Raw genomic sequence first — 56,809 nt, 5'->3', positions numbered from 1 at the left:
CCAAAGCCGAGATCAACGGCGAAGCACTGGTCGTTTCGGGCGTTCTGCGCCGCGTTCTGGACGGTGTTCGGGTGCTGGCCAAGGGTGAGCTGAAATCACCGGTCACGCTGAACGTCCACGGCGCATCGAAAGCGGCCATCGAGGCCGTCGAAAAGGCCGGTGGCAAGCTGGTGGTGGCGACGGCTGCGGCTGAATAAGCGATTGTGGGCGGCGCCTGCGCTGCTTACATAGTCTGAAGTTTTCCAAGTGCCGCCGACCAGAAGACGGTTCGGCGGTGCTTTCATGAAAGAGACCGGGCATATGGCATCTGCTGCAGAGCAAATGGCGGCGAACCTGAGCTGGGGCGCCTTGGGTAAGGCGACCGAGCTTCGCCAACGCATCTTCTTTACGATCGGCTTATTGATCATTTACCGGCTGGGCACATTTATTCCCGTGCCGGGAATCGATGCCGTGGCGCTGAAGCAATTCATGGATGGTGCGGCTGCGGGGTTGGGGGGCATCCTGTCGATGTTCACCGGCGGTGCCCTTGGCCGGATGGGTATTTTCGCCCTGGGGATCATGCCTTACATCTCCGCCTCGATCATCGTCCAATTGCTGACCGCGATGGTGCCAGCGCTGGAGCAGTTGAAAAAAGAAGGCGAACAGGGACGCAAGAAAATCAACCAATATACGCGCTACGCCACCGTTGCGCTGGCGTTGTTTCAGGCCTGGGGCCTGGCGGTCAGCCTTGAGGCGGGTGATCTGGCGCATGATCCGGGCATGTCCTTCAAGCTTGCCGTGGTGGTCACGCTGGTCGGCGGCACGATGTTTTTGATGTGGCTGGGCGAACAGATCACTGCCCGCGGCATCGGCAACGGCATCAGCCTGATCATCTTTGTCGGCATTGTCGCTGAGATCCCAGCGGCATTGGCGCAGTTCTTTAGCCAGGGCCGTTCGGGCGCGATCTCGACGCCGGTGGTGATCGGTGTGATCTTGATGGTCATTGCGGTGATCGGCTTTGTCGTGTTCATGGAGCGCGCGCTTCGCAAGATCCATATTCAATATCCCCGGCGGCAGGTCGGCATGAAGGTCTATGATGGCGGTTCCAGCCATCTGCCGATCAAGGTGAACCCGGCAGGCGTTATCCCCGCGATTTTCGCCAGCTCGCTTTTGCTGCTGCCCACCACGATTTCGACATTTTCTGGCGCCCAGACGGGGCCGATCATGTCGGTTATTCTGGCCTACTTTGGCCCGGGGCAACCGCTGTATCTATTGTTCTTTGTCGCGATGATCGTGTTTTTCACATATTTCTACACGGCCAACGTGTCGTTCAAATCAGATGAGGTCGCTGACAATCTGAAAAGTCAGGGTGGTTTCATTCCGGGGATCCGCCCGGGCAAGAAGACCGAGGATTATCTTGATTATGTTGTCTCTCGGGTTCTGGTGTTGGGGTCGGCCTATTTGGCGGCGGTCTGTCTGTTGCCGGAGATTCTGCGCGCTCAGCTGAGCATTCCGTTCTACTTTGGCGGGACGTCTTTGCTGATCGTGGTGTCGGTGACGATGGACACGATCAGCCAGGTTCAGTCACACCTTCTTGCGCATCAGTATGAGGGTCTGATTGAAAAGTCGCAGTTGCGGGGCAGAAAGAAGCCCGGCGCGAAGAAAGCGCCGAGCCGGCGATAGAAAAGGGCGGGCGGTCCATGATCAATATCATTCTTCTTGGGCCGCCGGGCGCGGGCAAAGGAACCCAGGCGCGCAAATTGGTGGATGATCGCGGCATGGTTCAACTGTCCACCGGCGATATGTTGCGAGAGGCGATGGCCGCCGGCACAGAAATGGGCAGGCGTGTGGCCGATGTGATGAGCCGGGGCGAGTTGGTAACCGATGAAATCGTGATTGGCCTGATCGAGGAAAAGATTACCGGCGGTCAGGGCGCGGGGTTCATCTTTGACGGTTTTCCGCGAACGTTACCGCAGGCAGATGCCTTGGGGGAATTGTTGACGCGGCGCGGTCTCCGGTTGGACGCAGTTATTGAAATGCGGGTTGATGATGCGGCATTGGTCGCGCGCATCACGGGGCGTTTTACCTGCGGTGCCTGCGGCGAAGTTTACCACGATGCGACCCATCCTACGGCGAAGCCGGGTGTGTGCGATGTCTGCGGTTCCACAGATATGAGGCGCCGCGCAGATGACAATGAAGACAGTCTCAAATTGCGGCTGATGGAGTATTACAAGAAAACCGCGCCGCTGATTGGATATTACTATGCGCGCGGTGATCTGTTCACAGTCGATGGCTTGGGGGAAATCGACGCTGTCGGGGCGGAAATAACACGGATCATTGACGCCAGATGTTGCTAATAAAGGCAGGGCGCTTGACGCGGGGGGAGAAACCTTCTAGGTCACGGCGTCTCTTATGAGAATCGTTTTGGTATTCGGGCACGCCCAACACTAAAACACGCAGTGGCCCGAAGGCGGTGCTTTCGGGCTTTCGGTTGTGAAAAAAGGTTCTGGGGTTACGGAACCGCAACAAAAAAGGAAAACACGTTTGGCACGTATTGCTGGCGTCAACATTCCGACGGGGAAACGTGTCCCCATCGCATTGACCTATATCACCGGTATCGGGAACTACGCAGCAGAGCAGATCTGCGAAGCCGTGGGGATCGATCGTACCCGTCGCGTCAACGAACTTTCGGATGCCGAAGTGCTGGCGATCCGCGAGCACATCGACGCTAACCTTACCGTGGAAGGCGATCTGCGTCGCGAAACCACGATGAACATCAAGCGCCTGATGGACCTTGGCTGCTACCGCGGCCTGCGTCATCGTCGCAACCTGCCCGTGCGTGGCCAGCGCACCCACACGAACGCTCGCACCCGCAAGGGCCCTGCGAAAGCGATCGCTGGCAAGAAGAAATAAGGGGAGGGTTCGCTAATGGCACGTGATAAAACCCGTATGAAGCGCAAAGAGCGCAAGAACATCGCCACCGGCGTTGTCCATGTGAACTCGTCCTTCAACAACACCAAGATCCTGATTTCTGACGTGCAGGGGAACGCGATTTCGTGGTCCTCCTCGGGCACGATGGGCTTCAAGGGCTCGCGTAAGTCAACGCCCTACGCGGCGCAGATGGCCGCCGAGGATGCTGCCCGCAAGGCGCAGGAACACGGCATGAAAACCGTTGATGTCGAAGTGCAGGGCCCCGGTTCGGGCCGCGAATCCGCGCTTCGGGCGTTGGCTGCTGCCGGTCTGAACGTCACCTCGATCCGTGACGTTACCCCGATGGCACATAACGGTTGCCGGCCGCCGAAACGTCGCCGGGTCTGACCATCATTATTCGGCCTAAGCCGCGCGAGATCCGCGCGGCTTAGGTCATACGCATTTACCCTCGGGTGTCCTGGACTTACGGACATGGGTCTGGGACTGGAATGGAGGCGGAACGCATGATCCACAAGAATTGGGCAGAGCTGATCAAGCCGACACAGCTTGACGTGAAGCCGGGCAACGACCCGCAGCGTCTGGCTACGGTGATCGCCGAGCCACTGGAGCGTGGCTTTGGCCTGACGCTCGGCAACGCGCTGCGTCGGGTGCTGATGTCGTCGCTGCAAGGCGCGGCCATTACCTCGGTGCAGATTGATAATGTGCTGCATGAGTTTTCCAGCGTTGCCGGTGTGCGTGAAGACGTCACCGACATCGTGTTGAACCTGAAAGGTGTGGCGCTGCGGATGGAAGTCGAAGGGCCAAAGCGCCTGTCGATTTCGGCCAAAGGCCCCGGCATCGTTACCGCTGGCGATATTTCGGAATCGAACGGCATTGACGTTTTGAACAAGGAACATGTGATCTGTCACCTCGATGATGGTGCCGATCTGTTCATGGAACTGACCGTCAACACCGGCAAAGGCTATGTCGCCGCTGACAAGAACCGCCCGGAAGATGCGCCCATCGGTCTGATTCCGATCGACGCGATCTATTCGCCGGTGAAAAAGGTCAGCTACGAAGTGCAACCGACCCGCGAAGGTCAGGTGTTGGACTATGACAAGCTGACGATGAAGGTGGAAACCGACGGTTCTCTGACCCCGGATGATGCCGTGGCTTATGCTGCGCGCATCTTGCAGGACCAACTGGGTATCTTCGTCAACTTTGACGAGCCGGAATCAGCCTCGAAGGCGGATGCGGACGACGGGTTGGAGTTCAACCCGCTGCTGTTGAAGAAGGTCGACGAGCTGGAACTTTCGGTCCGTTCGGCAAACTGTCTGAAGAACGACAACATCGTCTACATCGGGGATCTGATCCAAAAGACCGAGGCAGAGATGCTGCGCACACCGAACTTTGGCCGCAAGTCCTTGAACGAAATCAAGGAAGTGCTGTCGGGTATGGGGCTGCATCTGGGCATGGAAGTCGAGGATTGGCCGCCGGAGAATATCGAAGATCTGGCCAAGCGTTTCGAGGACCAGTTCTGATGACAGAAAAGGGGGCGCGGGTTACACGCCCCCCAAATGCCCGGTGAGCCGGGGAATTCTGGCGAAAGCCCAAGGTGAGCGACCCATGTGAGGGTTGCCGGACAAAGTAAAACGAGACGATAGGAGAATATCATGCGTCACGCCCGCGGTTACCGCCGCCTGAACCGGACCCACGAACACCGCAAGGCATTGTTTGCCAATATGTGCGGCTCGCTCATTGAACATGAGCAGATCAAGACCACGCTGCCGAAAGCCAAGGAACTGCGTCCGATCATTGAAAAGATGATCACGCTGGCCAAGCGCGGCGATCTGCATGCCCGCCGGCAGGCCGCCTCGCAGCTCAAGCAAGACCAATATGTTGCCAAGCTGTTCGAGATTCTTGGGCCGCGCTACAAGGACCGCGCGGGCGGCTATGTGCGCGTTCTGAAAGCGGGCTTCCGCTATGGCGACATGGCCCCGATGGCGATCATCGAATTTGTGGATCGCGATCCCAACGCCAAGGGTGCCGGTGACAAGGCCCGTGTTGAGGCGGAAAACGCGGACGCGTAATTCCTGCACCGTGGCCGGAACGACGAGAATCCCGCCCTCTGGCGGGATTTTTCGTTTGACGGGGCGGGCACGCGCTGCAGGCCCTGTGTGGCCCCCCGTAGGCCCTGATTCTGGGGTAAGTGGCACGCGTGTCCGCTGGCGATCCAATCGCCGCTTCTTGGAAACTCCGCGCGTCCAATAGGTGCCTCTGACCCTGATCGCCGGCCGCCACGCTGGTATATACTCCAACGAATACAGTTAGTTTTAGGTTGACGACCTTTCGGGGAACCTGTCTAAAAGGATAGGTGATCAGGAAATTTTCTTATGTTGGCCAAAAGCTCGATCGATCTTCAACTACATGAACTCGCCCGAGCAGCCCCATCCGGTTATTACATCGGAGTGCACATTCGGCTGGCGGCTCCACTGATGACGTTCATGACATATCCGCAAGCCTGGACCGATCATTATACCGAACAAGGTTTTGCGCTACGCGACCCGACGATTGCCTGGGGGTTTTCTGAGACGGGTGCGGTGCGGTGGAGCGCGATGACGATTCCTGATCCGTTCGGTATATTGGTGCAGGCCGCGAATCACGGCCTTCGTTACGGTGTTACCCTGTCATGCGGTCCGATTTCGTCGCGCACTATTGCTTCGGTCGCTCGCTCCGACCGAGAATTTTCCAGCGAGGAAATCTCAAAGGTTCTATCTATCGTGCAACAGTTGCATGAAATGACAGAGCCCCCGGAAAGCCTGACTAAAGCCCAAATTGAAGCCCTGCGGCTGATTGCAGCAGGAGATCGCCACGCGGCAGCTGCCGCCAAGCTTGGCATATCAGAAAGTGCGTTGAAGGCACGCCTCTTGGCCGCGCGTGAGCGGTTGATGGCGCGCACCATGGCCGAGGCCATTCAACGTGCCAAAGACTCCCGGCTGCTTTAACCGGCAGGTCTCCTAATACGCAGGGACACGAGTTCCTCAACCCACCTGGAGACTGCTGCCATGCAAATCACCACACTTTCGTTTGAAAACATGCACAACCACGGCGAGCTTTTCGCAAACCTGTTTCGCGCGCGAAAGGAGAGCTTTATCATTCAGAAAAAATGGAAGCTTCCTGAAGCCCTTGGCATGGAATTCGACCAGTATGACACGCCGCAAAGCCGTTGGATTGCGGTCCACGAATTTGGCGAGGTGTTGGCCGGTATCCGGCTGACGCCGACCACCGCGCAATGTGGGATCTACAGCTATATGATCCGCGATGCGCAGCGGGGGCTGCTGGATTCGATCCCTGCCGATCTGTTGGAGGCCGATGCGCCAGTTGCGGAAAGCGTGTGGGAATGTTCGCGGGTATTCGTGTCGAACAAGACACCGATGGCGAATCGCCTTCGGGTCCACGCGATGATGATCGAAGCGATGGTCAAAACCTCACGCGATCTGGGGGCCACGCAGATCCTGGCGCTGACGGCGGCCAGTTGGCCGCTCTGGACGGTGCGCTGCGGGCTGGACACCCGGGCGGTCGGGCGCAAGGTTTATATCGACGATGGGTATTACCAGTGCGTCGCCTTTGATCTTAGCGCCAAACTGCACTGATTATGCAGGGGGGGCAGTATCGCGCCACAAATTGGGCGATGCTGTCCCGGCCGCGACCGGGGCGGCTTCAGGCAAATATCAACGTGCTGATGGGTCTGTTACAACAAGTGACTGCAGACTGAAAAGCTGCCTCTGGACGTTTGCCTGATAATTCCTATATATTCACTCGACAATAGCGCGAGATGACCATGACCGCCAATACATATGCTTCCGATTTCGCTGCCCAACCCGAGGGCACCCCGCTGATCCGGCCCTCCACAACCGAACATCCACTTTATGAAGCGGTGGTGGAGGCATGTCGGAGCGTTTTTGACCCTGAAATTCCGGTCAATATCTATGATCTGGGCTTGATCTACACGATTGAAATATCGGCCGAGAATGAGATTGAGATTATCATGACCCTGACTGCGCCTGGCTGTCCTGTCGCGGGCGAAATGCCCGGCTGGGTTGCCGACGCCATAGAGCCGCTGGCAGGCGTCAAACAGGTGAACGTGCAGATGACGTTTGAGCCGCAGTGGGGCATGGACATGATGTCGGATGAGGCCCGGTTGGAATTGGGGTTCATGTGATGTTTGCTGTTCCCGGCAAATCGCCCGTTTCGCTTACGCCCCGCGCGATCGAGCAGATCATCGCCTTGATGACGCGCGAAGGTGCTGCAGGATTGCGTATCGGCGTGAAAAAGGGCGGTTGTGCGGGCATGGAATACACCATGGAAATCGCGGCCGAGGCGGCCCCCATGGACGTGGTGGTGGAAGAGGCCGGCGCGCGGGTGTTGATCGCCCCGATGGCGCAGATGTTTTTGTTTGGCACCGTGATTGATTATGAAATCGGGTTGCTGGAATCCGGCTTCAAGTTCATCAACCCCAACGTCTCAGAGGCGTGCGGTTGCGGTGAGTCGATCAAATTCAAGGATATGCCTGAATCCAATTAGGCGCCGCGCAGGTCTAACGGCAGGGGTAAGCGCCGCCATAAACGCGGGGCGCGGCTCTCAGCTTTGGGCCCACCGGGCAAATCGCATCCGATGGGCCCAAAGATACCCCTAGTTGTCCATTTTCAGCGCGTTGATGAATGCTGTCTGCGGAATCTCAACCTTGCCGAATTGACGCATCTTCTTTTTCCCGGCTTTCTGCTTTTCCAACAGCTTCTTTTTGCGTGTCGCATCGCCGCCATAGCACTTTGCGGTCACGTCCTTGCGCATTGCCGAAAGCGTTTCGCGGGCGATCACGCGGGCGCCGATAGCTGCCTGAATCGGGATTTTGAACATATGCCGGGGGATCAGCTCTTTCAGCTTTTCCACCATCGCACGGCCGCGAGCCTCGGCGCGGTCGCGGTGTACCATGGTTGACAGCGCATCGACCGGCTCGTCATTCACCAGGATCGACATTTTGACAAGATAATCCTCGCGGTATTCCGTGATCTGGTAGTCAAAAGACGCATATCCCTTGGTCACCGATTTCAGACGGTCGTAGAAATCAAAGACCACCTCGGCCAAGGGCAGGTCGTAAACCACCATTGCCCGCGATCCGGCATAAGTCAGATCCATCTGGATGCCGCGACGGTCCTGACAAAGCTTCAGCACGTCGCCAAGGTAATCGTCGGGCACCATGATCGTCGCCTTGATGCGCGGCTCTTCGATGTGGTCGACATAGGTCAGGTCGGGCATGTCGGCGGGGTTGTGCAATTCGCGGATTTCGCCATCGCGCATGTGAAGGTGGAAAACCACCGAAGGCGCGGTGGTGATCAGGTCAAGGTCATATTCGCGCTCCAGACGGTCACGGATGACCTCAAGGTGCAGCAGCCCCAAAAAGCCGCAGCGAAAGCCAAAACCAAGCGCCGCCGATGTCTCCATTTCCGATGAAAACGACGCGTCGTTCAACGTCAGCTTTTCAATAGCGTCGCGAAGTGCCTCAAAATCGTTGGCGTCCACCGGGAACAGGCCGCAGAAAACAACCGGTTGCGAAGGTTTGAACCCCGGCAGCGGCGCGGCGCAGCCCTTGCGTTCGTGGGTGATGGTATCGCCCACGCGGGTATCGCGGACCTGCTTGATCGAGGCGGTGAACACGCCGATCTCGCCGGGGCCCAGTTCGGGAATATCAACCATCTGCGGCTTTAGAACCGCCAGTTTGTCGATCCCGTACAGTGCGCCGGTCTGCATCATCTTGATCCGGTCGCCCTTGCGGACGATGCCATCCATCACGCGGACCATGACCACAACGCCAAGGTAGCTGTCATACCAGCTATCGACCAGCATCGCCTTTAGCGGCGCATCGCGGTCGCCCTTGGGGGCGGGCAGGCGGGTAACAATGGCTTCCAGCACGTCCGGAATGCCAAGGCCGGATTTGGCCGAAATCAGAACCGAGTCGGACGCGTCAATGCCGATCACATCTTCGATCTGTTCCTTTACCCGGTCCGGTTCGGCGGCGGGCAGGTCGATCTTGTTCAGCACCGGCACGATTTCGTGGCCCGCATCAATTGCCTGATAGACGTTGGCCAATGTCTGCGCCTCGACCCCCTGCGATGCATCGACCACCAAAAGCGAGCCTTCAACCGCCCGCATCGACCGCGACACCTCATAGGCAAAGTCCACATGGCCGGGCGTGTCGATCAGGTTCAGCACATAGGTCTTGCCGTCCTTTGCGGGGTATTCGATCCGCACGGTGTTGGCCTTGATGGTTATTCCGCGCTCGCGCTCGATATCCATGGAGTCCAGAAGCTGGGCCTTCATGTCACGGTCGGCCACCGTCCCGGTTGACTGAATCAACCGGTCCGCGAGGGTGGATTTTCCGTGGTCGATATGCGCCACGATCGAGAAATTGCGGATGAGATCAAGCTGGGTCATGGCGCGCATATAACCTGTCCCTGTTGGCCGGGGAAGGGGGCATGAACGGGTAAACGCAGATGCCTTGATTTGTGGTATTTCGGGTGGTTTCGGGGTGACGCCCCGATGTCCCGCCGGCGCGTTGACCTTTCGCGAATGAAGGCGCAAATATTGGCCATTCTGAATGGAGGCTGCGATGATCCTGTCGGTTCCTGAAATGTCATGTGGCCATTGCAAAGCCACGATCGAGGCGGCGCTGGCCGCTGTGGGTGCAAAGGCCGATTTCGACCTGCCTAACCACGAGGTTGAGGTTTCGGGCCTGCCCGCCGCGACTGTTTTGGCCGCGCTGAAAGGCGCAGGATACGAGGCCGAGGTGATCGGCTAGATCTGTCCTGCCCAATTCTGGGGGGTGATTGTCAGGTTGCCCCTATGGGTTGTGATGCGCGGGTTTGGTGCCGAAAAACCTATATTTCATTGAAAATTAGGGCGGGTAGGGTTAGGGTGCGCTACGAACAACAAAATGTGCGGGGCCACGGTTGCCGCACCGATGAGGGGCAAGAGCGATGAAAACTACCTTATTGGCAGCAGCGTTTCTGATGGCCGCGGCACCGATGGCCTTTGCCGGGCCGATTGATTCGGCTTGTTTATCGGGGGGCCGGTCACAGGCGAATCGCGCCTTGTGCGGCTGTATCCAGCAGGTCGCTGATCAGACGCTTAGCCAGTCCGATCAGCGCCGCGCGGCCAAATTCTTCAAGAACCCGCATCAGGCGCAAGAGGTTCGTCAATCTGGCCGGGCGTCAGATGAGGCGTTCTGGCAGCGCTACAAGAATTTTGGCGTAACCGCCGAAGCCTATTGCGCCGGCTGAGCCTGCCTGGCACCGCGAAAGACAAAGACACCCTGCGGGGTGTCTTTTGCGTTGGGTCAAGGCCCCCGCCAATGCGCAAAACGCGTCATGGCGGGGAATCGTCAGCCAGGGCGATGGCGCGCAGGCCGCGCCGTTGCGGTCAGTTCGCGGGGGCAGAGCCCTTTTCTTTCATCGGCATATTGTGCCCGTCCATCTTCGCCCCGCGCTTAAGGTCTACAGGAATGTCCAGGACCATTTCGCCCGCCTTTTCGAAGGTCAAGGTAAGGGTGACGGTATCGCCATCACTCAATTGACGATTAAGCCCCATGAACATCACATGGTCGCCACCGCGTTCCAGCGCGTGGCCGCCATGCGCCGGGATGGCAAAGCCTTCGGGCACCTCGACCATCTGCATGACGCCTGCAGCGTCAGAGATATGGGTGTGCAACTCAACTTTGACCGCGACATCTGAGGTGGCCCTGATCAGGCGGTCATCGGCATCGCCGGTATTTTCAAACTGCATGAAGGCCGCGCCGGATTTCGACATCGGCGTGGCGACGCGGGCATAGGGATCAACCACGGTGATATCTGCGAACGCGGGCAGCGCAATAAGGGCCGCCGAGGCCGCCAGAAACGATTTGAGAAAGGTCATTTTATATCCTGTTGTCTGAGAGGTTTTTGAAACGGGCTCAGACGGACAGGGGCGGATCGCGGGCGCGTGGGCTGGGCAGGGTGCGCGAGGCGGGTGTAAAGGTTTCGGACCGGTCAAGGGATTGGGCGCGGGTATCTGGGGGGGCAGGAAGCGCGGGGGCGATACTAACCGCCGACATCAGCGCCAGAACCATATCGGGGCAGATATGGATCGGGCCGGTTGGGGCGCCGTTTTCGTCAACGAGGGCCGTGGTCAGCCCATAGCCGGTGCAGATCACGATTTCGCCGGCGACACGGGTCTGCCCCCGCGCAACAGCCATCGTCAGGCTGGTCGCGGCAAGCACCAGCGCAAACAGCAGCGCCATACCTATGCGGACGTGTTTTCGCGTCATGGCAGCAGCATAGCCAGCGTTCCAACGCTTGGAAAGGCGGCAACTTGGCAGGGGCACTGCGCGGCTATCGGGCGGCGGATGCACAGCGCCCGCAACGCCTGCTCAGCTCCAACGCAAAAACCCCGCATAAAGCGGGGCTAATGCAATTCTGAGCGCGATCAATCAGGCTGCGGCAACAGCCTTGGCGATGGCTTTTTTGATCTGTTGCGCGTTCACCGACAGTTCGCTGTCATTGGCCTTGGCAAGATAGGCATCCAGCCCACCGCGGTGGTCAACCGAACGCAAACCGGCCGCCGAGATGCGCAGTTTGAACGACTGGCCCAGCACATCCGAGATCAGCGTAACGTCGTTCAGGTTCGGCAAGAAGCGGCGGCGCGACCTGTTGTTCGCGTGGCTTACTTTGTTGCCCGTCATCGGGCCTTTGCCGGTCAGTTCGCAAACGCGCGACATGGCGATCATCCTTCGTTCATCGGGCCGCTGGTGCGGCATACATAACATAGGCAGGCATCGCGGCGGCGCTGCCCGGAATTCCGTTGGGGCGGGATAAGGGCAAAGACCGGCGCCGTCAAGCGATTCATCGGTGTTTGCATTGTGCCGCGTTCATTTCATTCTCGCCCTTATATCCCCGAAGAAGGTATTTGTGCAACGCATCAAAGCCTCTGGCATGGGTATATGATCTGTCAGGTCAATTCCCGTTCAGACTGGCAAGCATTTCGGCGGCGGCCTTGGCGGGGGCGGTCTGACCCTCGGCCACGCGATCGCCAAGCATGGACATGCGGGCGCGGGTGACGGGGTCCTGGGTCAGCCGGGCCAGCAGCCCCTCGCGGACTTCGGCCTCGAACCAGTGGCGGGCCTGTTCTGCGCGACGTCTGGTGAAATGGCTGGTTTCGCGGCGCCACGCGGCAAGGTGCTGCATATCCTTCCACGCGGCCGCCAGCCCCTCATTGGCAAGCGCCGAGACGGGCACGGCCTTGGGAAAACCTGCCGGATCCTGCGGGCGTTTGCGCAAAAGCCGCAGCGCCCCGGAATAATCTGCCACGGTGCGCAGAGCGGCTGGCTTAAGGTCGCCGTCGGCCTTGTTGATCAAAATCAGATCAGCCATTTCCATGATGCCACGTTTGACGCCTTGTAGTTCATCCCCCCCCGCCGGGGCCAGCAGCAGGATGAACAGGTCCGACATTTCCGCGACGAGTGTTTCAGATTGGCCCACGCCAACTGTTTCAATCAGCACCACGTCAAAGGCCGCCGCCTCGCACAGGGCAATCGCTTCGCGGGTGCGGCGTGCGACGCCACCCAGATGCGTTTGGCTGGGCGAGGGGCGAATATAGGCCAGCGGGTCACGCGAAAGCCGCTCCATCCGGGTCTTGTCCCCCAGAATAGACCCGCCCGAGCGGACAGAACTGGGATCAACAGCCAGCACCGCCACGCGCAAACCCTGCGCCGTCAGCATCAGGCCAAAGGCTTCGATAAAGGTGGATTTGCCCACCCCCGGCGTGCCCGAAAGCCCGATTCGCAGCGCCTGCCGGCCTGCCGGGGCCAAACGTGCCAACAGTTCGGCGGCGGCAAGGCGGTGATCGGGGCGAGAGCTTTCAACCAGCGTGATGGCGCGGGCCAATGCGCGGCGGTCTTGGGCCAGGATTTGCGTGGCAAGTGTGGGCAGGTCCATGGGCGGGGCCTTTGGTGTTAATGACGGTGCCGCCAGCAAATGCGACGGGCGCACGGGTTTGTCACGGAACGTGACAGGCGCATGGGTTTCTTGCCCGCTTGCAACCGTGTATGTCCATAGCCAAGGCCCGTTTTTCCGGGTGTGTAAGTAGGAGTATCCATGTTTAGCCCCTATTTTGCTGTATCTGCGGTTGTGATGCGGCGTTTTGTCGGTGTCATCGCGGTTGCTGTGCTGCCCGTGGTGGCGATGGCCCAGCAAGTGGACAATGCCGTTTTTGATTTGACGCTGCGGGGGCTGACCGCTGGTCAGCTGCATGTGAATGGCAAGCTGGTCGGCAACGCCTATGCCGCCAAGGGGGTGCTGCAAAGCTCGGGCTTGCTTGGAATGGTGCGCAAGGTTCGCTATGACGCCAGCGTATCGGGCCGCTATGCGGGCGGGAAATACACCCCCGTCAGCTATGCCGAAAAGGCCGACACCTCAAAACGGCAGTCGGAATCCGTCATGGCCTACAGGGCAGGGGTGCCGCAGGTAACGACATATAACCCGCCGCGCGATCCGCGCCCGGGGGATGTGGACCCGGCAACGCAGGGCGGCACGATTGACCCGCTGACCGCGCTTTATGCCGTGGTGCGCGATGTTCCGGCGGCCGAGGCATGCACCCTTAAAGTGACGCTTTTCGACGGCAGGCGGCGTTCGCAAGTCGTGCTTAGCCCCGCTGAAACCGCTGGCAAGGGCGTGACTTGCGCCGGTGAATACCGCCGCCTTGCAGGATTTTCCGATAAGGAAATGGCTGAAAAAGTGCGCTTTCCGTTCCGGCTGACCTATGCCCCGGCGGGTCAGGGGATGTTGCGCGTGGTCGAAATTTCGATGGATACGCTCTATGGCAAAGGCGCGCTGAAACGGCGATAAGCGGGGGGTATGACGCCCCGCTTGCCCATTGATGACGCGCTGCCTGCGCTGATCCTTGCCCTTCGCGCCGAGGGCCGGGCGGTGCTGGTCGCACCGCCGGGTGCGGGCAAGACGACGCGTGTGCCGCTGGCCTTGTTGCCCGAGGTGACCGGCAAGATCCTGATGTTGGAGCCGCGCCGCCTTGCCGCCCGTGCCAGCGCCGAACGGATGGCCGAAACCCTGAGCGAGGGCGTGGGCGAAACCGTCGGTTACCGCGTGCGCGGCGAGGCAAAGGTATCGCGTCAGACCCGGATCGAGGTGGTCACCGAGGGTATCTTGACCCGGATGATCCAGACTGACCCCGAGCTTTCGGGCATCGGCTGCGTGATCTTTGACGAATTTCATGAACGCTCCCTTAATGCCGATCTGGGGCTGGCTTTGGTATGGGAGGCGCGCGGCGCCCTGCGCCCCGATCTATCGTTGGTGGTGATGTCGGCCACGCTTGAGGCCGCCCCGGTGGCCGCGCTTTTGGGCGACGCCCCGGTGGTGCGATCAGACGGGCGCGCCTATCCGGTCGAGACGCGCTGGCTCGCGCGGCCGCCCGCCAAAGGTCTGCGCTATGAGGCCGGCATGGCGGGGCTGGTGGCCGAAGCCGTGGCCGAGGCCGAGGGCGGCATTCTGGTGTTTTTACCCGGCGAAGGTGAAATCCGCCGGGTTGAGGGGCTGCTGAAGGGCTGCTTGCCAGAAAGCTGCGTGATCCGTCCGCTTTTTGGCGCGATGGAGTTCGGGGCGCAGCGCGCCGCAATCGGGCCGGTAGGGGCGGGGCTGCGCAAGATCGTCTTGGCCACCGCCATTGCCGAAACCAGCCTGACAATCGAAGATATCCGCGTGGTGATCGACGGGGGCCGCGCCCGGCGCGCCCGGTTTGACCCCGCAAGCGGCATGGCCCGGCTGGTCACCGAGCGCGTCAGCCGGGCCGAGGCCACGCAGCGTCGAGGCCGTGCCGGGCGCGTGGCCGAAGGCATTTGCTACCGCTACTGGACGCGCGGCGAAGAGGGCGCGATGCCCGCCTTTGCCCCGCCTGAAATTGCGGTGTCTGATCTTGCCGGGCTGGCGCTGGAACTGGCGCTATGGGGCAGCGATGGGGGCGATCTTGCGTTTCTGACCCCGCCGCCGGCGCCAGCGCTGGCCGAGGCGCGGGCATTGCTGGAAGGTTTGGGCGCGCTTTCGGGCGGGCGGATCACGCCCCATGGCCGGGCACTGGCGGCGCTGCCGCTGCATCCGCGTCTGGCGCATATGCTGGTGCTGGCGGGCCCCGAGGCCGCCACCTTGGCCGCTCTTCTGGCGGAACGCGATCCGCTAAAGGGCGCAGGCGCGGACCTTGCGTTACGCATCAGTGCCCTGCGGGATCCGAAGAAATACGAATCCGACCACCCCCACCCGGTTAACCGCGGCGTCGTTGACCGTATCCGGCAAGAGGCGCGGCGGCTGGCGCGCATGGTGTCTGGCGGCGGTGGCCACACGCTGGCCGAAATGGCGGCACTGGCTTACCCTGACCGGATCGGGCTGCGCCGCGCCCAACCTGCGGCGGGCGAGGGGGCGCGCTATGTGCTTTCGGGCGGCAAGGGCGCGATTCTGACGCCAACCGATGCGCTTGCATCGTCGCGGTTGATCGTGGCGACTGATCTGGACGGTGACGCGCGAGAGGCAAAGGTGCGCCAGGGCATCGCGCTTGGCGATGCGAGCCTGCGGCGGCTGTTTGCGGATCAGATCCGCTGGGTCGAGGTCTGCGAATGGTCGCGCCGTGACGGTCGCGTGTTGGCCCGCAAGCACGAGGTGTTTGGCGCGCTGGTGCTGGAGGACCGGATCTGGGACGCCCCCGACGACGCCGTGGCCCGTGCGGCCCTTGACGGGGTGCGGGCGATGGGCCTGCCGTGGGCGCCCGCACCCCGGCGCTACCGCGCGCGGGTTGAATTGCTGCGCCGTGAAGGGGCCGACCTACCCGATTTCACCGATGCAGGGCTGCTTGGGCGGGCGGAAATCTGGCTTTTGCCCTATCTGGGCAAACGCCGGTCCGAGGCCGATCTGCGCAGCCTTGATTTGACCGAGCCGCTAAAGGCCGCGTTGACGTGGGATCAGGCGCAACTGGTCGACCGGCTGGCCCCGTCGGCCTTTGTCACGCCCTTGGGGCGACGTGTGCCGATTGACTACGAAGGCGGGTCCCCAAGCATCGAGCTGCGCCTGCAAGAGCTGTTCGGCGTGACCGTTCACCCCACCGTGGGGCCACGGCGGCTGCCACTGCGGATCACGCTTTTGTCGCCCGGCGGCAAGCCGGTGCAGGTGACGATGGACCTGCCGGGGTTCTGGGCCAATTCCTACGCAGATGTGCGCAAGGACATGCGCGGCCGCTATCCGCGCCACCCCTGGCCCGAAGAGCCGCATCTGGCCGAACCCACGCTACGTGCCAAACCACGCGGCACCTAAGCGGCCCCACATATACCCAGCCCCGAAGAACGATTTTTTGCGCGTAAAGGTGCGGTCAATCCATTGATCAACGATCAGCAAATCCCCCATGTACAAAACTCGCTCAGGAACCGTGCGGCTGATATCGCCGCCAGATGCTTGATCCCTAACCGTTTTATCGCGTCAATATTGGCGCGGTCCGGGCACGGACATGGCCGAGGCGGGGCAAAAGGCCATCGCCCTATTGGCCATTGGGCCCGCTCAGGGGGCCACGGCGTCGGTGGCAACCGGTTGTGTCGGGGCCGGAACGCGCACAGGTGCGGGGGGCGGAGTGGTCGCGCCGCGTGCGCGACGTTTTAGCACGGGGCATTGCGTGGCGTCATTCATGATGACCTGACACCGCAGACACAACACACATTCATTCGCGTTGATACGGCCCAACGAATCGATCGCGCCGACAGTGCATTTCGTTTCGCACAACCGACATTCGCGGCCGCATTGCGGGCGGCGGTGAAGCCAATCAAATATTTTCAGTTTGGCCGGAATCGCCAGACCTGCCCCCAATGGGCAGAGATAGCGGCAATAAAACCGCTCGATAAACAGCCCTGCGGTCAAAATTACCACGACGAACAACACGAACGGCCAAGCCCGGACGAAACGCATGGAAATCGCGGTCTTGAACGGTTCCACCTCTGCCAGGATCAGGGCGTCATGCATGGAATAGAATGACAGGGCGACGATCCCCACGAACAGCGAATATTTCAGCACCCACAGCCGTTCGTGCAGCGGTTGCGGTACTGTGATTTGCCGGATGCCAAGCCGCTGTGCCACCGCGTTCAGAATCTCTTGCAGTGCGCCGAATGGGCAAAGCCAGCCGCAATAGACACCCCGCCCCCAAAACAAGAGCCCCAGCGCCACAAAAGACCATAGAAGAAATATCACCGGCTCGATCAGGAATGTCTCCCAGCGAAATCCGGTTAAAAGCGAGTGCAGGAAGGCCACCACCTGAACCACCGAAAGCTGGCCGTTCAACACCATACCCAGAACCAGGAACGTGGTGGCCAGAAAACTTAGCCGTAATGCACGCCAAAGCCGGGGGCGCCGCGTGATCGAGTCTTGGGCAAACAAAATAACCGTCAATATGATCAGCATGCCGGCGACCAGACCGGTCGCCAGCTTTTTCTTGACCCAGATTTGCCGCCACAGCGGTTCTGGTGTGTAGGGCGCCATATGAAATTCGGACGGCAGATCATAGGGCAGTGAGATGGTCATGGCCAATTCGTCGCCGGAACGGGCGACGCGGGTTGCACGCAATTCCAGCGTGAAGGGCTGGGTTGGGTCAATCGTTGGCGGCATGTCAAAAAGGCTGATCTCTCGTATTTCGGGGCTGCCGCTGATGGCAAGGCGGCGGATCAGGCGATAGCCAGCCACGCCCGGATGCCAGTCCCGATCTTGTTGTCGAATTGTCAGCCGATCAAAAATACCGGTCCTTTTCCAGTCAGTGCCGCGATGCGACTGTAGCCCTGTCGACATCACGATAAGGGCTGAATGACCCGTTGGTAAGGCAGCCAGGGTTCGGGCAAATTCTTGTGGTCCCAAAAGGTTACGCCCGATTGTGGGGCTATCGACCACACCCGCCCACAAATGCACAAAATCATCATCACCGGGTAGAACCGGTACTTTGGCCCCGGCAAGTGCGTCGGCGGCGGTCGACATTGAGACGCGCGTTCCGACGACAGCCCCCATTGCAAGCAGCGCGTCCCAATCGGCTGGCTCATAATTGATCCGGTCGACGCCACTTCCTGCAACGATGCCACGCGCGACCGCCAAGGCCCGCGCGCTGCGCAAGATACCATCGCGAATCACGCCGGTTGAAACGGTCGCCCTGCTGATCACATCTGGCAGCGCACCGCCCTCGGACCCCGGCGTTGTGTCTGTCAGATCATAGCCGGTGTACCCGTCGACATACTGTGTGATGGCGGTTTCGGAAATGCCCAGCGTTAGAATCGGTTCATCGTGGCGCATCAACTGAACGCCGGTGATCCGACCCTCGGGCGACATCGCCAGCAAAACGTCAAGTGGTCGGCCTGAATAGCCAACCGAACCCGCAATTTCCCAGGTCGACCCCAGATAACCAAGAAGATTCGGCCCTTCAAACACGCTCCAGCCCGGCACACTGCTGTCATCGCGTATGACGTGCACCGGTCCGTCGATTTGCAACAACTGCGCCGCCATTTCGGGCGTAGGGGAAAGCGGCTCAGGGGCGAATTGCGAAATCCCGTTATTTGCCAGCGCCGGAAGGGCAGACAGAAAGCACAGCAGAATGAGGCAGAAGAGACGATTGATCATGGTACCGATGTGTTGGAGTGGATTACGTTCCAGATTGCGCGTTTTCGCACAATAATTCTTAGCATATATCAAGTGTATGTGCGACATAATGCCCATTATCTTTGATATTCCTCAAAACACAGGTAGAGTTGTCTCGATGCATGCGACAATCTTTCACCCTATCGCTTAACATAAATCAAGACAGCGTCGCAGATTTGAACCGATGTTGCCGATTGTATTTGATGCCAAGGAGCACCCAATGACAGACCGAGTTACCCAGGCCAGAACATTTCTGAAGGGCAGCGCTGCGCTGGCCATCGGGCTTTTGGCGGCACCGCTTTATGCGCAAGAAAAACCCGCTGACCACGGCGACACACCGGCGGCCGCCTATCAGCCCTCGATGACGACATTGGGGGAACTCCAAGTAGAAATCCCGGGTCGTCGGGCCGACGATCCGATCATGAGCGCCGAAGAGTTCCAGCAGGCGACAAAGATTTATTTTGAGCGCTGCGCTGGTTGCCACGGCGTTCTTCGCAAGGGTGCCACCGGTAAACCGCTGACCCCCGATATCACCCGCGAATTGGGCTATGATCACCTGCACAGCTTTATTACCTATGGGTCGCCCGCCGGGATGCCGAACTGGGGTACCTCTGGCGATCTGACCGAAGAGCAGGTCGACATGATGGCGCGGTACGTTTTGCTTGACCCGCCCACCCCGCCGGAATTCGGGATGCCCGAGATGCTGGCGACCTGGAAAGTGATGGTCGCGCCCGAAGATCGCCCGACCGAGAAAATGAACGATATCGAGATTGATAACCTGATGTCAGTCACGTTGCGTGACTCGGGTGAAATCGCGCTGATCGACGGCGACACCCACGAGATCTTGCAGATCATCAAGACCGGTTACGCAGTGCACATCAGCCGGATTTCGGCCTCGGGGCGTTATCTGTTCGTGATTGGCCGTGACGCCAAGGTGGTGATGATCGACCTGTGGATGGAAACCCCGACCCCGGTGGCCGAGATCAAGATGGGTACCGAAGCCCGCTCGATCGAAACATCGAAGTTTGAAGGGTATGAAGACAAATATGCCATCGCCGGGGCCTACTGGCCGCCGCAGTTCGTGATCATGGACGGCGCCACACTGGAGCCGCTGAAGATCGTTTCGACGCGTGGCAACCTTTATGATGAGCAGGTCTACCACCCAGAGCCGCGTGTGGCTTCGATTCTCGGGTCGCACTTCAAGCCGGAATTCATCGTCAACGTGAAGGAAACCGGCAAGATCCTGATGGTCGATTATACCGACCTGGTAAACCTTAAAACCACTGAGATTGCAGCTGAACGGTTCTTGCATGACGGTGGTCTGGACAGCACGCATCGCTACTTCATGGTTGCCGCCAACGCCCGCAACAAGATCGCGGTGGTCGATACCAAGGAAGGCAAGCTGACGGCGCTTGTCGATACGGAAGGTCAGACCCCACACCCGGGCCGTGGCGCGAACTTTACCCATCCGGACTACGGCCCGGTCTGGGCAACCTCGCACTTGGGTGATGAAACGGTCGCGATGATCGGTACTGATCCTGAAGGGCACCCTGATCAGGCATGGAAACTGGTCCAAAGCTTTGATGCGCTGGGCGGCGGGTCGCTGTTCATCAAGACCCATCCGAACTCGAACCACCTCTATGTTGATGCGACGCTGAACCCCGAATCTGACGTCTCATCCTCGGTTGCGGTGTTTACAATCAGCGACATGAAGGCAGGCGAAGCGCCTGAATACGTCACGCTGCCGATCGTTGAATGGGCCGGTATCGCTGATGGTCAACCGCGTGTGGTTCAGCCTGAATTCAACAAACAGGGTGATGAGGTCTGGTTCTCGGTATGGAATGCCAAGGACAAGGAAAGCGCGATTGTCGTGGTTGATGACAAGACGCTTGAACTTAAGCATGTGATCAAAGACCCGCGTCTGATCACGCCCACTGGCAAGTTCAACGTGTTCAACACCGGTAAAGACGTCTACTAAAATCGGTGCCCGCGCAGGTGCATTCTGCGGTATCTGCGCGGCCCAACAAAGCGGTGAGGCAAGGGTAATCTTGCCTCACTTGCGCGTTTATACGGCCTTGTTGGGATAAAGTGCGATTGGTGATTTTCTGCCTTCGTCCGTCCCTGATGGCCCCATGCCATTTTCTGCATGACCCGAGCTTCGTTTGGCAACATCTGCTGATGCCAAACGATGCGGGCAGTCCGCGGCACGCCCAAATACGCACCGCGTGACCCACGCAAAACCCTGATAGTGCGCAGGCTGGCCCCCATTAGACGATACGCACTGCGCCCTTGGCGGCGCTTGACGTTAGTGCGGCATAGGCCTTTAGCGCAGTGCTGACACGGCGTTTACGCGGCGCCTTGGGTTGCCAGCCCGCCGCCTCTTGCGCCTGGCGGCGCGCTTGCAGGATCGCGTCGTCCACCGCCAGTTGGATCTTTCGGTTCGGGATATCGATCTCGATGATGTCGCCCTGTTCGACCAACCCGATCATGCCGCCTTCGGCCGCTTCGGGGGAAACGTGGCCGATCGACAGGCCCGATGACCCGCCCGAAAACCGCCCGTCAGTGACCAGTGCGCAGACCGTCCCCAACCCCTTCGATTTGAGGTAGCTGGTCGGGTACAGCATTTCCTGCATGCCCGGTCCGCCGCGCGGCCCTTCGTAGCGGATCAAGACCACCTCGCCGGGTTTCACCTTGCCGGTCAGAATGCCCGAAACAGCGTCATCCTGGCTTTCGAAAATATGTGCGGGCCCGGTGAACGCGAGGATCGAGTCATCAACCCCGGCCGTCTTCACGATGCAGCCCTCTTCTGCGAGGTTGCCGTAAAGCACCGCCAGCCCGCCATCTTGTGAAAACGCGTGTTCGGCGCTGTGCACAACGCCGTGGACACGGTCGGTATCAAGACTGTCATACCGCCGATCTTGCGAAAACGCCTCTTGCGTCGGAACGCCGCCTGGGGCTGCGCGGTAAAACTCATGCACAGCGGCCGAGGTGCTGCGCACCACGTCCCAGCGGTCCAGCGCGTCCTTCATCGTCGGCGCGTGGATCATGCTGACTGATGTATCCAGCAACCCCGCCCGGTCCAGTTCGCCCAAAATCGCCATGATACCCCCAGCGCGGTGCACGTCTTCCATATGCACGTTGTCCTTGGCCGGGGCCACCTTGCACAGTACCGGCACCTGCCGCGACAAGCGGTCGATATCGGCCATCGTGAAATCGACCCCGCCTTCATGCGCGGCCGCCAACAGGTGCAAAACAGTATTGGTCGACCCGCCCATGGAAATGTCGAGCCGCATCGCATTTTCAAACGCGCTGAGGGTGACGATGTTGCGCGGCAATACGCGGGTATCGTTGCCCTCATAATAACGCTTTGCCAGATCGACGATCAGATGCCCGGCCTCCACAAACAGGCGTTTGCGGTCAGCATGGGTGGCCAGCATCGACCCGTTGCCGGGTAGCGACAGGCCCAAGGCTTCGGTCAGGCAGTTCATCGAATTGGCGGTAAACATGCCCGAACATGACCCGCAGGTGGGGCAGGCTGACTGTTCAATCGCCGCCACGTCACTATCGCTCATGCTGTCATCGGCGGCGGCGACCATTGCATCGACCAGATCCAGCGCCTTCACGCTGCCATCCTCAAGCACGACCTTGCCGGCCTCCATCGGGCCGCCGGACACGAACACCACCGGAATGTTCAGCCGCAGGGCCGCCATCAGCATGCCGGGGGTGATCTTGTCACAGTTGGAAATGCACACCATCGCATCAGCGCAATGGGCATTGACCATGTATTCAACGGAATCTGCGATGATCTCACGCGAGGGCAGGGAATAAAGCATCCCGTCATGGCCCATGGCAATGCCGTCATCCACCGCGATGGTGTTGAATTCCTTGGCAACACCGCCAGCTGCCTCGACCTCACGCGCGACCAGTTGGCCCAGATCCTTAAGATGAACATGGCCCGGCACGAACTGGGTGAACGAATTGACAATGGCGATGATCGGCTTACCGAAATCGTCGTCTTTCATTCCCGTGGCACGCCACAGACCGCGTGCGCCGGCCATGTTACGTCCGTGGGTTGATGTTCTGGAGCGGTAATGAGGCATGATGAGTTCCTTTTTACGGTTCAGGAACAATACTCGGCGCCCAAAGGCAAGCCCAAGCTCCTTTCGTCACCACGCTAATCGCGTAATCTTGTTTCTTTTATCGCTATCTAAACCATCTCACCCGCCCCCAAGCGCGCCGGTCCTACCCGGTGACACATCCACCATGTTAGGATGCCCGCCATGAATCAGGGGTAAAACCTCGGCTATGGCACCTTAAAACGCCATCGTCGCCGCTACAGCACGGCCCCAACGCCCGTATTTTGCCGCGCGGGTCTGCGCATCCATTGCGGGCGTAAATCGTCGTTCCAGTGCCCAGCCTTGGGCAAAACGCGCGGCGCTTGGGTAAACCCCTACATACATGCCCGCCAGCCACGCAGCCCCAAGCGCAGTTGTCTCGGTAATCTGTGGCCGGTCGACCGGTGCGCCGATGATGTCGGCTAAAAACTGCATCGTCCAATCTGACGCAGCCATGCCGCCATCCACCCGCAACACGCCTTCGGTCGCCTCCGGCCAATCCGCGCGCATCGCCTCCAACAGATCGCGCGTTTGAAAGCCGACGCTTTCCAGCGCTGCCCGTGCTATCTCGGCCGGGCCGGAATTGCGGGTCAACCCGAACACCGCACCACGGCAATCGGGCTGCCACCACGGTGCCCCCAAACCGGTGAACGCCGGAACCACCACAACATCCTGTGCCGGGTCAGCGGTTTTCGCCAATGACTGCGTATCGCCCGCGTTTCGAATCAACCCGAGCCCATCGCGAAGCCATTGCACCACCGCCCCCGCGATAAAGATCGACCCCTCCAGCGCATAGGTGGGCGTGCCGTCCAACTGATAGGCAATGGTCGTCAGCAGCCTGTTTTGGCTTTGAACCCTTTGACCCCCGGTGTTCAGCAACGCAAAACACCCCGTCCCATAGGTCGATTTCATCATCCCGGGTTGAAAACACGCCTGCCCCAGGGTGGCGGCCTGCTGATCCCCCGCCACCCCGGCAATAGGTATCTCCCCGCCAAACACGTCTTTCTGTGTCACTCCGAAATCGGCGGCACAGTCGCGGACCTCGGGCAGCATCGCCATCGGAATGTTCAGCAGCTTGCAGATTGCCTCATCCCACTGCCCTTCGCCAATATTATAAAGCATGGTCCGGGCCGCGTTTGTGGCATCGGTGGCATGAACCCGCCCGCCCGTCAGCCGCCAGATCAAAAAGCAATCCACCGTGCCAAAGGCCAATTCGCCCGCTTCGGCCCGCGTCTGCGCACCTTCCACATTATCCAGAATCCACCGCAGTTTGGTGGCAGAAAAATAAGGGTCCAGCAACAGCCCGGTCTTCGCGCTGATCTCAGGCCCATGACCGGCCGCCTCAAGCGCCTCGCACATGGCGGCGGTGCGGCGGTCCTGCCACACAATCGCCCAGTGCAACGGCTCTCCGGTTGCCCGGTCCCACACAATGGTCGTCTCCCGCTGGTTGGTAATCCCGATAGCGGCAATGTCGCCCGCTGCCAGCCCGGCCTTTGCAATTGCGGCGCGGCCGGTTGCAACCACCGTGCGCCATAGCTCTGCGGGATCATGTTCAACCCACCCCGAGGCCGGAAAATGCTGCTCAAACTCCTCTTGCGCCACCGCCGTGACCCGCATCGCCCCATCAAACACGATCGCCCGTGATGATGTTGTTCCCTGATCAATCGCCAGAATATGGGGCATTGTCGGATCCTTTTTGATGTACAGGCTTTTTTTTGGCAAAAATACTCAAACTACGTTGCCAGCATAAACCCGCATCGGCAACAAGGCGCGGAAAGACCGGCTACGCCTAAGCCCATGGCCGGCACTCGATGGCGCTCATTTGCCTCGGGACGCTTCCTCGGCCATAAAGGCGGCTAGCGCCGAGATCTGATCCTCGCTCAGCCGCAACCCCAGTTTTGAGCGCCGCCAAACCACGTCCTCAGCCGTGCAGGCGTATTCGCGCGTCATCAGCCAGCGTAGTTCTGCCTGGGTCAGGGTGGCCCCGAAATTTCGCCCCAGATCGGCGGCGGTGCGGGCCTCTCCCAAAACCTCGCGCGCCTCAGTGCCATAGGCGCGGATCAGCCGTCCGGCCCAATAGTCGGTCAGAAACGGATAATCCGCCTTCAGCGCGGCCGTCAGCGCCGCCACCCCATCATACGGAAAATCCCCCCCCGGCAGCGGCACCCGGGCCGTCCATTTATTGCCAAGCGCAGGGAAAGTCGGCGCAAGCTTGACCAAGGCTGCTTCGGCCAGCCGTCGATAGGTCGTGATCTTGCCACCAAACACGTTCAACAGCGGTGCGCCATCGCTATCAAGGCTAAGCACATAGTCGCGGGTGGCAGCCGTGGCCGAGGTCGCCCCGTCATTGTATAGCGGGCGCACGCCGGAATAGGTCCAGACGATATCATCCCGGGTCACTGGCCGTGTCAGATATTCCGACACGAAGGCGCAAAGGTAATCCTGCTCCGCCTCGGTGCAGCGGGCGTCGCCGGGGGGGCCATGGTGGTCTTGATCCGTGGTGCCAATCAGGGTAAAATCCTGCTCATAGGGGATCGCAAAACAGATCCGTCCATCGTGACCCTGAAAGAAATAGCAACGGTCGTGGTCAAACAGACGTCGGGTGACGATATGGCTGCCGCGCACCAAACGCACCCCCTCGGTTGATTTGATGTGGATGCGGTTTCGGATCACTTCTTCCGCCCAGGGACCGGCCGCATTGACCAGCGTGCGGGCAAGGTGTTGGCGGGTGCCCGCGGGGCTTTCGGTGGTGATGTGCCACAAGGCCCCGTCGCGGTGGGCCGAAACAACTTTGGTGCGAACCAGAATCTCAGCCCCGTGCGCCTCGGCGTCGCGGGCATTCAGTACAACCAGGCGGCTGTCTTCGACCCAGCAGTCTGAATATTCGTAGGCGTGCGTGAATTTCGGGTTCAGCGGTTTGCCTGCCGCATCCTGGGTCAGATCCAAGGTGCGGGTGCCCGGCAGAATTTTCCGCCCCCCCATATTGTCGTATAAAAACAACCCTAATCGGATCAGCCATGCCGGGCGTTGGCCCCGCAGCCACGGCATGAACAGGCGCAGCAGCTTTGAGGTGGGGGTGTCGCCTTCAAACCTCATGTCGCGGTGGTAAGGCAGGACAAACCGCATCGGCCAGCTGATATGGGGCATTGCCACCAGCAATGTTTCGCGTTCGGTCAATGCCTCGTGAACAAGGCGAAATTCAAAATACTCCAGATAGCGCAAGCCGCCGTGAAACAGTTTTGTCGATGCGCTGGAGGTGGCCTGCGCCAGATCGCCCATCTCGGCCAGCCGCACCGAAAGCCCGCGCCCCGCCGCATCGCGCGCAATACCACAGCCGTTTATGCCGCCGCCGATGATGAACAGATCGACCGGCGAATCACAAGGTTGCGTCACAGCCACGATGCTCTCTTTCCTTCAGCTTTTCGGATAGAGGGCGCTAAATAGCGCTGTTTGTCAAAGGATTCTTTCGCTATTATGCGAATAAGGAAAAAACGAAACCAATTCGCGCATTGTATCGGGCCAAATGTGCCGAATGGAAAAAGTCACCGGAGGGGGTGGGTGTATGGCGTTGAATTTGCGGCAAACCGAAATTTTGAACATTGCCCGGGTCGAAGGCCGGGTTGTGGTCGAAGCCCTTGCCGACCGGTTCAATGTCACGCTGCAAACGATCCGGCGTGACCTGACCGAGATGGCCGAAGCGGGCGTGCTTGACCGTGTGCATGGGGGCGCCGTCATGCGAAAAGGTGTCTCGAACATCGGGTATGCGGCGCGCCGCCGGATGCATGAGGCGGCAAAAACGGCCATCGGCCGCGCCTGTGCGGCGGCCATTCCCAACAACGCGTCGATGATCCTGAACCTTGGCACCACGACCGAAGCTGTTGCGCGTGAATTATTGCATCATAGCAATATTACTGTGGTGACGAACAATATCAACGTGGCAAATATTCTCGTTGCGAATGAAAGCTGCGAAATCATGGTCGCGGGGGGGGCGTTGCGCCGGTCAGATGGTGGGCTTGTGGGCGATCTGACGACAGAGTTCATCAAGCAGTTCAAGGTGGATTTTGCTGTTATCGGCACCTCGGCACTGGATTGCGACGGCGATCTTTTGGATTTTGATCTGCCCGAGGTAAGGGTGTCGCGCGCGATCATTCAACAATCCCGACAGACGTTTTTGGTGGCGGATAGTTCAAAACTGGGGCGCTCGGCACCCGTTCGGTTGGCGTCGCTCTCAGAGATTGACGCGATATTCATTGATGAACCGCTGCCAGATGCTTTGGCGCAGCGGTGCATTGCCTGGGAAACAGCCGTGCATCTTGCCTGCGTCGCGCCATCGCGAAAATGAATGGAAATGCAGATCTACGGGCGCCGCGTTTGGGTCAATCTGCCGTTGCCGTGGCGGATGAACTGCTGCCTGCGGCCGCCGCCGTAACGGCCGCGCCTGCCAGAACGGCGGGCAGCAGGAACGGCACAAAGTTGGTTGCTTCGGCAATAGGCGGGATATTCAACGTCTCGCTGGCGGTGGTGTCTTGCGCCTGGGCTGTGCCTGCGACTATCGCCATAAAGATGGTTAGGATTGCTGGCATGCGCATGATCCGTGTTCCTTTCAAAGTTTCCTCCTTGGTTGCTAAGCCATAATCCCCAAGAAAATGATAACACTGGCCGACGTCTTGCACCGCCTCGCAGGGGTCACAGGTGATGTAGACCGGCAGTTTCGGGGGTTAGGCTTATCCGCGAAATCAGGGGTTGGCCGCGGCGTTTGGCAAACGCAAGACCGGTGGCATATGTCATCATGAAGACGACGCCGAACAGCACAAACGCCGCGCACGCCTCTGCCGGACGATCCCAAAGCACAATCCCGCATAGCACGGGGGCGGCAATGAATGGTGTCAGGATCAAGGTTGTCAGCGGGTTGCTGATGGCACGTTGTTGGCGCCCCATAATCACCAGTTCCAGCGCCCGCATGATCAGTTGATGAAAATGCAGACGGTCGGGTTGATGCGTGGGGCGCCCGGCATGCTTGCGGCGGTAAATTGCCAATGCAGTGTCAGCCACGGGCCAAAAGAACACCAAAAGCACGGCCCAAGGGGTCACTTCTGTGGATGCCTGAATAACCAAAATAGCAAACCAGCCAAGCACATGACCCAAGGTATAGGCCCCGCCATCGCCCAGAAAGATTTTTCCCGCCGGAAAGTTGAAAATGAAAAAACCCAACACAGCCGGCACGATCAGCAGCACCATGAAAGCCAGGTTATCAAGCCCGGCCTGAAGACAGATTGCGCCCAGCCCCATTGCGATCAGCATGGCTGTCACTGCGGCTAACCCATTTACACCGTCAATCAGGTTGACAGCATGGCAGATGCCGGTGACTGCAAAAACCGTGAACAAGATTGCCATCGGCGCGAGATGCAAAAGCAAATCAAGGCCGGGCATGTGGCTTTTGGTCAGCCAGATCTGCAACAGTCCTATCACCACCAGGCTAGAGGCGGCCGCCGCAACAAGCCTGCCGCGCGGGCTGATGCGAACCCCCAGATCCTCGGCCAGCCCTGCTGCGGCAACCGGAATGACCGAAAGCATGAATATCGCAAATAGCCGCTCCAGGCCCGATGGCGCGAACAAAAGTACCCCAGCGATCAATGCGGTGACGACTGCAACCCCCCCGATGCGTGGTGTGGCAACCAGATGAGCGGCCTGAATCGCCTTGTCATCGCTGATGCGCGTGGTTCGATGCAAATGCCTTGATTTTGTGGCGATCAAGAGTGCGGAAATCAGGAAAGACACCGCAAAAGTGGCCAGATGGCCAAATGGAATGACTGACGCCAAGGACATATGTCTTTACTCCAAAACCGCAAAAAGGCGGGTGCTGTTGGTCGTGCCGCAGAACTGCCCACCCAACAACCACATCAATCGGGGCCGTTAAGAGGGCTGCCGCAACGGCAACCTTCGTTGTGAACATCGACCAGAAAGCGTGACCCTGCGCGTTGAATTCATAATTATCAAAATACAACCTTAAGTATAATCAATTTACAATAGACAACTTTTAATAGATTGATAAATATTCACAGCGTGCCCGATGGTGCGCGTGCTGATCATGCTGCCCTGTAGCCCAACAAGAGGTATAGATGACCGGTAAGAAGCCTGGTTCACGCCATGGTAGGTCCCTGATTCCGCTTTGGCGCCAGTTTGGCCGCCACACACATGCGTGTGTTCTGGCGGCTGCGCTGGCAACCTGCGTGACGGCCGCCAACGCAGAGGAAAACCCCAGCCGTTCGCTGATGGGAACACCGGGTTACACGGACATGCCCTCGGCGTTCATGCCGCCGCGTGACACGTTGGGTCTGAACCTCAGCACTCGTGGCGGTAGCCGTCAGGCCAGCCTTGATTTTCAGATCACCGACCGGCTGGGTGGGACATTTCGCTATGGCTATCTTGAGGGGCAAAGCACCGGGCTGGCCGCGAACTACGACCGCAGTTTCGATCTACGCTATCAACTTTTGCGAGAGGGGCGGCGGTTGCCGGCCGTGACCGTGGGAATGACCGATTTTCTGGGCACCGGGATACTCTCGTCAGAGTATCTGGTGGCCAGCAAACACCTGGGCGAGCGTTTCACCGTAACGGGCGGTATCGGCTGGGGACGATTGGGGACGCATCACGGTTTCAAGAATCCGTTGTCATTTCTGGGGTCCGCTTTGGAAACCCGCAAGCCAACCGCCGACAGTTCCGCAGGTGCCGGGGCGACCGGCGGGCAGGTTGAGCTTGGCCGGCTGTTTTCGGGCGATGCTGCGCTGTTTGCGGGTATCGACTGGCGCGCGACAGATCGGCTGACGCTGTCGGCCGAATATTCATCGGACGCCTATGATCTGGAACGCGACCGCACCGGCTACCAGCAAAAGACGCCCTTCAATTTCAGCGCAAAATACGCATTGCGCAATGGCGATCAGATTGGCTTGCACAGCTTTTACGGCACGCAGTTTGCGCTAAGCTACAGCCACGCGCTGGCACCGGGGCGGCCCCGGCTGCCGTCCGGGCTTGATACCGCCCCACCGCCGATCCAGCCACGCCCGGTGGTGGATATGGCGGCATGGCAGGGGGCGGTTTTTGCCTCTGCGGGCCGGGCAGTACCCGTGGATCTGGTCGCGGCGCTGCGCGGGCAGGGTCTTTTGGTGCAGGGGGTCGCGGTAGAGGGCCGGGCCGCCACGGTGACGGTTGAAAACGCCGCTTGGGGTGCCTCGGCGCAGGCGGTCGGGCGGGCGGCGCGGGTTATGGCCAACCATCTGCCGTCGCAGGTTGAGACGCTGCATATCCGGCTGGCCAGATCCGGGATGGAGATTTCTGAGGTCACGCTTCAACGCGCTGATCTGGAGCGCTATGAAAATATGCCGGGCGGCGCGCAGGCAATGGCCGCGCGCAGTATCATCCAGCAACCGGGGCGGGCATTGGCACCTATGCCGGGGGTGTTTCCGAACACGCGCTTTGGCCTTTCCCCCTATCTCGCGCCGTCGTATTTCGACCCCGATAAACCGGTTCGGCTAGACCTTGGGTTTCAGGCGAGGCTGGATTATCAGTTGGCCCCCGGTATCACGCTGTCGACCCAGCTTCGCAAACGCGTGGTCGGGAACCGTGGCCCCACCCGGTTTGCGGCCAATTCCGCGCTGCCGCATGTAAGAACGGACTCGGGGCTTTTTGATCAGAACGCGGACCCGGAAATCAGCCACCTGACCGCTGAATACCTGTTCCGACCGGGGGCGGATCTGTTTGGCCGGATTACCGCCGGCCATCTTGAAAGAATGTATGGCGGACTATCCGCCGAGCTTTTGTGGCAGCCCACCGATAGCCGTTTGGCGCTGGGGGCAGAGCTGAACTATGCCCGCAAGCGCGACTACAACAGTATTCTGGGTTTTGATGATTACGACGTCATCACGGGCCATGCCTCGGTTTACTATGACATTGGAAACGGTTTCGTCAGCCGCGTTGATGCCGGGCGCTACCTTGCGGGCGACTGGGGTGGCACCTTTACGCTAGAGCGCCGGTTCAACAACGGCTTTCGGATTGGCGCTTTTGTGACGCTGACCGATGTCAGCGCCGCCGATTTTGGCGAAGGGTCGTTCGATAAGGGCATCACCTTGCGGATACCGCTGGATTGGGTCAGCGGCAAACCATCCCGCGTTGCGGGCAATATCATCCTGCGCCCCGTGCAGCGTGATGGCGGTGCCCGGTTGGATGTTCAGGGCCGGCTTTACGACCGGATCGCTGATGACCAGGCCCTGACCCTCAACAACCGCTGGGGGAGGTTCTGGCGATGAAAAATGTAACCCTTTGGGCCTTGTGCCTATTGCTTGCCGCATGTGGGCTAGGGGAAACGGGCGCGGCACAGCTGGTGGCGCGCGGGTTCCCCGCAGCAACCGGGGACGCAGCGGATGAATACGCAGTGCTGCGCCACCAAGGGCGCGCGACCATGATTTTCGCTAACGAGGCGGCCGGAACATCAGCCGAGTTTGTCGAGGTCGCATCGCGTGGCGGCACCCATAGCTGGCGCAACGCTGCCAACATAGGGCTGGTCACGCGCGACGGTTTTTTGCTGGCAACCCGGGGGCTGGGCCATGACGCGATGGCGATTGACCCCGGTGCTGCCGTGGTGCTGGTGCTGACGGGACAGAACGGCAACAGCCAGCGTTTGCATGAAGAGCTGAACGGAGATGACCGGGTGCGTCGCCACGCCTTCACTTGTGAGATCCGAACCCAGGGCAATCGAGATATCGAGATTGGCGGTAAAAGTGTTTCCACGCGGCTTATGGCCGAGAATTGTTTCAGTGCCACGGGGCCGTCATTTACCAATCTTTACTGGGTCCGGGCCGGGCGTGTGATGCAAGCGCGGCATTGGGTCAGCGCGGGATTTGGCACATTGGCGATGCGCGCGCCCTCAGTGCGGGGCTAGCGGATGGGTGTTGACATTGGGTCTTGTAACGATTTCGGCCCCTTGGTCCCACCGGGCAATATGGCAATGGCCGGAATGTGGCGGTTGGCGGCTGGGGCCGATGGGTGGGCGTGCCCGTCTGACATCACTCAAAATGGTGATCGGCACGCGAAAAACAATGACCAGTATCAGCGACACCGCCATGAAGATCAGCAATGCGCCAACGGCGTAAAGAAAAATACTGACCAAAATATTGCCTCCACGTTTTGGTCCGGCCACATTCGCATCAGTACTTTAAGGAGTGATGAAGTTTCTGTCGATGGCGTCACGCGCGCTTGCATATTTGGTGCGCTAAACGATTGTGCCCCCCTTCAGCGCACGAGGCGCAGATGAACACAACGCTGAATTCATCGCACCCCAACCGCCAAATTCATCGCTTTGACGCGCATGATCGTGAAATATTCAGAGGTGCCGTGGTGGCATTCGTGCTGCGTGGCATTGGGGCAGGGCTGGCGTTCGCCCTGAATATTGTCATCGCGCGGCTACTGGGGGCCGAGGGTGCAGGCCCCTATTTTATAGCACTTTCGGTGACTGTGATCGGGTCAGTTATCGTGCGGGTGGGGCTGGATAATTCGCTATTGCGCTTTGTCTCGGCCGGGGTGGCGCTGCAAGACTGGGGCCGGGTACGCAGCGTCTTCAGGCTGGCGATGGGCGTCACACTGGCCAGTTCCGGCGCCCTGGCGCTGGGTCTTATGGTATTCGCAGCGCCTCTTGCCGCGCAGGTATTTGATCGCCCGGCGCTTGTCGGGCCACTGCGTTATGCGGGGGCGGCGATTGTCAGCTTTTCGATCATGTCGTTGCTGTCAGAAGCGCTGAAGGGGTTAAAATTGATTGGCCCGTCGATGTTGGTTGCGGGCGCGCTTTACCCGTTGTTCGGGTTGGTGCTGATCTGGCCGATGGTGCATCTTCTGGGCCCCGATGGCGCCAGCGCCACTTATTTCGTGGCAACGGCGCTTGCCGCGGCGGTGGGCTGGTGGTTTTGGCGGCGCGGGTTTGTCACTCACGATACCCCAGCGGTTTTCGGCTGGGCCGAGCTTTGGGATAGCTGCCGCCCGCTTTGGTTGATGAGTGTCGTCACCCGTGCGATCCTGCCATGGGCGCCAGTGTTCTTGCTGGGCTTTTGGGGGAGCGGCGATCAGGCGGGCATTTTTGGCGCGGCAACGCGGGTGGCGCTGCTGGTTTCGTTTCTGCTTGTGTCGGTCAATACGATCCTCGCGCCAAAATTGTCTGAGCTGTTTGTGCGCGATGAGGTGGCCACTTTGCGAAGGCTGGCTAACCGGATGACACTGGGGCTGTGTATTTTGACCAGCCCGCTGTTTGCGCTTTTGATATTTCAAGGCAGCGCGGTGATGCGACTTTTCGGCCCCGAATTCGCGCAGGGGGGGGCGGTGCTGGCCATACTCGCCGTGGGGCAGGCGGTCACGGTGGCCAGTGGCGCGGCAGGTCAGATTTTGATGATGACCGGAAACGAGCGGATCATGGGCGATCTGTCGCTGGGCGCCTGTGCGGTGTTGCTGGGGTTGTCGTGGCTGCTGATCCCTGCTTACGGAATGGTGGGCGCCGCCATCGCCAATGCGGTCTGTATGGCGGTAGTCAACCTTGGCGCGCTGCTGTTTTCGGCGCGGGTATTGGCGGGGATGCATATGCCCGAGGGGGCGACGTGATGTCGTACGACCTCCAGGAAGGGTGCCATGTATTTCATTTTTGAGGCCATCCTGATAACAGGTATTGCTTTCGTTCGTTATCGCGCGGCGCTGCTGTTTTTCACCTTCCTTCTTGCTCTGTCTCCACGCTCAACGTCAATTGCGATTGGCCAATCCGGATTGGCATTTTCATTCACACGTTATGCGCTGCTGGTGATGCTGGGGTGTTTTATCGTCAAATTAATGAGGCATCCCAAGATCTGGCGCCGCGCAAAATACGCTTTGTTTCAAGAGCGATCTTCAACCATCCTCATTTTATTGGCAGGATTGAAGTTGAGTATGTCGTTTTATGCAACCGGTGTCAGTTCTCTACCTTATATCTTTGATGATGTCTCAATCACGCTGATGTGTTTCCTGATATTTTATGTATTCACCAAAACACAGTACGATTTTCGTAAGTTACTGGTCGCGATGACCCTGTCAGTGCTGCTAAGTGGCCTGCTGGGTCTGATTGAGGCTTCATTTGCAAAACCATTGGTTACGTTCCTGGCGTCCGGCGCGGTGGCGGGGTCGGACGATGTGCTGGCGGGTATCACCCGTAATTCAAGTTATCGCTTGCAGGCGCTGTTTGATAATCCGCTGCTACTGGCCGAGTTTACAGTTCTTGCGACACCTTTGATCATATACCTTTTCCATACCGCGTCAGGGTTTCTTCGCATGATCTGGGCGGGGGCGATGTTCGTTGCGGCGGCGCTTTTGGTGGGGACAGGGTCGCGTGCTGGCTTGATTCTATATGCGATCGAGATTCCTGCAATCTTCGTTTTATCGAGGCGTGGGGATTGGGGGTTTTTGCTGAAACTTGTCGCGGCGTTTGTGGTTGTCACTGTTATTGGTGTGGCCCTTTATTCCGGCTTTGACAGTTTCATGTCCCTTGCCCAAGAGGGTAAGACTGGCAATTTCTGGTTATACGACGACGAAGACCGTAGCACACTGGAACGTGCATCTCAGTATCTGATCGTCTTTGAGCAGATGAAAAATAATCCCTTTTTCGGTTTCGGTGTTCGTCAAAGTCTTCACAATGAACTGGATTTCCTCAATCGCCTTGACAGTTATTGGCTGCGATTGTTGCTGGAGGGGGGGATATTCGCGCCGCTATTGTTCATCGGGTTTGCCATCGTCGCTATTCGGCGCGTAATCGGATCGGATCTTATCGGTTTTCGCAAGCCACCGTTGTTGCGGGCCGCGCTGTTGGTTTTTATTGCCATGTTCGTGTCGCTCAAATTATTCATCTCAATCCCCAGCAATAATATCTACTTCTTCATTGTTATTGGCGCCTTCTTTGGTGTCACTCAAAAACCAAACAAGGTCTGGTCTGATGCGCATTCTGCTTGCCCATAATAATTACACCGTCCAAGGCGGCGCCGAGGTGTTTTACCACGAAGTCGCACGCGTCTTGCGTGCGCAGGGTCATGTTGTGGCGATGTTTTCGGCGGCGGAACCGGGGCTGGATGTGCCGGGTGTCGAACACTTTCCCGAGGCGGTAGATTACCGCGCAGGTGGTCTTTTGACGCGGGTGCGCCATTTGCCGGGGCTGGTTTACAACCGCAAGGCCAAGGCTGCGATGGCCCGGCTGATAGCCGAATTCCGCCCCGATGTGATTCACGCATTTGCAATTTATGTGCGTCTGACGCCTGCAATTCTTGAGGCGGCGAAAGAGGCTGGGGTGCCGGTCGTGCTGTCGTGCAACGACTACAAGCACCTCTGTCCGAACTACAAACTGTTCCACAACGGGCGCAACTGCGAAGAGTGCAAGGGCGGGCGCTTTCACCGCGCGCTGGTCAACCGCTGCTGCCATGGGTCGACCGCATTCAGTGCTGCCAGCATGATCGAGGCCTATGCCCATGATCGGCGCGATATCTGGTGCAAAAATGTGTCGTGCTTTCTGTTTGCCAGCAAATTCATGGCGCGCAAGACCGAAGAATTCTGGGGTAAGGACCGCGTCCAGATTGATTTTCTGCGCAACCCATTTGACGCGAAAAAGTATCATGTTGCGCCAAATGTCGGCCGTTACATGCTTTATTTTGGGCGATTGATTGATGAAAAGGGGGTGCAGGTGCTGCTGAAGGCGGCCGCAATGACCCCCGAGGTTCCGGTGGTGATTGTCGGTGATGGGCCGGATATGGATCAGACCATCGCCCGTGCCGCGACCTTGGATAATGTTCGCGTTGTTGGCCCGGCCTGGGGCGATGATCTGGCAGATTGGCTACGGGGCGCGCGGGCGGTCGTGGTGCCATCGCTTTGGCATGAGAACTTTCCCTATGTGATCTTGCAGGCGTTCGCTGCGGCCACGCCGGTTGTGGGCGCAAGGCGCGGCGGTATTCCGGAACTGGTCGATGCTGGCCCCCATGGCTGGACCTATGAGGCAAGCGATGCGTCCGCACTGGCCGCGTTGCTGCGTGATGTGGCCGCCGCACCCGACGATCAGATTGCCGCCATGGGTGCCGCCGCGCAGGCCTATGTCGCGGCCGAATTCACCGATGATGCGATCTACACCCGCCTGATGGCGATTTACGAAAGGGTCACGCAATGAGGGCGCTGGTTATCGGCGGTAGCGGGTTTATCGGCTCGCATCTGGTGGATGCGCTTTTGGCGGCGGGCCTGCGCGTGCGGGTTTTTGATCGCGCACCAGAGCGGTTTCGCGCGACACCTGCCGGGGTGCAGTTTATTCAGGGCGAGTTTGGCGATACCGCCGCACTGGCCGAGGCGCTGGCCGATGTCGACTGCGTCTTTCATCTGATCAGCACCACGGTTCCGGCGACCTCGAATCTTGATCCGGTGGCCGATATTCAGGGCAATCTGATCAACACGGTGCGCCTGTTGGCGTTGATGCGTGCCGCAGGGGCGCAGCGGCTGGTTTATCTGTCATCGGGCGGCACGGTTTACGGGGTGCCCAAGGCGGACCCGGTTCCCGAAAGCCACCCCCTTCAGCCGATCAGTTCCTACGGTGTGGTCAAGGTCGCGGTCGAAAACTATCTGCGGATGGAGCAGTATCTACACGGACTGCGGCCCATCGTGCTTCGCGCTTCCAACCCCTACGGGCCACGGCAGGGGCATGGCGGGGTGCAGGGCGTTATCGGCACCTATCTGCGCAAGATCAAAGAGGCGGAGCCGATCCAGCTATGGGGGGACGGCAGCGTCGTGCGCGACTTTATCCATGTGAAGGATCTGGCGGCTTTGTGTCTGCGGGCCGCGCAAAGCGATGTCACCGGCATCTATAACGCGGGCAGCGGAGAGGGGCATTCGATTGCGCAGATCATTGATCTGATCGGCGTGGTGATCGGCGCGCCTGTGGTGCCCGAACGCAAACCGGGGCGCGGGTTTGATGTGCCGCGTGTGGTGCTGGACGTATCGGCCGCGCGGCGTGATCTGGGGTGGCAGCCGCAGCGCGACTTGCGCGATGGTCTGGCGGAAACCTGGGCTTGGGTGCAGGGGCAGGGCGCATGATCTTCGTCGTGGGCAACAGCCGCAGCGGCACCACGCTGATGGGCCGGATACTGGGCGCGCATCCGCAGGTGAACACGTTTGAGGAACTGCATTTCTTTGAAAACCTGATTACCCCCGCGGCGATCCTGGCCCCGCCCACATTGGCGCCCGGGGCCGCGCGCGCCCTGGTCGTGCGGCTGCTGACCACCGCCCGGGGCAATATCTTTGCGCGGCCCGATCCGGCGGCCTTGGGCCAGGCGCCGGACCGGATACTGGCCGAGGCGGGGGCAGACCCAATATCGCTTTACCGCGCGGTGCTGCGCCATGAAACGCTGCGCGCGGGTAAGGCCATTTCCTGCGAACAGACCCCGCGCTACCTGTTCTCGATTACCGAGATACGCGCCGCCTTTCCCGAGGCGCGTTTTATCAACATGGTGCGTGACCCGCGCGATGTGATGCTGTCGCAAAAGAACAAATGGCGGACCTATTTTCACGGCTCATGGAACATGCCCCTGGCCGAGGCGGTCCGGGTCTGGGCAAATTACCATCCGGTTCTGATGGCAAAACTCTGGTCGGCCGCTGTGCGCCGGGGGGCCGCGTTTGGCCCTGCTGAGGGGGTGCTGACCGTCCGGTTTGAAGATCTTTTGGAGGCGCCGCAGCATACCGTGGCCGGTATCTGCGACTTTCTGGGAATAGCCTTCCATCCGCCGATGCTGGCGGCAGAGGACATCGGCTCATCGGCCAAGGCAGACCGGCCGGGCCAACGCGGGCTGAACCCCACGGCATCGGGCCGCTGGCGCAATGGCGGGCTAAGCGCGCGCGAACTGGCCATCTGTCACCGCCTTTGCGCGCGCGAAATGCGCGCAATGGGCTATGACGTGGCTGAACTGCGCCTGTCGGGCCTGCGCTATATGGCCGAACTGCCGCCATTGGTGGTGAAGGGCGGCTTGTCGCTGGTGCTGAACCTGCCTCGCAACCGCAATGTGCTGGGTGCAATCCGGCGCCGGTTCCTGCAATGAGAAAATGTCATCAGATTGCCATTCTGGGCACCGTTGGCGTGCCGGGCGTTTACGGCGGCTTTGAGACGCTGGCAGAAAACATTGTGCGCCAGCATCAGGGCCAGGGCCGCCCCGAGGGGCTGACGGTTTATTGCAGCGCGCGCGCCTATCCTGATCGTCCGCGCCGGTTTTTGTCAGCCGGGTTGCGCTATCTGCCTCTGTCTGCGAATGGGGTGCAAAGCATCCCCTATGATATCTGGTCCCTGTTTGATGCGGCACGGCGCGGCACTGATACGGCGCTGTTGCTGGGGGTGTCTGGGGCGCTGGCGTTGCCGCTTTTGCGGCTGTTCCCGCGTGGGCGACGGATGCGCGTGGTGACCAATATCGACGGTGTCGAATGGAAGCGCGACAAGTGGCGCGGATTGGCGCGGCTGATCTTGCGGCTTTCCGAACGCGCGGCGGTGCGCTGGTCTGATGTGGTGGTGGCTGACAATCAGGCGATTGCTGATCATGTGGCGCAGACCTATGGCGCGGGTTGCCATGTCATTGCCTACGGCGGTGATCATGCGCTGGCCACCCCGCCCGAGGCTGCGGCCGATCCGCAACTGCCCGAACGATACGCGCTGGCGCTGTGCCGGATTGAGCCGGAAAACAACGTGGCGATGATTCTGGCGGCTTTTGCGGCAATGCCGGACCAACCCCTGGTCTTTGTGGGCAACTGGTCGGCCAGCGACTATGGCCGCAGCCTGCGCGCGGCCTATGCGGGCCGGGCCAACCTGCACCTTCTGGATCCGGTCTACGAACCCGCCCGCCTGCGCGCGTTGCGTGACCGTGCATGGCTATATGTGCACGGCCATTCGGCAGGGGGCACAAACCCCTCACTGGTCGAGATGATGCATTTCGCCATTCCGGTACTGGCGCATGGCTGCGCCTTCAATCGGCATACGACCGAAGGGCTGGCGCGGTATTTCACCACATCTTCAGAGCTTTCCGAAACCCTGCCCTTGATAGACGCCCCGTCTGCCGCGATGATCGGGGCAGACATGGGCAGGATCGCCCGCGCGCGCTATACATGGGAAAAGATCGGGGGTGCCTATTTTGCCCTGATCGGACAAAGATGATTTCGGCGGCTTGTCAGGGACTTTGTTGGTTCGGGTCGGGCAAGTGCCACATAAGACGGTTGTTTGGGGTATGCGATGAAAATTCTGGTTACTGGTGGCGCGGGGTTCATCGGTTCGGCGGTGGTGCGTCAGGCGATTACGGCCGGGCATCAGGTGGTCAACCTTGATGCGCTGACCTATGCCGCCTGTCTTGAAAATGTCGCCAGCGTGGCGGATGATCCGGGTTATACGTTTGAAAAGGTCGATATTCGTGACCGTGTTGGGGTGGCGCGCGTCTTTGCCACCCGTGCGCCTGATGCGGTCATGCATCTGGCCGCGGAAAGCCATGTGGACCGTTCGATCGACGGACCGGGCGCATTCATTGACACCAACGTCACCGGCACCTTCAACCTGCTTGAGGCCGCGCGTGCCTATTGGCTTGCGCGGGGCCGCCCTGCGGGGTTTCGCTTTCACCACATCTCGACCGATGAGGTTTACGGCTCGCTTGGTGCGGCTGGAAAATTTACCGAAGACACGCCCTATGATCCGCGGTCGCCCTATTCCGCGTCAAAGGCAGCGTCGGACCATTTGGTGCGCGCTTGGGGTGAAACCTATGGCCTGCCGGTATTGGTGACGAATTGTTCCAACAATTACGGGCCGTTCCACTTTCCTGAAAAACTGATCCCCGTCGTCATATTGAAGGCACTTGCCGGGCAACCGATCCCGGTTTACGGCGACGGATCGAATGTGCGCGACTGGCTGTTTGTCGAAGATCATGCCGATGCGCTGCTGACCGTGCTGGCGCGCGGCCAGGTCGGGCGCACCTACAACATCGGCGGCGAGAATGAGGCCCGCAACATCGACCTTGTCCGTCTGATCTGCACAACACTGGACCGCCTTCACCCCCAAACCGCGCCGCATGACCGGCTGATCACCTTTGTGACGGACCGTCCCGGCCATGACCAACGCTATGCCATCGACCCCACCCGCATCCGCACGGAACTGGGCTGGCGCCCGTCGGTGACGCTGGAACAGGGAATTGCCCAAACCGTCGCGTGGTATCTGAAAAATGAGGCATGGTGGCGCCCGTTGCTGGCGCGCGATGGCGTCGGCAACCGGCTTGGCGTGGCGTCATGAGCATTCTGGTGTTTGGTCAAACCGGGCAAGTCGCACAGGAACTGCGCCGCCTTGCCCCCAATGCCCGATTTCTGGGGCGCGCCGAGGCTGATCTGACCGCCCCCGACACCTGCGCCCGCGCCGTGGCCGAAAGCGGCGCGCGTCTGATCATCAACGCCGCCGCCTACACCGCCGTAGACCGCGCCGAGGAAGACGAACCCACCGCCCATCTGGTCAACGCTGCCGCCCCCACGGCTATGGCGAAGGCCGCAGCCGCGACCGGGGCCGTATTCTTGCACATATCAACGGATTACGTCTTTGATGGCTCGGGCGCGGCGCCTTGGGCTGTCGATGCACCCACCGGGCCGTTAGGTGCCTATGGGCGCACAAAGCTTGCCGGTGAACGGGGCGTGCGGGATGCGGGCGGGCGGCACGGTATCTTGCGCACCTCATGGGTGTTTTCCGCCCATGGTGCCAATTTCGTAAAAACCATGCTGCGTCTTTCGGAAAACCGCTCGCAGCTTTCGATTGTTGCCGATCAGATCGGCGGCCCCACACCCGCCCGTGCCGTTGCCCAGAGCTTGCTGGAAATGGGCGCGGCAATGGTTGACGGGCGTGGAAAGCCGGGCATTTGGCACTATGCGGGTACCCCCGACGTATCATGGGCAGATTTCGCCCGAACTATTTTTTCCCAGGCAGGACGACAGGTTGACGTGATTGATATTCCCACCTCCGACTACCCCACACCCGCCCGCCGCCCGCTGAATTCGCGGCTTGATTGCCGCGCGCTGGATCAGGTGTTTGGCATCGCGCGCCCGGATTGGCGGCTGGGGCTGGCCGAGGTTTTGCAGGAATTGGAAGGAAACTGAGATGCAGCGCAAAGGTATCATTCTGGCGGGCGGCTCTGGGACGCGGCTTTATCCGATCACGCTGGGCATCTCAAAACAGCTTTTGCCGATCTATGACAAGCCGATGATCTACTACCCGATTTCGGTGCTGATGCTGGCCGGTATCCGCGATATTGCGATCATTACCACCCCCGACGACCAGTTGCAGTTTCAGCGCCTTCTGGGCGATGGCAGCCAATGGGGGTTGCGGTTTACCTGGATCGTGCAGGCTTCGCCCGACGGGTTGGCGCAGGCGTACCTTTTGGCCGAAGACTTTCTGGCCGGTGCACCCTCGGCCATGGTGCTGGGCGACAATATTTTCTTCGGGCAGGGCCTGTCAGATCTGCTGGCGCGTGCGGATGCCAAGGCAACAGGCGGCACGGTGTTTGGCTACCGCGTGTCTGACCCGGAACGCTATGGGGTGGTGGACTTTGATCCCAGCGGCCGCGCCCGCGCGATTGTCGAAAAGCCCCCGGTGCCGCCCTCACATTACGCCGTGACGGGCCTCTATTTTCTTGACGGCACCGCGTCCACCCGCGCGCGCCAGGTCCGCCCCTCGGCGCGCGGCGAGCTAGAGATCACGACCCTTCTGGAAATGTATCTAAACGAAGATGCCCTGTCGGTTGAACGTATGGGCCGCGGCTATGCCTGGCTGGATACCGGCACCCATGCAAGCCTTCTTGATGCCGGAAACTTCGTGCGCACCTTGGAGCAGCGCCAGGGTTTGCAGACCGGTTGCCCCGAGGAAATCGCCTTTGAACTGGGCTGGATCACCCGCGCCGAGCTGGAGGCGCAGGCTGAACGCTATAGAAAAAACGACTATGGTGCCTATCTTTTGCGCCTTTGACGCGGGGGCAACCCGATGCCTGCGTCAACGCGCCGCCGACAGTCCCTGCACCGCGTCATCGGCCATTGCATGTGGCCAATAGCCGATCTGGCGCAGGTGGATGTTGCCCGCCGCCGCCAGCAATCCGCCGGGTTGCAGCACCGAATAGCTGCCCGCAGGCGACACCCCGGTATGAGTTTGCGCTGCACTGCCGTTCAGGCTGGCCGCAATCCGACTTTGATCATAGCTGAGTGCGATACGCGCCACTGAAAATTCCGGCGCGCTGCCTAAGGCAATCTGCGCCTCGCCAACACCTTGGCACATTGAAACCGCCTCTAGCGCACCGTCGCCCGCTTGGGCGAACCGTACCCCAAGGGTATTTCCGCCCGGCAAGCCGTCATTCAGGGACCAAAGATACCGCCCAGCCGTGCCGCGTCGCAGCGTTGCTTCCAGCAACAGGGTTCCGGCGGTAGGGTTGAACCACTCGCCCAAAGCGATAGTGGCCTTGTCAGCCGCGCGCGTGGCTGTTGTTGCTGCGGTCGGGATGTAGGACGACGCCGCCCGCCCCGCCTCCAACTGCGCGCCCCAAAGATACGCCCCCGAAACACCATCGCCCGCATACATCGCCGGACCTTCAAGGACGTTGATCAAGACCTGCGCGTTGTTGCTGTTGCCAACCGTTCTTACCGACAGCCCGCAGCGAAACCACCCATCCCCGCTAGGCTCCATCTGCGCACCAATCAGCGTGCTTCCCGAGGGCGACACCGCAACCCCCGCCTCCAGGTCAAACCGACAAGCCGCGTTCCAGGCACCCGAGCCATCAAACAACGTGACATAGACATTACGCCCCGCACCTTTGGCAAAAAACGACGCCGTATAGGCATTACCCGCCTCGATCGCCAGTCCGAACTGTTTGACCCGGTGGTGGCCGAACGTGGCGGTGTCCAGAATCTTGTCTGCGCTTAGCGTGCCATCGGGTGCAACTGCGGCATTGGCCTGCACCGTCACGTTGTCCTTGGCCCATCCGGGGTTGTCGATTTCGTGCGACCACGTCAGCGTATTGCTGCGGGCATCCTCGATCAACAGCCCAAGCGAGGCCCCGCTGACCGGATGATGATCGAACCGTGGGCTATCAGGCCCAGCCCCCGTCACCTGTCCCCGGTCATCAACACACCCCCCCACCGAGGCCCGGGTAAAGCCGTGCAGCGCCGCGAAATCAGTCGCTGATTTGACCCCAAAACGCCCCTCAACATAATCCGCCAGCAAAACTGGCGAACTGCCCCCCACCCGATACCCCGCGCGCCAGGACCGACGCGGGCGCATTGCTCTGGCGCAGGCGCTGAACTGCGCCGTGACCATCATGCCAACACCATCGCATGAATCCCCGACGCCGTGGTGCCAGTCTGTTTCACTCGCGTCACCCCTACCGGCAGCAGGAAAAAGTCATCGACATTCACCACCCGTTCCTGACCGCCAACGGTAACGATCCTTAGCGCCCCGGCGGTTTCAATGAACAGCGCGATCGCCGTTGTCGCAAGGTCGGTGGCGTCATTCGGAATGACTGGCACAATATCGGTGGCAGGGCCGTTCAAGGAAGGGGCGCGGGATTTGAAAGGATTGCTCATCTGGTTTCCTCATTTTCGACATAGGGCCTACCCGGCCTGGCATAGTGGACCGGGTTGGAACTCGTCCGAGAATGTCCACCCTCAGGGTTGAAAAGTGACTAGCGTATAGATTGATGCGGTAAGCGGTTATTAATACTTTTTATTAGGGAAAAACTGGATTAACAAAACTCTACCTAAGGGAGAGTTGACTTGTCGTATCTGCGCATTTTCCCACTATGCACACCGCTACTGTTTTTATCTGCTTGCGCCGGGGGGTTCGTCTCTTTTCCTGTCGAGGAGCAGGCGCAAAAATCGCTTGCGGAAAATGTGACGATCATCCGCCTTGATGCCACCAATATCGCCAGCTTCAGCTCTCCGGCGGCGGGCCATGCCGTCAGTTCGCTTCCGGCAGGCAGGGGCTGGGATTACCGCGTTGGCACCGGTGATACGCTTAGCGTGATCGTCTTTGACCATCCCGAACTGACCCTTCCCGCCGGGGAAAAGCGCAGCGCTGCGGAAAGCGGCTTTCGCGTGCAGGCCGATGGCACGTTCTTTTATCCCTTCATCGGTCAGGTCGCCGCCCGTGGTCTTCCCCCCGAAACGATCCGCGCCGATCTGACCACCCGTCTGGCCGACTACATTCCAAACCCTCAAATCGAAGTCCGCGTGGCCGAGTTCAATTCGCAAAGCGTGGTGGTCGCGGGCGAGGTCGCAACCCCGAACCGCCAGAACCTGACCACCGTTCCCCTGACCCTGATCGAAGCGATCAACGCCGCCGGTGGCCTGCGCGAAAGCGCCGACACCCGGCGGGTAACCGTGCAGCGTGCTGGCCGCCCGCACAATGTTGACCTTGAGGGGTTTTTGGTGGGGCAGGTGCCACACAATAACCCAACCCTGCGCAACGGCGATGTCGTCAACGTCCCGCGCCGCACTGCCCAAGAGGCGTATCTGTTGGGCCAGATCGACAAGCCCGACGTGATCGACCTGTCGCTTGAACCAATTTCGCTGACTCAGGCCATCACCCGTTCCGGCGGGCTGGATGAGAAACGTGCCGATACCCGCGGCATCTTTGTGTTCCGCCTGCTTGAGGGCCGGATCACCGTGTTTCAGCTTGAAACCGGCTCTCCGACCGGGCTCTTGATCGGTACCCGCTTTGCGTTGGAGCCGCGCGACGTGGTTTATGTCGTGCGATCGCCTCTGGCCCGCTGGAATGATGTCATCAGCGGGTTGCTTCCCACCATCAACGCGTTGGTGGTCGGTGATAGCGTGAAGGATTGAGCGGGTTGAAATCATGATCGAACATGTGCTTGTCGTCTGCGTCGGAAATATCTGCCGCTCGCCCTTGGGGGAACGTCTTATTGCGGCAGCAATTCCGCAGGTGACGGTTTCGTCGGCTGGCCTGTCGGCTTTGGTTGGTCAACCTGCCGATCCGGTCAGCCTTGCCACCGCCACCCGCCACGGGGTTGATCTTGCGCATCATTCGGCGCGTCAATTCACCCCCGCGCTTGGCGCCGCGCAAGACCTGATCCTCGTGATGGAACCACGCCACAAACAAGAGATCGCCCGCCAGTCGCCGCAGCTTTCCGGCCGGGTCATGCTGTTTGACCACTGGACCGGTGCGCGCGGCATAGCCGACCCCTACCGGCGCTCGCCCCAGTTTCACGAGGCTATTTTTCAGCAGATATCTGACGCCGCCGACGCGTGGGCCATCCGATTGGGGCGTGGTGAGGTCCGCGGATGATACACCAACGCCCCCCGCAACCTGACGTGGAAGACGAAGTTGACCTTGCTCTGATGGCCGCCAATCTGTGGAAGGGTAAACACTGGATTGCCCTTTCCACCGGCCTTGCGCTGGCGGTCGGGGTGCTGGTGGCGGTGCTGGCCGCGCCCACCTACAAGGCCGACGCGCTTTTGCAACTGGAAGAGCGCAGCGGCATCCTTGCTCTGCCTACGGAAATGAGCGATCTGCTTAGCAACGATCCCCGCACCATCACGGAAATAGAGATCCTGCGCTCTCGCTTCATTCTGGGGCAGGTCATTGCCGCGGAACATCTGGATTGGGAAATCACCCCCCGAACCGCGCCGCTGATCGGGTCGGTGTTGATGCGCTTTGATCTGCCGGTGCCGCAACTGGGCCTACTGCGCCAATACGCACGGGCGGGTGAAATGGTCGGCATTGATTTTCTGCAAGTGCCCCCCGACTGGGTAGAAAAACCCATCGCCCTTGCCGTGTCTGGCCCCCAAAACGCCACCCTTCGCACGCCGGATGGGGTGACACATGACCTTCAGGTGGGGGCCATGCTGCGCCTTGAGGATCACGGCTTTGCCATTCGTATCGGGGCGATCAGCGCCCCGCCCGGCCGGGTTTATGACATCACCCAACGCGACGTGAAGCGGCTGATAAAGGAACTGCGCGACGCGCTATCCGTGTCTGAAAGGGGGCGGCAGTCGGGCATGTTGGATATTCAGTTCGCCGCGACCGACCCCGAACAGGCCCGCCGCATCCTTGCCGCCGTGACCGAGGCATACCTGCGCCAAAATATCTCTCGCTCGGCCGCCGAGGCTGAAAGCAGCCTGACCTTCATCGAAAATCAACTGGTCGAGGCCCGCGCCAGCGTCGATACCGCCGAGGCCAACCTGAACCGCTATAAACAACAGCAGATGTCCGTCGATCTCAGCTTTGAAACTGCCAGCCTCTTGGAACAGATCAGTACGCTTGAGGCCGATCTGCGCCGGTTGCAGAACGAAGAAGACAAGGTGCGCCAACTCTACACCACCAACCACCCCACCTATCAGCAACTATTGACCCAACGCGCGCGACTAGAGGCAAAACTTGCCGATTTGCGCGGCGAAGTTGCCCAGCTTCCCGCCACTCAGCGTGATATCCTGAACCTGACCCGTGATTTTGAACTGACACAGGAAATCTACACCCAGCTTTTGACCCGCGCCCAAGAGGTCCGCGTGCTAAAGGCCTCTACCATCGGCAATGTGCGGATCATCGACTTTGCCCAGACCGCCAGCCGCCCCGTCGCCCCACAAAAGGGGCTGATCATTGTGCTATCGGGTGTGTTGGGGCTGCTTGCGGGGCTGTTGTTCGTGCTGATGAACGGTTGGATGCGCAAGGGCATCCAAGGTGCCGAAGATTTGGAAAAATTGGGAATTTCCGTTTTTGCAACGCTCAACTACTCTGCCGATGGTGATTTACAAAACGCCCGTGGCGGTGACACACCCCTGATCTCGCTGACCACCCCCACCAATATTACCGTCGAGGCGCTTCGCTCGCTGCGCACAAGCCTGCATTTTGGCATGCTGGATGCTACCACCCGCTCTTTGGCGATCACCAGCACCGCGCCGGGTGCGGGAAAGTCATTCACCTGTGCCAATCTTGCGGTCGTTTCGGCGCAAGCGGGGCAAAAGGTCTGTCTGATAGATTGCGATCTGCGCCGCGGTCAACTGCGCAAGTATTTTGGCGTGCCAAAGGGCAACCCCGGCCTGTCGGAAATCCTTTCCGGCCAATGCACGCTGGATGAGGCGCTGATAGAGGGCCCGGTGCCGGGACTTTACTTTCTGCCGGCCGGACGCATTCCGCCGAACCCGTCCGAGCTGTTGATGCGCAATTCCCTGCCTGATCTGATCGCAGATCTTGACCGCGAGTTTGACCTGACCCTGCTTGATTGCCCGCCGGTTCTGGCGGTGACGGACCCGGTCATCATTTCGCGTGTAGCGGGGGCCACAATTGCAGTCATTCGCTATGACGTGACGCCCGTGGGCGAAATCACCGCGCTGATGAATACCTTCAAGGCATCGAGTGTGCGCCCGATTGGGGCTGTTCTGAACGGCTTTGACCCTAAACGTGCCAAGGCGGGCTATTCCTATAGCTACAGCTACAATACCCGCTACGATTATTCGAAAAAGTCCTGATCCGCGCAGTTTAATCCCGCTAAAGGATATAGATTTTCGGGTTTGTGCTATTGGTGTCATGCCTGCGTTTTCCTGTTATGCAGGGAAGCACCGGATATTTACCGGCGCTGGCGCGCCCTTTCGGTGCGGCACGTTTCTTGGGGTAAGCGGGCCATGCGGGTTGCCGCAATTTGATCTTTCAGGTCTGCCGCCGTTTGGCGCCAAGTTGTGTCTTCGCCCAGGCAAAACCCATCTGCACCGCCAAACCACCCGCCAACAGTAGGCTATCCTCAACAATGCTGCGCTCGGCCACCTGTTTCACCGCTTGCAACAATATTGACAGGATCGTGCCCAGTGCAAAGACCGGTAGCGCATTTTTCCCCATCAGCACCACGGGCTGCACAATCCGTGATGCTGAAATCCGCCGCACGATGGCCGGTACCGAAAGCACATAAGCCAGCGCTAGAATATGCAAAAGCCGGGGCAAACTGACAAATGTCTTGTCAAAGCCGACAATATAGAATGGAAAGCCGGCGTCGCGCAGTTGGCCCATCATGCGCCCCAGCACCTTGCCGGCAATCGGCACCCTGATCCAGACCAAAGACAGCACTAAAAACCCTGCCGTCAACGCCACCAGCCACCAGCGCACCGGTACAAACCGCTTCCCTTGCTTTGAGGCAACGCCGATCAACAAACCGATGCAAAATATTATCTGCCATGAGAATGGGTTGAAAAACCATCCGCCGGGTGTGGGAAAGTTGGGCAGGTTCACCCGGAACTGGGCGGCCCCCCACCAGATAAGCACCGAAAGGACAACCAGCGCCATCGGTCGCCACAGCGCAACCTGCAAGAACAGCGGTGTGGCCAGCAGCAGCGCCATATACATCGGCAAGATGTTCACATACCCCAACTGATGGCCCAGCGTTGTGATCCCGATCAGGAACTCCAGCGGGGTGCGGGTCAACGTCTGAAAGTTGTTCCGCGTCAGCATCGGCGCGGCATCCCACCACAGGGCCGCCGCCGCAACAATCGCGATGGCGCACATCGCCGTCATCAGATGCACCAGATAAAGCAGCCAGGCCCGGTTCCATAACCGTGACACTGTCGGCCAGCGTGGCGATTGCCGCATGCCATTGGAATAGGCCAATCCGGCCGCTGCCCCGGACATCAGCACAAAACCTTCGGCCGCATCGGTAAAACCGAAATTGCGGTTGGTGAAGTGTTCGAAAACGGTGCCCGGAACATGGTTGATAAAGATCATCACCAACGCCAGGCCGCGAAAGAAATCAAGCCTTGGGTCGCGCCCGGTAAGGGCACGGGGCGCCGTAAGCGGCAGGGGGTCAGACATTGGATACTACCGCCTCGGGGTTGGGGGTCTTGGGGCTGGCGGTGTCAGGTAATTGGGCCCAGCGTGCCAGAACCTTGTCTTGCAACACCATGACCGGGGCCGGGGTATATTCCGTCGGAACCCCCAAAAGCCGTGATTTGCTGTCTTGCGATGACCAGAAAATAATAAGCGGTGCCAGTACCATCGGAATCCCAACCGGCAGCAACCACAACAGCAGCATGGGTGCAAAGGCCCATGTGGCGGCCAGGCCGCCCAGCCCGGTTGTTACGATCCAATGGCTTGCGGCCCAGGCCTCGGTCAACCCCAACCGCCCATCGCCCCTGTTGTTGGTGGGCCAGCCGCCATCGCGGCCTATCAGCACCTGAAACACTGACCGCGTCGTAAACAGCAGCAATATCGGTGCCGTGATGGATGAAAATACCAGCTCTCCCAGCGTCGATAAAGACGCAAGCCCCGCACCGCCAAAGCCGCGCGCCCGCCCGTCCAGCGCCGCTTTCAGCGCCACCAGCAGCTTGGGCAACAGCAGCAGACCGAAAACCCCGATGGCAAGCCCGATCGCCTTTGACGCTTCGTTGCGCGGAAAAACCGGGAAGGGCCAGTAGGGTTCCGGGAAATAGTCCAGCGGTGGCGCAAACAGCGGTGCCGCGATAGAGGCCAATAAGAACCCTAGCCAAAACAGCGGCGCGATATAGGCCATGATCCCGAGGGCAAAGACAAAGCGGCTCCATCTTTTCAGGCCGGGGGCGGTGATGATCTTGCTGTGTTGCAGATTGCCCTGGCACCAACGCCGATCGCGTTTGGCGTGGTCGACGATGTTTTCGGGGCCTTCTTCATAACTGCCGCCCAGGTCGTCATCCAGCCGTACGACCCAACCACCCCGCGCCAGCAACGCGGCTTCAACATAGTCATGGCTCATGATGTGGCCACCGAAGGGCGGCTTGCCGGAAAGCTGAGGCAGGCCACAGCATTGCGCAAAGGCCGAAATACGCACCAGCGCATTGTGCCCCCAAAACGGGCCGGTTTCCCCCTGCACCATCGCCAGGCCGCGCGCAAATACCGGCGAAAAGAAACTGGCCGAAAACTGCATTGCCCGGCCAAAGCGTGACCGTGCGCGAATGATCCGGGGCAGGGTTTGCAGCAGCCCCAGCCGGGGTTCGGCCTGCATCCGGCGGACCATCTCCAGGATAGTGGTCCCTTCCATGATGCTGTCAGCATCAAGGATCAGCGCAAAATCATAGGCGGCACCGGACCGCTGAATGAAATCCTCGACGTTTCCGGCCTTTTTGCCGCTATTATTGCTGCGACGACGGTAGAAAAATCGGCCGATACCCGCGCAATCCTGCACCAGCCGCGCAAACCATTGCGCCTCGCGCTGGGCGATCATCTCATTTCGGGTGTCCGATAGCACCGCAAAGTGGAAATTTGCGCCAAAGCCGGTTGCCCTCAATGAGGCGTCCATTGCCGCAATCCGTGAAAAGGTCTCGACGGGGTCTTCGTTATAGACCGGGACAAGGATCGCGGTGCGCGTGGTGATCAGGCTGGCTTGCCGGGCGCGTGGGGGTGCTTTGGCGCGGGTGGTCAGCCCCATCAACCCGCCCACCGCCCCCCAGGCCAGCCAAAGCGTTGAAATCAGAATCAGGGCAGCGCGCACCAGATCAAGCGCATCCAGCCCGTCCGCCGCGCCGAACTGAACAAACAGAAAAAAAGCGGTCGTACCAGCCAGCAGGCTTAAGATGATCGCACTTAGCCGAAGGCGGGCCAAACGGCCGCTGCGCCCCGCCGAGGCCGTTGTCATGGATCAGTTCCCTGCACCGGGGGTTGCCGCGTCAGACCGATGTGTAGCCCCAAGACCAAACCAATAGCCCTTGGGCAATTGCAAGACTTGCCGTGGCATTGCCAGTGGCGCATCGGGCAGGGCGTAAAGATCGTCAATCAGTGTGGACCCATCGCGCGCGGCTGTGGCCGGGTTAAGGGTGTTATTATTCAGCATTGTCATGTTCATGACCTGATCCATTGATATAGCCAATTCTCCGAGAGCTTTTGCCCATAACCAGCGATATGGGCCGCAAGTTCCACGGTGTCGCCTTTTCCTTCGGCCGCCACGTCCAGCACCAAACGCCAGATACCGCCCGTAATCAAAGAAAGCGTCTGGGTGACAATGGTGCCGCCGGTGATGGATGTTATCGCCTTTATATCGGAATCGGCGGGTAGTTTCGCCATGATTCCACCCGCAAAGTCGATCACGAATTTGCGGGTTCCATCAACATTGCCTACGCCGGAAACCCCGCCTGCCCCGGCCCATGTCTCCAAAACCTCGGCGCGGGTTTGTTGCGGGTCAGAGGGCAGGTCGCCCCACTGCAGAATATATGAATACTCGCGCGACTCGCCGGCCTTTACCGCCCCTTCGGGCACCCAAAAGGCAACGATATTGTCGTTGACCTCAAGGTCGCTGGGAATTTCGACCAGCCGAACCACGCCTTTGCCCCAATCGCCTACAGGCGTTACCATTGCCGAAGGGCGGCGTTCGTAATGGGCACTTGCATCCTGGTAATGGTCAAATTCGCGGTCACGCTGCATCAGGCCAAACCCACGCGGCGATTCCTCGGTGAAATAGGAACTGGCCAGCCGTGGCGGGTTGGCCAGTGGCCGCCACAACCGGTCGCCATCGCGCCGGATGATCTGCAGGCCGTCGCTGTCGTGTACATTGGGGCGAAAATCGTCAAACTGGGCGCGGTTACGGTCTGCGAACAGGAACATCGAGGTTAGCGGTGCCACCCCCAGTTGCGCAATATCACCCCGAAAATATAGCCGCGCCGTCACGGCCATTTCAGTGTCGGCGCCCGGCGTGATGACAAAACGGTAGGCCCCGGTTACCGATGGGCTTTCCAGTGTGGCGTAAAGCGTGATCTCGCGGGCGCCGGGCGCGGGGCGTTCCATGTAGAACCGGGAAAACCGCGGAAATTCCTCGGCCTGGTCCAACCCGGTGTTGATTGCCAGCCCACGCGCAGACAGCCCATAGGCACTGCCCCGGCCCAATGCGCGAAAATAGCTTGCCCCAACAAAAGCCACCAGTTCGTCGTGGATGTCGGGACGGTTAAGAGGCACATGCAGCCGGAACCCAGCCACGCCGGGCAATTGTGCATGGGGCGGTACCCGTTCCATGATCTGGCGCTGATAGATGAAGTCATCGGTGCCAAAACCCATTTTCTGGGCCTGACCGTCAACCACCTCATACATCAATACCGGCTCTTTGAAGAGCCACCCCATGTGAAACGCCTGAAGCTCAAAGAAGTTGTCTTTTTCGTCGGCCCAACGTGCCCGTTCTGGGTTGAAACGTATCAGCCGATAGTCGTCATAGGTCAGGTTATCCAGAAAACCACCGCCTGCCGGTGCGGCTTTATAGGGCTGTGTCGCCAACGCCTGCATCTCTTCGCCAAGCAAATCGAATGAGAATTGTTGCGCCGTTGCCGGCATATCGACCGACGCCGGGGGGGGGCTGGTTTCTTCGGCATGGCCCATGCGTGGCAACGCCGTTCCCGTCATCAGCAGTGCCGTTGCGGGAAGCGCGCCAAGCAGATGGCGCCGGGTCAGAAAGTGGCCTTTGTCGGGCGAACGGGAATGCATGGATATGTGTTCTTTGTCAGACAGTTCTGGCGTTGGTCGCCGTGATATCACCAGCGCTTCCATTGCCGTAGAGCCTGCATAATAGCAAGCGGGCTTTGCGCAAGACCGTGTGAGTTGCGTGTTCTGATGCCGGTTTCAGCCGCAACCTGCTGTTGTTTGGGGAAATAGTGGCGGGAAACTGCCTATTTTGCAGGCATCACCCGTTGTTGTTGCCCGCAAAGCCAGGGCGAAGGGTGTCATCGGGCGGTTTTCGGCCCTCAAAATGGCAAAGAGAATCGCCATCAGGGACCGTCAAACCCCGTAAGGCCTGATCGCGGCCTTTCCAGTCTGACTGTCCCTGACGCAAGCGCCACGATTGACCCCCAAGCCGCGGGGATCAGGTATTTCAGATCAAACCCGCATGGCGCATGGCCGCGTCAATCTGTGCCTTGGTCGTATCCAAAAGCGGGGTTAGCGGCAGCCGCACGGTCTCGGTGCAGCGCCCCAGCTTGGAAACGGCATATTTCGCCCCCGCCACTCCCGGCTCGATGAAGATCGCGGTGTGCAGCGGCATCAGCTTGTCTTGATACTCAAGCGCCGTGGCGTAATCGCCGCGCAAGGTGGCCTCTTGGAACTTTGCGCACAGATGCGGTGCCACGTTCGCCGCCACCGATATGCAACCAACCCCGCCGTGCGCATTAAAGCCCAACGCAGTGGCGTCTTCGCCTGAAAGCTGAATGAAATCATGGCCGCAGGCCTGGCGTTGCAGGCTGACACGCTCAATCTTGCCGGTGGCGTCCTTGACCCCCACAATCCGCGGCAGTTTGGCCAGTTCGGCCATCGTTTCGGGCGCCATGTCCACGACCGAACGACCGGGGATATTGTAGATGATGATTGGCAGGCTGCTTGCGTCATGCATGGCTTTGAAATGCGCCACCATCCCGCGTTGGGTGGGTTTGTTATAGTAGGGCGTCACTACCAGTGCCGCATCGGCCCCCACAGATTGCGCGTGCCGGATCAGGTTGATCCCCTCTGCTGTCGCGTTGGAACCGGCCCCCGCAATTACCGGGATACGGCCATCGGCGGCTTTGACCACCTCAGAAATGACCTGCATATGTTCATCATGGCTAAGTGTTGGGCTTTCGCCGGTGGTGCCAACCGGAACAAGCCCATGGCTGCCCTCGGCAATATGCCATTCAACCAGTTTCCTGAGCGCGTCCAGATCCAGCGCGCCGTCTGGTTTGAACGGCGTGACCAAGGCTGGGATGGACCCTTTGAACATGACACGCTCCTATGTTGAGATGGGCGGATTCGCCCCGTTAAAGGTGCGCCGGACCCTAGACGAGGCCTGCGCGCTTGCCAAGTTTGTGTATTGCACAAATATGGAAGGAAAGGCAGGAAGGGAAAAACAGGTCGTGATCCTTGCCAAATATGCGTGATTTTACCAAAGCCGGGCTGTGGGCCGTGGTGCTTTCGGTGGCCGTTTGCGCCGCCTACCCCGTGCGCGCCGATGATCCGGTGGCGCTAAGACAGGCGCTTGCCGCCGTTGGGGCCAAGGATTGGCCTGGCGCGCTGCAACAGGCGCGGGCCTCCGGGCCGCTGGCGTTTGATATTGTCGAATGGCACCGTCTGCGTGCCGGGCAGGGCAGCTTTGCCGATTACGCCGATTTTTCCACCCGCCGCGCCGATTGGCCGGGGATGGCGCTGTTAAGGCGGCGGGGTGAGGCCAACTTGTCCGAGGCCACACCGGGCCAGATCGTGACCTATTTTGCCGCGAACGCGCCCCTGACGGCGGCAGGTGCAATGGCCCTGATTGATGCGCATCTGGCGCAGGGCGACACGGCCAAGGCGCAAAAGGTGGCCGCCGCCGCTTGGCGTGGGCTGGATCTGTCGGCCGAGGAAGAGGCCGCGTTTCTGACCCGTTTCCCCACCCTTCTGGCCGATCACCACGGCGGCCGCATCGCCTGGCTTTTGGACCGGGGCGAGGCGACCGCGGCCAAACGGTTACTGGCCCTTGCTACCCCCGGCACCCGCGCTGTGGCTGCGGCGCGCATTGCCTTGCAATTGGGAACGGGGGGCGTTGATGCGCTGATAGCGGCGGTGCCGGAACGGATGGCGGGTTCGGCCGGGCTTGCACGCGACCGGGCCACCTGGCGCGGCCGCAACGGCGCCGAGGATAGCGCCGCAGACCTGCTGTTAGAGCGTTCCACCGCGGCCGATGCGCTGGGTGAACCCGCGCTTTGGGCCCGGCTGCGCGCCAATCTGGCGCGGCGCGACCTTAGGATGGGCGAGTTTCGCCGCGCCTATAAACTGGCGGCGCGTCATCACCTCAAGGCCGGGGCCGATTATGCTGATCTGGAATGGCTGGCGGGCTACGCCGCGCTGCGGCTGAACGATGCCCCCACCGCGCTGCTGCATTTTCGCCATCTGGGCGATGCGGTGTCCAGCCCGATCAGCCTGTCGCGGGCGGGCTATTGGCAGGGCCGCGCGCTGGATGACATCGGCAATGCCGCCGAGGCACAGGCGGCCTATGCCAGTGCTGCGCGCTATCAGACCACGTTCTATGGCCTGCTGGCGGCGGAACGGATCGCCGCCCCGATGGACCCCCAGCTTATCGGCCAAGACCCGCTGCCCGACTGGCGCGGAGCCGCTTTTGCCGGGGATTCGCGCTTTCAGGCCGCTGTTTTGCTGCATGGCGCCGGCCGAATTGACCTGACCGAGCGGTTTTTGCTGCAACTGTCCGAAGGTATGGGCACGGATGATATTGCCCGCCTTGCCCGGCTGGCACTGGACTGGAACGATGCGCATCTGGCGCTGATGTTGGCCAAGAAGGCGGCGGAACAGGGCGTCGTGCTGACCCCGGCCTATCTGCCGCTGTCGGGGCTGGAGACCACGCATCTGGGCGTTCCGACAGAGCTTGCCTTGTCGATCGCGCGGCGCGAAAGCGAATTTGATCCGGTGGTCGTATCAGGCGCGGGCGCGCGGGGGCTGATGCAGGTGATGCCGGGCACTGCCAAGATGATGGCCGAAAAGCTGGGGATCGGCTATGAGCTTGCCCGTCTGACCTCGGATCCCGCCTATAATGCGCAGCTTGGGGCCGCGTATCTTGCGACCTTGCGCGACGAATTCGGGCCCTCGCCGGTGCTGGTGGCGGCGGGGTATAACGCCGGGCCGGGGCGGCCGCGCCGCTGGATGGCGGAACAGGGCGACCCGCGTGCCGAAGGTGTGGATGTGGTCGACTGGATCGAGATGATCCCCTTTTCCGAAACCCGCAACTATGTGATGCGGGTATCGGAATGTCTGCCGGGCTACCGCGCGCGGCTGAGCGGAAAACTGTCTCCGATACGCTTTACTGAGGAGCTGAAGGGACGCTGACCCCTTTGACCCGCGCCCGCCACAGCGTGAACAGGCCCGCCCCCACCACAACCACGGTGCCCAAGGCGACATTGGGGCGCAACACCTCGCCAAAGATGGTGATACCCAGAACGGTCACGAAAACCAGCTGCAAATAGGCAAAGGGTTGCAGTGCCGATGCCTCGGCCTCTTCGTAAGCGCGGATCAAGAACCAGTGGCCGCCGGAACCGGTCAGGCACAACAGGGCCATCCAGCCCCAATCGACTGCCGACATAGGCTGCCAGAACCATACCCCCGCCAGGGTGGCAACGACCGCCCCGATCGTGCCGGTCCAGAAAAACGACACGGTGGCGCTGTCTTTGCGCGCAACATAGCGCGTCAGTAACCCGTAAAGCGCGAACATGAAGGCCGATACCAGCGGAATCAGCGCAGCAGGCGCAAACACCGTAATGCCCGGCTGCAGAATGATCAGCATGCCCACAAAGCCGATGCCGATTGCCGTCCACCGCCGCCAGCCGACCTTTTCACCCAGGACAGGGCCAGACAATGCCGCGATCAGCAGCGGGTAGCAGGCAAAGATCGCGTGGCTTTCGACCAGGCCCAGAATGACAAAGCCCTGAATGATTATCAGAATTTCGGCCACCAACAGCACCGCACGAAGCGCCTGTATGACGGGTTGGCGCGTAGCCATCGCCGCCGGTATGCCGCCCGGTTGCCGCGCGGCCAGTGCCGTGACGAACGCCGCAAAAAACCAAAAGCGGATCATTACCACCATATAAACGTTATATTCCCCGGCCAGATGCCGCGAAATGGCGTCTTGAATGGCAAAGATGAAGCTGGTGGCTACCATCAGCAAAATGCCTTTGCGCAGGTTTTGTTCTTTCATTGCGTGGCCTTCAATTGCCCCTGGCTCATATGGCGTTTGCGGCCGTGCCCCGGCGCGCGGATGACGGAAAAACCCGCATTTGCCAACCCTCGCCGTACGAAGCCGGCGGCGGTATAGGTGGCAAAACTGCCGCCCGGCGCAGTATGGCGGGCGACCTCGGCCATCAGGTCGGGCGACCACAGTTCGGGGTTCTTGGCAGGGGAAAACCCGTCCAGATACCACGCATCGGCATGACTTTGCCATGCAGGTAGCGTGGCGCGTGCATCCCCCATAACGACATCTACCCGCAGCGGGCCAAGGGTAAAGCGGCGCAGACCCGCAGCCCAAGCGTGCAGAAAAGGGT

The 56,809-nt window shown here is 60.1% G+C and carries 52 protein-coding genes (1 of these 52 only partly in view); 32 read left to right on the top strand and 20 right to left on the bottom strand.

What is annotated here, in order from left to right; translation table 11 throughout:
• From ACM62R_RS00510 to ACM62R_RS00460, 11 genes are all read left to right on the top strand, one after another.
• A partial coding sequence (locus ACM62R_RS00510) for an uL15 family ribosomal protein (RefSeq protein WP_415182109.1) occupies nt 1-197 on the top strand: 197 nt, incomplete at its 5' end.
• A gap of 103 nt (nt 198-300) precedes the next feature.
• Entirely contained in the window at nt 301-1,662 is a 1,362-nt protein-coding gene (secY, locus tag ACM62R_RS00505; protein WP_415182108.1) for a preprotein translocase subunit SecY, read from the top strand.
• Nucleotides 1,663-1,679: 17 nt separating this feature from the next.
• Nucleotides 1,680-2,336, top strand: coding sequence for an adenylate kinase (locus tag ACM62R_RS00500; protein WP_415182107.1), 657 nt, complete (start codon nt 1,680-1,682; stop codon nt 2,334-2,336).
• A gap of 187 nt (nt 2,337-2,523) precedes the next feature.
• Nucleotides 2,524-2,892, top strand: coding sequence for a 30S ribosomal protein S13 (gene rpsM, locus ACM62R_RS00495; RefSeq protein WP_415182106.1), 369 nt, complete (start codon nt 2,524-2,526; stop codon nt 2,890-2,892).
• 15 nt (nt 2,893-2,907) lie between these two features.
• Nucleotides 2,908-3,297, top strand: coding sequence for a 30S ribosomal protein S11 (rpsK, locus tag ACM62R_RS00490; RefSeq protein ID WP_415182105.1), 390 nt, complete (start codon nt 2,908-2,910; stop codon nt 3,295-3,297).
• 116 nt (nt 3,298-3,413) lie between these two features.
• The gene (locus ACM62R_RS00485; protein ID WP_415182104.1) at nt 3,414-4,430 is read left to right on the top strand and encodes a DNA-directed RNA polymerase subunit alpha; all 1,017 of its coding nucleotides are present in this window, start codon (nt 3,414-3,416) and stop codon (nt 4,428-4,430) included.
• A gap of 132 nt (nt 4,431-4,562) precedes the next feature.
• Complete coding sequence (gene rplQ, locus ACM62R_RS00480; RefSeq protein WP_415182103.1) at nt 4,563-4,979, top strand: 50S ribosomal protein L17; 417 nt, start codon at nt 4,563-4,565, stop codon at nt 4,977-4,979.
• Between the two features lie 303 nt (nt 4,980-5,282).
• The gene (locus ACM62R_RS00475; protein ID WP_415182102.1) at nt 5,283-5,894 is read left to right on the top strand and encodes an autoinducer binding domain-containing protein; all 612 of its coding nucleotides are present in this window, start codon (nt 5,283-5,285) and stop codon (nt 5,892-5,894) included.
• A 60-nt stretch (nt 5,895-5,954) separates the two neighbouring features.
• Nucleotides 5,955-6,542 (top strand): acyl-homoserine-lactone synthase, encoded by a 588-nt coding sequence (locus tag ACM62R_RS00470; protein ID WP_415182101.1) that lies wholly within the window; start codon nt 5,955-5,957, stop codon nt 6,540-6,542.
• 188 nt (nt 6,543-6,730) lie between these two features.
• Nucleotides 6,731-7,111 carry an SUF system Fe-S cluster assembly protein gene (locus ACM62R_RS00465; RefSeq protein WP_415182100.1) on the top strand — a complete coding sequence of 127 codons (381 nt, stop codon included), beginning with the start codon at nt 6,731-6,733 and terminating at the stop codon, nt 7,109-7,111.
• Nucleotides 7,111-7,473: a HesB/IscA family protein gene (locus ACM62R_RS00460; protein ID WP_415182099.1), complete on the top strand. Its 363-nt coding sequence runs from the start codon at nt 7,111-7,113 to the stop codon at nt 7,471-7,473. The genes ACM62R_RS00465 and ACM62R_RS00460 overlap by 1 nt, the downstream gene beginning before the upstream one ends.
• Before the next feature lie 108 nt (nt 7,474-7,581).
• Here the strand turns inward: ACM62R_RS00460 and lepA are convergent, their stop codons facing one another.
• Complete coding sequence (gene lepA / locus ACM62R_RS00455) at nt 7,582-9,381, bottom strand: translation elongation factor 4 (protein WP_415182098.1); 1,800 nt, start codon at nt 9,379-9,381, stop codon at nt 7,582-7,584.
• Nucleotides 9,382-9,544: 163 nt separating this feature from the next.
• Between lepA and ACM62R_RS00450 the strand changes: the two genes are divergently transcribed.
• Together ACM62R_RS00450 and ACM62R_RS00445 are read left to right on the top strand one after the other, a co-directional pair.
• A complete protein-coding gene (locus ACM62R_RS00450) occupies nt 9,545-9,745 on the top strand; it encodes a heavy-metal-associated domain-containing protein (RefSeq protein ID WP_415182097.1) in 201 nt (66 codons plus the stop codon).
• Between the two features lie 178 nt (nt 9,746-9,923).
• The gene (locus tag ACM62R_RS00445) at nt 9,924-10,226 is read left to right on the top strand and encodes a hypothetical protein (protein ID WP_415182096.1); all 303 of its coding nucleotides are present in this window, start codon (nt 9,924-9,926) and stop codon (nt 10,224-10,226) included.
• Between the two features lie 139 nt (nt 10,227-10,365).
• Here ACM62R_RS00445 and ACM62R_RS00440 read toward each other — a convergent pair whose 3' ends face one another.
• The 4 genes from ACM62R_RS00440 to meaB all read right to left on the bottom strand — a co-directional run bounded on the left by ACM62R_RS00440 (nt 10,366) and on the right by meaB (nt 12,914).
• Nucleotides 10,366-10,857, bottom strand: coding sequence for a copper chaperone PCu(A)C (locus tag ACM62R_RS00440; RefSeq protein ID WP_415182095.1), 492 nt, complete (start codon nt 10,855-10,857; stop codon nt 10,366-10,368).
• A 37-nt stretch (nt 10,858-10,894) separates the two neighbouring features.
• Nucleotides 10,895-11,248 carry a hypothetical protein gene (locus ACM62R_RS00435; RefSeq protein WP_415182094.1) on the bottom strand — a complete coding sequence of 118 codons (354 nt, stop codon included), beginning with the start codon at nt 11,246-11,248 and terminating at the stop codon, nt 10,895-10,897.
• 162 nt (nt 11,249-11,410) lie between these two features.
• Nucleotides 11,411-11,698, bottom strand: a complete 288-nt coding sequence (gene rpmB / locus ACM62R_RS00430; RefSeq protein WP_415182093.1) for a 50S ribosomal protein L28 — start codon at nt 11,696-11,698, stop codon at nt 11,411-11,413.
• A 235-nt stretch (nt 11,699-11,933) separates the two neighbouring features.
• On the bottom strand, nt 11,934-12,914 hold the full coding sequence (gene meaB / locus ACM62R_RS00425; protein WP_415182092.1) for a methylmalonyl Co-A mutase-associated GTPase MeaB: 981 nt from the start codon (nt 12,912-12,914) through the stop codon (nt 11,934-11,936).
• Nucleotides 12,915-13,073: 159 nt separating this feature from the next.
• Between meaB and ACM62R_RS00420 the strand changes: the two genes are divergently transcribed.
• Together ACM62R_RS00420 and hrpB are read left to right on the top strand one after the other, a co-directional pair.
• The gene (locus tag ACM62R_RS00420) at nt 13,074-13,823 is read left to right on the top strand and encodes a DUF3108 domain-containing protein (RefSeq protein WP_415182091.1); all 750 of its coding nucleotides are present in this window, start codon (nt 13,074-13,076) and stop codon (nt 13,821-13,823) included.
• Nucleotides 13,824-13,832: 9 nt separating this feature from the next.
• On the top strand, nt 13,833-16,286 hold the full coding sequence (gene hrpB / locus ACM62R_RS00415; RefSeq protein ID WP_415182090.1) for an ATP-dependent helicase HrpB: 2,454 nt from the start codon (nt 13,833-13,835) through the stop codon (nt 16,284-16,286).
• Between the two features lie 240 nt (nt 16,287-16,526).
• On the opposite strand, the gene ACM62R_RS00410 is transcribed toward hrpB, so the two are convergent.
• Nucleotides 16,527-18,614 (bottom strand): 4Fe-4S binding protein, encoded by a 2,088-nt coding sequence (locus ACM62R_RS00410; RefSeq protein ID WP_415182089.1) that lies wholly within the window; start codon nt 18,612-18,614, stop codon nt 16,527-16,529.
• Nucleotides 18,615-18,852: 238 nt separating this feature from the next.
• Here ACM62R_RS00410 and ACM62R_RS00405 point away from each other — a divergent pair, with 238 nt between their 5' ends.
• On the top strand, nt 18,853-20,610 hold the full coding sequence (locus tag ACM62R_RS00405; protein WP_415182088.1) for a cytochrome D1 domain-containing protein: 1,758 nt from the start codon (nt 18,853-18,855) through the stop codon (nt 20,608-20,610).
• A 289-nt stretch (nt 20,611-20,899) separates the two neighbouring features.
• On the opposite strand, the gene ilvD is transcribed toward ACM62R_RS00405, so the two are convergent.
• The 3 genes from ilvD to glpD form a co-directional block, all read right to left on the bottom strand.
• Entirely contained in the window at nt 20,900-22,732 is a 1,833-nt protein-coding gene (gene ilvD, locus ACM62R_RS00400) for a dihydroxy-acid dehydratase (RefSeq protein WP_415182087.1), read from the bottom strand.
• Between the two features lie 213 nt (nt 22,733-22,945).
• Entirely contained in the window at nt 22,946-24,430 is a 1,485-nt protein-coding gene (glpK, locus tag ACM62R_RS00395; protein ID WP_415182086.1) for a glycerol kinase GlpK, read from the bottom strand.
• A 135-nt stretch (nt 24,431-24,565) separates the two neighbouring features.
• On the bottom strand, nt 24,566-26,140 hold the full coding sequence (gene glpD, locus ACM62R_RS00390) for a glycerol-3-phosphate dehydrogenase (RefSeq protein ID WP_415182113.1): 1,575 nt from the start codon (nt 26,138-26,140) through the stop codon (nt 24,566-24,568).
• Nucleotides 26,141-26,309: 169 nt separating this feature from the next.
• On the opposite strand from glpD, the gene ACM62R_RS00385 reads away from it, so the two are divergent.
• Nucleotides 26,310-27,089: a DeoR/GlpR family DNA-binding transcription regulator gene (locus ACM62R_RS00385; protein WP_415182085.1), complete on the top strand. Its 780-nt coding sequence runs from the start codon at nt 26,310-26,312 to the stop codon at nt 27,087-27,089.
• Nucleotides 27,090-27,123: 34 nt separating this feature from the next.
• Here ACM62R_RS00385 and ACM62R_RS00380 read toward each other — a convergent pair whose 3' ends face one another.
• Complete coding sequence (locus ACM62R_RS00380; RefSeq protein ID WP_415182084.1) at nt 27,124-27,336, bottom strand: hypothetical protein; 213 nt, start codon at nt 27,334-27,336, stop codon at nt 27,124-27,126.
• 97 nt (nt 27,337-27,433) lie between these two features.
• Entirely contained in the window at nt 27,434-28,477 is a 1,044-nt protein-coding gene (locus tag ACM62R_RS00375; RefSeq protein ID WP_415182083.1) for an MraY family glycosyltransferase, read from the bottom strand.
• A gap of 389 nt (nt 28,478-28,866) precedes the next feature.
• On the opposite strand from ACM62R_RS00375, the gene ACM62R_RS00370 reads away from it, so the two are divergent.
• From ACM62R_RS00370 to rfbA, 11 genes are all read left to right on the top strand, one after another.
• A complete protein-coding gene (locus ACM62R_RS00370; protein ID WP_415182082.1) occupies nt 28,867-31,047 on the top strand; it encodes a YjbH domain-containing protein in 2,181 nt (726 codons plus the stop codon).
• The gene (locus tag ACM62R_RS00365; protein WP_415182081.1) at nt 31,044-31,679 is read left to right on the top strand and encodes a YjbF family lipoprotein; all 636 of its coding nucleotides are present in this window, start codon (nt 31,044-31,046) and stop codon (nt 31,677-31,679) included. The genes ACM62R_RS00370 and ACM62R_RS00365 overlap by 4 nt, the downstream gene beginning before the upstream one ends.
• Before the next feature lie 368 nt (nt 31,680-32,047).
• Complete coding sequence (locus ACM62R_RS00360) at nt 32,048-33,382, top strand: oligosaccharide flippase family protein (protein ID WP_415182080.1); 1,335 nt, start codon at nt 32,048-32,050, stop codon at nt 33,380-33,382.
• Nucleotides 33,383-33,409: 27 nt separating this feature from the next.
• Nucleotides 33,410-34,759, top strand: a complete 1,350-nt coding sequence (locus ACM62R_RS00355; protein WP_415182079.1) for an O-antigen ligase family protein — start codon at nt 33,410-33,412, stop codon at nt 34,757-34,759.
• Nucleotides 34,737-35,951: a glycosyltransferase gene (locus ACM62R_RS00350; RefSeq protein ID WP_415182078.1), complete on the top strand. Its 1,215-nt coding sequence runs from the start codon at nt 34,737-34,739 to the stop codon at nt 35,949-35,951. Before ACM62R_RS00355 ends, ACM62R_RS00350 begins: the two co-directional genes overlap by 23 nt.
• Nucleotides 35,948-36,865 (top strand): NAD-dependent epimerase/dehydratase family protein, encoded by a 918-nt coding sequence (locus tag ACM62R_RS00345; protein ID WP_415182077.1) that lies wholly within the window; start codon nt 35,948-35,950, stop codon nt 36,863-36,865. The genes ACM62R_RS00350 and ACM62R_RS00345 overlap by 4 nt, the downstream gene beginning before the upstream one ends.
• Nucleotides 36,862-37,863 carry a sulfotransferase family protein gene (locus ACM62R_RS00340; RefSeq protein WP_415182076.1) on the top strand — a complete coding sequence of 334 codons (1,002 nt, stop codon included), beginning with the start codon at nt 36,862-36,864 and terminating at the stop codon, nt 37,861-37,863. Before ACM62R_RS00345 ends, ACM62R_RS00340 begins: the two co-directional genes overlap by 4 nt.
• Nucleotides 37,860-38,963: a DUF1972 domain-containing protein gene (locus ACM62R_RS00335; protein ID WP_415182075.1), complete on the top strand. Its 1,104-nt coding sequence runs from the start codon at nt 37,860-37,862 to the stop codon at nt 38,961-38,963. The genes ACM62R_RS00340 and ACM62R_RS00335 overlap by 4 nt, the downstream gene beginning before the upstream one ends.
• A 75-nt stretch (nt 38,964-39,038) precedes the next feature.
• On the top strand, nt 39,039-40,079 hold the full coding sequence (gene rfbB / locus ACM62R_RS00330) for a dTDP-glucose 4,6-dehydratase (protein ID WP_415182074.1): 1,041 nt from the start codon (nt 39,039-39,041) through the stop codon (nt 40,077-40,079).
• On the top strand, nt 40,076-40,927 hold the full coding sequence (rfbD, locus tag ACM62R_RS00325; RefSeq protein ID WP_415182073.1) for a dTDP-4-dehydrorhamnose reductase: 852 nt from the start codon (nt 40,076-40,078) through the stop codon (nt 40,925-40,927). The genes rfbB and rfbD overlap by 4 nt, the downstream gene beginning before the upstream one ends.
• A gap of 1 nt (nt 40,928) precedes the next feature.
• Entirely contained in the window at nt 40,929-41,792 is an 864-nt protein-coding gene (gene rfbA / locus ACM62R_RS00320) for a glucose-1-phosphate thymidylyltransferase RfbA (RefSeq protein WP_415182072.1), read from the top strand.
• A 24-nt stretch (nt 41,793-41,816) separates the two neighbouring features.
• Here the strand turns inward: rfbA and ACM62R_RS00315 are convergent, their stop codons facing one another.
• Together ACM62R_RS00315 and ACM62R_RS00310 are read right to left on the bottom strand one after the other, a co-directional pair.
• Nucleotides 41,817-43,133 carry a phage head spike fiber domain-containing protein gene (locus ACM62R_RS00315; RefSeq protein ID WP_415182071.1) on the bottom strand — a complete coding sequence of 439 codons (1,317 nt, stop codon included), beginning with the start codon at nt 43,131-43,133 and terminating at the stop codon, nt 41,817-41,819.
• On the bottom strand, nt 43,130-43,396 hold the full coding sequence (locus ACM62R_RS00310) for a spike base protein, RCAP_Rcc01079 family (RefSeq protein ID WP_415182070.1): 267 nt from the start codon (nt 43,394-43,396) through the stop codon (nt 43,130-43,132). Before ACM62R_RS00310 ends, ACM62R_RS00315 begins: the two co-directional genes overlap by 4 nt.
• Nucleotides 43,397-43,585: 189 nt before the next feature.
• Here ACM62R_RS00310 and ACM62R_RS00305 point away from each other — a divergent pair, with 189 nt between their 5' ends.
• The 3 genes from ACM62R_RS00305 to ACM62R_RS00295 are packed head-to-tail and all read left to right on the top strand — an operon-like array spanning nt 43,586 to nt 47,296.
• On the top strand, nt 43,586-44,653 hold the full coding sequence (locus tag ACM62R_RS00305; RefSeq protein ID WP_415182069.1) for a polysaccharide biosynthesis/export family protein: 1,068 nt from the start codon (nt 43,586-43,588) through the stop codon (nt 44,651-44,653).
• A gap of 13 nt (nt 44,654-44,666) precedes the next feature.
• Nucleotides 44,667-45,116, top strand: coding sequence for a low molecular weight protein-tyrosine-phosphatase (locus ACM62R_RS00300; protein WP_415182068.1), 450 nt, complete (start codon nt 44,667-44,669; stop codon nt 45,114-45,116).
• Entirely contained in the window at nt 45,113-47,296 is a 2,184-nt protein-coding gene (locus ACM62R_RS00295) for a polysaccharide biosynthesis tyrosine autokinase (protein ID WP_415182067.1), read from the top strand. Before ACM62R_RS00300 ends, ACM62R_RS00295 begins: the two co-directional genes overlap by 4 nt.
• Before the next feature lie 178 nt (nt 47,297-47,474).
• Here the strand turns inward: ACM62R_RS00295 and ACM62R_RS00290 are convergent, their stop codons facing one another.
• The 5 genes from ACM62R_RS00290 to dapA form a co-directional block, all read right to left on the bottom strand.
• A complete protein-coding gene (locus ACM62R_RS00290) occupies nt 47,475-48,623 on the bottom strand; it encodes an OpgC family protein (protein ID WP_415182066.1) in 1,149 nt (382 codons plus the stop codon).
• Nucleotides 48,616-50,418: a glucans biosynthesis glucosyltransferase MdoH gene (mdoH, locus tag ACM62R_RS00285; protein ID WP_415182065.1), complete on the bottom strand. Its 1,803-nt coding sequence runs from the start codon at nt 50,416-50,418 to the stop codon at nt 48,616-48,618. The genes ACM62R_RS00290 and mdoH overlap by 8 nt, the downstream gene beginning before the upstream one ends.
• A gap of 3 nt (nt 50,419-50,421) precedes the next feature.
• Entirely contained in the window at nt 50,422-50,625 is a 204-nt protein-coding gene (locus tag ACM62R_RS00280) for a hypothetical protein (RefSeq protein ID WP_415182064.1), read from the bottom strand.
• On the bottom strand, nt 50,622-52,247 hold the full coding sequence (locus ACM62R_RS00275; RefSeq protein ID WP_415182063.1) for a glucan biosynthesis protein: 1,626 nt from the start codon (nt 52,245-52,247) through the stop codon (nt 50,622-50,624). The genes ACM62R_RS00280 and ACM62R_RS00275 overlap by 4 nt, the downstream gene beginning before the upstream one ends.
• 385 nt (nt 52,248-52,632) lie before the next feature.
• Nucleotides 52,633-53,508 carry a 4-hydroxy-tetrahydrodipicolinate synthase gene (gene dapA / locus ACM62R_RS00270; protein WP_415182062.1) on the bottom strand — a complete coding sequence of 292 codons (876 nt, stop codon included), beginning with the start codon at nt 53,506-53,508 and terminating at the stop codon, nt 52,633-52,635.
• A 149-nt stretch (nt 53,509-53,657) separates the two neighbouring features.
• Between dapA and ACM62R_RS00265 the strand changes: the two genes are divergently transcribed.
• Nucleotides 53,658-55,601, top strand: coding sequence for a transglycosylase SLT domain-containing protein (locus ACM62R_RS00265; protein WP_415182061.1), 1,944 nt, complete (start codon nt 53,658-53,660; stop codon nt 55,599-55,601).
• On the opposite strand, the gene ACM62R_RS00260 is transcribed toward ACM62R_RS00265, so the two are convergent.
• Both ACM62R_RS00260 and mnmD read right to left on the bottom strand, forming a co-directional pair.
• Nucleotides 55,576-56,466: a DMT family transporter gene (locus ACM62R_RS00260; protein ID WP_415182060.1), complete on the bottom strand. Its 891-nt coding sequence runs from the start codon at nt 56,464-56,466 to the stop codon at nt 55,576-55,578. The two genes, ACM62R_RS00265 and ACM62R_RS00260, sit on opposite strands and share 26 nt — an antisense overlap.
• Nucleotides 56,463-56,809 carry the 3' portion of a tRNA (5-methylaminomethyl-2-thiouridine)(34)-methyltransferase MnmD gene (mnmD, locus tag ACM62R_RS00255; protein ID WP_415182112.1) on the bottom strand. Its footprint extends 346 nt past the window's final position, so the window shows 347 of its 693 coding nt (coding positions 347-693); the start codon falls outside the window, past its right edge — the gene reads right to left on this strand; the stop codon is at nt 56,463-56,465. The genes ACM62R_RS00260 and mnmD overlap by 4 nt, the downstream gene beginning before the upstream one ends.

The sequence above is a fragment of the Phaeovulum sp. genome (assembly GCF_047638075.1).
GTDB lineage: Bacteria > Pseudomonadota > Alphaproteobacteria > Rhodobacterales > Rhodobacteraceae > UBA6197.
The sequence above is the reverse complement of the archived record's forward strand: the minus strand, read 5'-3'. Positions and strand labels throughout refer to the sequence as shown.

Excerpts from the sequence above, each read along its gene's own strand:
- rfbD (WP_415182073.1), top strand. The coding sequence starts at position 40,076 with ATGAGCATTCTGGTGTTTGGTCAAACCGGGCAAGTCGCACAGGAACTG.
- ACM62R_RS00315 (WP_415182071.1), bottom strand. The coding sequence starts at position 43,133 with ATGATGGTCACGGCGCAGTTCAGCGCCTGCGCCAGAGCAATGCGCCCG.
- ACM62R_RS00300 (WP_415182068.1), top strand. The coding sequence starts at position 44,667 with ATGATCGAACATGTGCTTGTCGTCTGCGTCGGAAATATCTGCCGCTCG.
- glpK (WP_415182086.1), bottom strand. The coding sequence starts at position 24,430 with ATGCCCCATATTCTGGCGATTGATCAGGGAACAACATCATCACGGGCG.
- ACM62R_RS00310 (WP_415182070.1), bottom strand. The coding sequence starts at position 43,396 with ATGAGCAATCCTTTCAAATCCCGCGCCCCTTCCTTGAACGGCCCTGCC.
- ACM62R_RS00385 (WP_415182085.1), top strand. The coding sequence starts at position 26,310 with ATGGCGTTGAATTTGCGGCAAACCGAAATTTTGAACATTGCCCGGGTC.
- ACM62R_RS00485 (WP_415182104.1), top strand. The coding sequence starts at position 3,414 with ATGATCCACAAGAATTGGGCAGAGCTGATCAAGCCGACACAGCTTGAC.
- ilvD (WP_415182087.1), bottom strand. The coding sequence starts at position 22,732 with ATGCCTCATTACCGCTCCAGAACATCAACCCACGGACGTAACATGGCC.
- ACM62R_RS00435 (WP_415182094.1), bottom strand. The coding sequence starts at position 11,248 with ATGACGCGAAAACACGTCCGCATAGGTATGGCGCTGCTGTTTGCGCTG.
- mdoH (WP_415182065.1), bottom strand. The coding sequence starts at position 50,418 with ATGACAACGGCCTCGGCGGGGCGCAGCGGCCGTTTGGCCCGCCTTCGG.
- ACM62R_RS00355 (WP_415182079.1), top strand. The coding sequence starts at position 33,410 with ATGTATTTCATTTTTGAGGCCATCCTGATAACAGGTATTGCTTTCGTT.
- ACM62R_RS00440 (WP_415182095.1), bottom strand. The coding sequence starts at position 10,857 with ATGACCTTTCTCAAATCGTTTCTGGCGGCCTCGGCGGCCCTTATTGCG.
- lepA (WP_415182098.1), bottom strand. The coding sequence starts at position 9,381 with ATGACCCAGCTTGATCTCATCCGCAATTTCTCGATCGTGGCGCATATC.
- rpsK (WP_415182105.1), top strand. The coding sequence starts at position 2,908 with ATGGCACGTGATAAAACCCGTATGAAGCGCAAAGAGCGCAAGAACATC.
- ACM62R_RS00260 (WP_415182060.1), bottom strand. The coding sequence starts at position 56,466 with ATGAAAGAACAAAACCTGCGCAAAGGCATTTTGCTGATGGTAGCCACC.
- rfbB (WP_415182074.1), top strand. The coding sequence starts at position 39,039 with ATGAAAATTCTGGTTACTGGTGGCGCGGGGTTCATCGGTTCGGCGGTG.
- ACM62R_RS00290 (WP_415182066.1), bottom strand. The coding sequence starts at position 48,623 with ATGTCTGACCCCCTGCCGCTTACGGCGCCCCGTGCCCTTACCGGGCGC.
- ACM62R_RS00370 (WP_415182082.1), top strand. The coding sequence starts at position 28,867 with ATGACCGGTAAGAAGCCTGGTTCACGCCATGGTAGGTCCCTGATTCCG.
- ACM62R_RS00280 (WP_415182064.1), bottom strand. The coding sequence starts at position 50,625 with ATGAACATGACAATGCTGAATAATAACACCCTTAACCCGGCCACAGCC.
- ACM62R_RS00365 (WP_415182081.1), top strand. The coding sequence starts at position 31,044 with ATGAAAAATGTAACCCTTTGGGCCTTGTGCCTATTGCTTGCCGCATGT.
- ACM62R_RS00410 (WP_415182089.1), bottom strand. The coding sequence starts at position 18,614 with ATGATCAATCGTCTCTTCTGCCTCATTCTGCTGTGCTTTCTGTCTGCC.
- ACM62R_RS00380 (WP_415182084.1), bottom strand. The coding sequence starts at position 27,336 with ATGCGCATGCCAGCAATCCTAACCATCTTTATGGCGATAGTCGCAGGC.
- ACM62R_RS00405 (WP_415182088.1), top strand. The coding sequence starts at position 18,853 with ATGACAGACCGAGTTACCCAGGCCAGAACATTTCTGAAGGGCAGCGCT.
- ACM62R_RS00275 (WP_415182063.1), bottom strand. The coding sequence starts at position 52,247 with ATGCATTCCCGTTCGCCCGACAAAGGCCACTTTCTGACCCGGCGCCAT.
- ACM62R_RS00460 (WP_415182099.1), top strand. The coding sequence starts at position 7,111 with ATGTTTGCTGTTCCCGGCAAATCGCCCGTTTCGCTTACGCCCCGCGCG.
- ACM62R_RS00420 (WP_415182091.1), top strand. The coding sequence starts at position 13,074 with ATGTTTAGCCCCTATTTTGCTGTATCTGCGGTTGTGATGCGGCGTTTT.
- rfbA (WP_415182072.1), top strand. The coding sequence starts at position 40,929 with ATGCAGCGCAAAGGTATCATTCTGGCGGGCGGCTCTGGGACGCGGCTT.
- rpmB (WP_415182093.1), bottom strand. The coding sequence starts at position 11,698 with ATGTCGCGCGTTTGCGAACTGACCGGCAAAGGCCCGATGACGGGCAAC.
- ACM62R_RS00465 (WP_415182100.1), top strand. The coding sequence starts at position 6,731 with ATGACCGCCAATACATATGCTTCCGATTTCGCTGCCCAACCCGAGGGC.
- dapA (WP_415182062.1), bottom strand. The coding sequence starts at position 53,508 with ATGTTCAAAGGGTCCATCCCAGCCTTGGTCACGCCGTTCAAACCAGAC.
- meaB (WP_415182092.1), bottom strand. The coding sequence starts at position 12,914 with ATGGACCTGCCCACACTTGCCACGCAAATCCTGGCCCAAGACCGCCGC.
- ACM62R_RS00265 (WP_415182061.1), top strand. The coding sequence starts at position 53,658 with ATGCGTGATTTTACCAAAGCCGGGCTGTGGGCCGTGGTGCTTTCGGTG.
- secY (WP_415182108.1), top strand. The coding sequence starts at position 301 with ATGGCATCTGCTGCAGAGCAAATGGCGGCGAACCTGAGCTGGGGCGCC.
- ACM62R_RS00295 (WP_415182067.1), top strand. The coding sequence starts at position 45,113 with ATGATACACCAACGCCCCCCGCAACCTGACGTGGAAGACGAAGTTGAC.
- ACM62R_RS00340 (WP_415182076.1), top strand. The coding sequence starts at position 36,862 with ATGATCTTCGTCGTGGGCAACAGCCGCAGCGGCACCACGCTGATGGGC.
- ACM62R_RS00360 (WP_415182080.1), top strand. The coding sequence starts at position 32,048 with ATGAACACAACGCTGAATTCATCGCACCCCAACCGCCAAATTCATCGC.
- hrpB (WP_415182090.1), top strand. The coding sequence starts at position 13,833 with ATGACGCCCCGCTTGCCCATTGATGACGCGCTGCCTGCGCTGATCCTT.
- ACM62R_RS00450 (WP_415182097.1), top strand. The coding sequence starts at position 9,545 with ATGGAGGCTGCGATGATCCTGTCGGTTCCTGAAATGTCATGTGGCCAT.
- ACM62R_RS00500 (WP_415182107.1), top strand. The coding sequence starts at position 1,680 with ATGATCAATATCATTCTTCTTGGGCCGCCGGGCGCGGGCAAAGGAACC.
- ACM62R_RS00335 (WP_415182075.1), top strand. The coding sequence starts at position 37,860 with ATGAGAAAATGTCATCAGATTGCCATTCTGGGCACCGTTGGCGTGCCG.
- ACM62R_RS00350 (WP_415182078.1), top strand. The coding sequence starts at position 34,737 with ATGCGCATTCTGCTTGCCCATAATAATTACACCGTCCAAGGCGGCGCC.
- ACM62R_RS00345 (WP_415182077.1), top strand. The coding sequence starts at position 35,948 with ATGAGGGCGCTGGTTATCGGCGGTAGCGGGTTTATCGGCTCGCATCTG.
- ACM62R_RS00445 (WP_415182096.1), top strand. The coding sequence starts at position 9,924 with ATGAAAACTACCTTATTGGCAGCAGCGTTTCTGATGGCCGCGGCACCG.
- rplQ (WP_415182103.1), top strand. The coding sequence starts at position 4,563 with ATGCGTCACGCCCGCGGTTACCGCCGCCTGAACCGGACCCACGAACAC.
- ACM62R_RS00470 (WP_415182101.1), top strand. The coding sequence starts at position 5,955 with ATGCAAATCACCACACTTTCGTTTGAAAACATGCACAACCACGGCGAG.
- ACM62R_RS00475 (WP_415182102.1), top strand. The coding sequence starts at position 5,283 with ATGTTGGCCAAAAGCTCGATCGATCTTCAACTACATGAACTCGCCCGA.